Annotated in this window: 47 protein-coding genes and 3 pseudogenes (2 of these 50 cut by a window edge); 15 read left to right on the forward strand and 35 right to left on the reverse strand. The window is 38.5% G+C overall.

Annotation, left to right across the window (positions count from 1 at the left end; translation table 11 throughout):
* The 3 genes in view from BFL47_RS02920 to BFL47_RS02930 are tightly spaced (at most 1 nt apart) and all read right to left on the reverse strand, a layout consistent with a single transcriptional unit that may run on beyond the window.
* On the reverse strand, positions 1 to 530 hold the 5' end (the start) of the coding sequence (locus BFL47_RS02920) for an ATP-binding protein (RefSeq protein ID WP_069658297.1). 3,148 nt of this gene lie to the left of the window's left edge; the window shows 530 of its 3,678 coding nt (coding positions 1-530); it begins with the start codon at positions 528 to 530; its stop codon lies off the left edge, out of view.
* On the reverse strand, positions 514 to 1,083 hold the full coding sequence (locus tag BFL47_RS02925) for a condensin complex protein MksE (protein WP_139125744.1): 570 nt from the start codon (positions 1,081 to 1,083) through the stop codon (positions 514 to 516). Before BFL47_RS02925 ends, BFL47_RS02920 begins: the two co-directional genes overlap by 17 nt.
* A 1-nt stretch (position 1,084) precedes the next feature.
* Positions 1,085 to 2,287, reverse strand: a complete 1,203-nt coding sequence (locus BFL47_RS02930; protein ID WP_069658298.1) for a hypothetical protein — start codon at positions 2,285 to 2,287, stop codon at positions 1,085 to 1,087.
* 568 nt (positions 2,288 to 2,855) lie between these two features.
* On the opposite strand from BFL47_RS02930, the gene BFL47_RS02935 reads away from it, so the two are divergent.
* The gene (locus tag BFL47_RS02935) at positions 2,856 to 4,049 is read left to right on the forward strand and encodes an MFS transporter (protein ID WP_069658299.1); all 1,194 of its coding nucleotides are present in this window, start codon (positions 2,856 to 2,858) and stop codon (positions 4,047 to 4,049) included.
* A 156-nt stretch (positions 4,050 to 4,205) separates the two neighbouring features.
* Positions 4,206 to 4,766: pseudogene (locus tag BFL47_RS19190) on the forward strand (MATE family efflux transporter).
* Positions 4,767 to 4,885: 119 nt separating this feature from the next.
* On the opposite strand, the gene BFL47_RS02945 reads toward BFL47_RS19190, so the two are convergent.
* From BFL47_RS02945 to BFL47_RS03045, 21 genes are all read right to left on the reverse strand, one after another.
* Entirely contained in the window at positions 4,886 to 7,252 is a 2,367-nt protein-coding gene (locus BFL47_RS02945) for a glycoside hydrolase family 3 N-terminal domain-containing protein (RefSeq protein ID WP_069658301.1), read from the reverse strand.
* Between the two features lie 258 nt (positions 7,253 to 7,510).
* Positions 7,511 to 10,177, reverse strand: a complete 2,667-nt coding sequence (locus tag BFL47_RS02950; RefSeq protein ID WP_139125745.1) for a glycoside hydrolase family 2 protein — start codon at positions 10,175 to 10,177, stop codon at positions 7,511 to 7,513.
* Positions 10,178 to 10,187: 10 nt separating this feature from the next.
* Positions 10,188 to 12,479, reverse strand: a complete 2,292-nt coding sequence (locus BFL47_RS02955; protein ID WP_069658303.1) for a GH92 family glycosyl hydrolase — start codon at positions 12,477 to 12,479, stop codon at positions 10,188 to 10,190.
* Positions 12,472 to 13,644, reverse strand: a complete 1,173-nt coding sequence (locus BFL47_RS02960; RefSeq protein WP_083256962.1) for a family 10 glycosylhydrolase — start codon at positions 13,642 to 13,644, stop codon at positions 12,472 to 12,474. The genes BFL47_RS02955 and BFL47_RS02960 overlap by 8 nt, the downstream gene beginning before the upstream one ends.
* A gap of 12 nt (positions 13,645 to 13,656) precedes the next feature.
* On the reverse strand, positions 13,657 to 14,766 hold the full coding sequence (locus BFL47_RS02965) for a carbohydrate-binding family 9-like protein (protein ID WP_211480918.1): 1,110 nt from the start codon (positions 14,764 to 14,766) through the stop codon (positions 13,657 to 13,659).
* Between the two features lie 35 nt (positions 14,767 to 14,801).
* On the reverse strand, positions 14,802 to 16,238 hold the full coding sequence (locus BFL47_RS02970) for an alpha-L-fucosidase (protein ID WP_069658304.1): 1,437 nt from the start codon (positions 16,236 to 16,238) through the stop codon (positions 14,802 to 14,804).
* A gap of 114 nt (positions 16,239 to 16,352) precedes the next feature.
* A complete protein-coding gene (locus tag BFL47_RS02975) occupies positions 16,353 to 17,951 on the reverse strand; it encodes a SusD/RagB family nutrient-binding outer membrane lipoprotein (protein ID WP_069658305.1) in 1,599 nt (532 codons plus the stop codon).
* Between the two features lie 20 nt (positions 17,952 to 17,971).
* Entirely contained in the window at positions 17,972 to 21,535 is a 3,564-nt protein-coding gene (locus BFL47_RS02980) for a SusC/RagA family TonB-linked outer membrane protein (protein ID WP_245681287.1), read from the reverse strand.
* An 11-nt stretch (positions 21,536 to 21,546) separates the two neighbouring features.
* On the reverse strand, positions 21,547 to 22,536 hold the full coding sequence (locus BFL47_RS02985) for a FecR family protein (protein WP_170827254.1): 990 nt from the start codon (positions 22,534 to 22,536) through the stop codon (positions 21,547 to 21,549).
* 489 nt (positions 22,537 to 23,025) lie between these two features.
* Positions 23,026 to 23,571 carry an RNA polymerase sigma factor gene (locus BFL47_RS02990; RefSeq protein ID WP_069658307.1) on the reverse strand — a complete coding sequence of 182 codons (546 nt, stop codon included), beginning with the start codon at positions 23,569 to 23,571 and terminating at the stop codon, positions 23,026 to 23,028.
* Between the two features lie 37 nt (positions 23,572 to 23,608).
* Complete coding sequence (locus BFL47_RS02995; RefSeq protein ID WP_069658308.1) at positions 23,609 to 24,793, reverse strand: ROK family protein; 1,185 nt, start codon at positions 24,791 to 24,793, stop codon at positions 23,609 to 23,611.
* A gap of 105 nt (positions 24,794 to 24,898) precedes the next feature.
* Positions 24,899 to 25,618 (reverse strand): copper homeostasis protein CutC, encoded by a 720-nt coding sequence (locus tag BFL47_RS03000; RefSeq protein WP_069658309.1) that lies wholly within the window; start codon positions 25,616 to 25,618, stop codon positions 24,899 to 24,901.
* Positions 25,619 to 25,657: 39 nt separating this feature from the next.
* Positions 25,658 to 26,680, reverse strand: a complete 1,023-nt coding sequence (locus tag BFL47_RS03005) for a N(4)-(beta-N-acetylglucosaminyl)-L-asparaginase (protein ID WP_069658310.1) — start codon at positions 26,678 to 26,680, stop codon at positions 25,658 to 25,660.
* Positions 26,680 to 27,864 (reverse strand): alpha/beta hydrolase family protein, encoded by a 1,185-nt coding sequence (locus BFL47_RS03010; RefSeq protein WP_069658311.1) that lies wholly within the window; start codon positions 27,862 to 27,864, stop codon positions 26,680 to 26,682. Before BFL47_RS03010 ends, BFL47_RS03005 begins: the two co-directional genes overlap by 1 nt.
* A 110-nt stretch (positions 27,865 to 27,974) precedes the next feature.
* Positions 27,975 to 30,428, reverse strand: a complete 2,454-nt coding sequence (locus BFL47_RS03015) for a carboxylesterase family protein (RefSeq protein WP_083256973.1) — start codon at positions 30,426 to 30,428, stop codon at positions 27,975 to 27,977.
* A gap of 41 nt (positions 30,429 to 30,469) precedes the next feature.
* Positions 30,470 to 32,104, reverse strand: coding sequence for a beta-N-acetylhexosaminidase (locus BFL47_RS03020; RefSeq protein ID WP_069658312.1), 1,635 nt, complete (start codon positions 32,102 to 32,104; stop codon positions 30,470 to 30,472).
* A gap of 95 nt (positions 32,105 to 32,199) precedes the next feature.
* Entirely contained in the window at positions 32,200 to 34,344 is a 2,145-nt protein-coding gene (locus tag BFL47_RS03025) for an alpha-L-fucosidase (protein ID WP_083256963.1), read from the reverse strand.
* 10 nt (positions 34,345 to 34,354) lie between these two features.
* Entirely contained in the window at positions 34,355 to 36,214 is a 1,860-nt protein-coding gene (locus BFL47_RS03030) for a beta-galactosidase (protein WP_069658313.1), read from the reverse strand.
* Positions 36,215 to 36,446: 232 nt separating this feature from the next.
* On the reverse strand, positions 36,447 to 36,680 hold the full coding sequence (locus tag BFL47_RS03035; RefSeq protein ID WP_069658314.1) for a hypothetical protein: 234 nt from the start codon (positions 36,678 to 36,680) through the stop codon (positions 36,447 to 36,449).
* Positions 36,681 to 36,717: 37 nt separating this feature from the next.
* Positions 36,718 to 37,065 carry a hypothetical protein gene (locus BFL47_RS03040; RefSeq protein ID WP_069658358.1) on the reverse strand — a complete coding sequence of 116 codons (348 nt, stop codon included), beginning with the start codon at positions 37,063 to 37,065 and terminating at the stop codon, positions 36,718 to 36,720.
* 29 nt (positions 37,066 to 37,094) lie between these two features.
* A complete protein-coding gene (locus BFL47_RS03045) occupies positions 37,095 to 37,637 on the reverse strand; it encodes an RNA polymerase sigma factor (protein WP_069658315.1) in 543 nt (180 codons plus the stop codon).
* A gap of 236 nt (positions 37,638 to 37,873) precedes the next feature.
* Between BFL47_RS03045 and bla the strand changes: the two genes are divergently transcribed.
* The 4 genes from bla (at position 37,874) to BFL47_RS03060 (ending at position 41,718) form a co-directional block, all read left to right on the forward strand.
* A complete protein-coding gene (gene bla, locus BFL47_RS03050) occupies positions 37,874 to 38,614 on the forward strand; it encodes a subclass B1 metallo-beta-lactamase (RefSeq protein ID WP_069658316.1) in 741 nt (246 codons plus the stop codon).
* Positions 38,615 to 38,943: 329 nt separating this feature from the next.
* Positions 38,944 to 39,120 (forward strand): hypothetical protein, encoded by a 177-nt coding sequence (locus BFL47_RS19700; RefSeq protein WP_170827255.1) that lies wholly within the window; start codon positions 38,944 to 38,946, stop codon positions 39,118 to 39,120.
* A 5-nt stretch (positions 39,121 to 39,125) separates the two neighbouring features.
* Positions 39,126 to 39,815 carry a 2,3-diphosphoglycerate-dependent phosphoglycerate mutase gene (gene gpmA, locus BFL47_RS03055; protein WP_069658317.1) on the forward strand — a complete coding sequence of 230 codons (690 nt, stop codon included), beginning with the start codon at positions 39,126 to 39,128 and terminating at the stop codon, positions 39,813 to 39,815.
* Between the two features lie 232 nt (positions 39,816 to 40,047).
* The gene (locus BFL47_RS03060) at positions 40,048 to 41,718 is read left to right on the forward strand and encodes an amidase (protein ID WP_069658318.1); all 1,671 of its coding nucleotides are present in this window, start codon (positions 40,048 to 40,050) and stop codon (positions 41,716 to 41,718) included.
* 137 nt (positions 41,719 to 41,855) lie between these two features.
* Here BFL47_RS03060 and BFL47_RS03065 read toward each other — a convergent pair whose 3' ends face one another.
* From BFL47_RS03065 to BFL47_RS03080, 4 genes are read right to left on the reverse strand one after another with little or no spacing between them, the layout of a single operon-like run.
* Positions 41,856 to 42,296: a universal stress protein gene (locus BFL47_RS03065; RefSeq protein WP_069658319.1), complete on the reverse strand. Its 441-nt coding sequence runs from the start codon at positions 42,294 to 42,296 to the stop codon at positions 41,856 to 41,858.
* Between the two features lie 36 nt (positions 42,297 to 42,332).
* The gene (locus BFL47_RS03070) at positions 42,333 to 43,340 is read right to left on the reverse strand and encodes an MlaD family protein (RefSeq protein ID WP_069658320.1); all 1,008 of its coding nucleotides are present in this window, start codon (positions 43,338 to 43,340) and stop codon (positions 42,333 to 42,335) included.
* A gap of 11 nt (positions 43,341 to 43,351) precedes the next feature.
* A complete protein-coding gene (locus tag BFL47_RS03075; protein WP_069658321.1) occupies positions 43,352 to 44,095 on the reverse strand; it encodes an ABC transporter ATP-binding protein in 744 nt (247 codons plus the stop codon).
* A gap of 5 nt (positions 44,096 to 44,100) precedes the next feature.
* Complete coding sequence (locus BFL47_RS03080; RefSeq protein ID WP_069658322.1) at positions 44,101 to 44,871, reverse strand: MlaE family ABC transporter permease; 771 nt, start codon at positions 44,869 to 44,871, stop codon at positions 44,101 to 44,103.
* A 258-nt stretch (positions 44,872 to 45,129) separates the two neighbouring features.
* Between BFL47_RS03080 and BFL47_RS03085 the strand changes: the two genes are divergently transcribed.
* Positions 45,130 to 45,342 carry a hypothetical protein gene (locus BFL47_RS03085; RefSeq protein ID WP_069658323.1) on the forward strand — a complete coding sequence of 71 codons (213 nt, stop codon included), beginning with the start codon at positions 45,130 to 45,132 and terminating at the stop codon, positions 45,340 to 45,342.
* Positions 45,343 to 45,398: 56 nt separating this feature from the next.
* Here the strand turns inward: BFL47_RS03085 and BFL47_RS03090 are convergent, their stop codons facing one another.
* The 3 genes from BFL47_RS03090 to BFL47_RS03100 all read right to left on the reverse strand — a co-directional run bounded on the left by BFL47_RS03090 (position 45,399) and on the right by BFL47_RS03100 (position 46,718).
* A complete protein-coding gene (locus BFL47_RS03090; RefSeq protein ID WP_069658324.1) occupies positions 45,399 to 45,647 on the reverse strand; it encodes an alpha/beta fold hydrolase in 249 nt (82 codons plus the stop codon).
* Positions 45,613 to 46,161 (reverse strand): alpha/beta hydrolase, encoded by a 549-nt coding sequence (locus BFL47_RS03095; RefSeq protein ID WP_069658325.1) that lies wholly within the window; start codon positions 46,159 to 46,161, stop codon positions 45,613 to 45,615. The genes BFL47_RS03090 and BFL47_RS03095 overlap by 35 nt, the downstream gene beginning before the upstream one ends.
* Positions 46,162 to 46,340: 179 nt before the next feature.
* On the reverse strand, positions 46,341 to 46,718 hold the full coding sequence (locus BFL47_RS03100; RefSeq protein ID WP_245681288.1) for a winged helix-turn-helix transcriptional regulator: 378 nt from the start codon (positions 46,716 to 46,718) through the stop codon (positions 46,341 to 46,343).
* 111 nt (positions 46,719 to 46,829) lie between these two features.
* Here BFL47_RS03100 and BFL47_RS03105 point away from each other — a divergent pair, with 111 nt between their 5' ends.
* Both BFL47_RS03105 and BFL47_RS20440 read left to right on the forward strand, forming a co-directional pair.
* Positions 46,830 to 47,435 (forward strand): FMN-dependent NADH-azoreductase, encoded by a 606-nt coding sequence (locus BFL47_RS03105; protein WP_069658326.1) that lies wholly within the window; start codon positions 46,830 to 46,832, stop codon positions 47,433 to 47,435.
* 934 nt (positions 47,436 to 48,369) lie between these two features.
* Positions 48,370 to 48,651: pseudogene (locus BFL47_RS20440) on the forward strand (AAA family ATPase).
* A gap of 151 nt (positions 48,652 to 48,802) precedes the next feature.
* On the opposite strand, the gene BFL47_RS03115 reads toward BFL47_RS20440, so the two are convergent.
* The 3 genes from BFL47_RS03115 to BFL47_RS03125 form a co-directional block, all read right to left on the reverse strand.
* Complete coding sequence (locus BFL47_RS03115; RefSeq protein ID WP_069658328.1) at positions 48,803 to 49,018, reverse strand: addiction module protein; 216 nt, start codon at positions 49,016 to 49,018, stop codon at positions 48,803 to 48,805.
* A gap of 548 nt (positions 49,019 to 49,566) precedes the next feature.
* Positions 49,567 to 50,685, reverse strand: a complete 1,119-nt coding sequence (locus BFL47_RS03120; RefSeq protein ID WP_069658329.1) for a Fic family protein — start codon at positions 50,683 to 50,685, stop codon at positions 49,567 to 49,569.
* 109 nt (positions 50,686 to 50,794) lie between these two features.
* Entirely contained in the window at positions 50,795 to 51,598 is an 804-nt protein-coding gene (locus BFL47_RS03125; RefSeq protein ID WP_069658330.1) for a DUF6624 domain-containing protein, read from the reverse strand.
* Between the two features lie 398 nt (positions 51,599 to 51,996).
* On the opposite strand from BFL47_RS03125, the gene BFL47_RS03130 reads away from it, so the two are divergent.
* The 6 genes and pseudogenes from BFL47_RS03130 to BFL47_RS03155 all read left to right on the forward strand — a co-directional run bounded on the left by BFL47_RS03130 (position 51,997) and on the right by BFL47_RS03155 (position 56,872).
* Entirely contained in the window at positions 51,997 to 52,533 is a 537-nt protein-coding gene (locus tag BFL47_RS03130) for a hypothetical protein (RefSeq protein ID WP_069658331.1), read from the forward strand.
* 209 nt (positions 52,534 to 52,742) lie between these two features.
* On the forward strand, positions 52,743 to 53,018 hold the full coding sequence (locus BFL47_RS03135) for a hypothetical protein (protein WP_069658332.1): 276 nt from the start codon (positions 52,743 to 52,745) through the stop codon (positions 53,016 to 53,018).
* Positions 53,019 to 53,142: 124 nt separating this feature from the next.
* Positions 53,143 to 53,436, forward strand: coding sequence for a nucleotidyltransferase family protein (locus tag BFL47_RS03140; protein WP_069658333.1), 294 nt, complete (start codon positions 53,143 to 53,145; stop codon positions 53,434 to 53,436).
* 366 nt (positions 53,437 to 53,802) lie between these two features.
* Positions 53,803 to 53,916 (forward strand): annotated as a pseudogene (locus BFL47_RS20570) (IS982 family transposase); the annotation flags it as partial.
* A 284-nt stretch (positions 53,917 to 54,200) separates the two neighbouring features.
* Positions 54,201 to 55,673 (forward strand): hypothetical protein, encoded by a 1,473-nt coding sequence (locus BFL47_RS03150; RefSeq protein ID WP_139125746.1) that lies wholly within the window; start codon positions 54,201 to 54,203, stop codon positions 55,671 to 55,673.
* A gap of 143 nt (positions 55,674 to 55,816) precedes the next feature.
* Positions 55,817 to 56,872, forward strand: coding sequence for a glycosyltransferase (locus BFL47_RS03155; RefSeq protein WP_083256965.1), 1,056 nt, complete (start codon positions 55,817 to 55,819; stop codon positions 56,870 to 56,872).
* 115 nt (positions 56,873 to 56,987) lie between these two features.
* On the opposite strand, the gene BFL47_RS03160 is transcribed toward BFL47_RS03155, so the two are convergent.
* Positions 56,988 to 57,671, reverse strand: partial view of an RNA-binding domain-containing protein gene (locus BFL47_RS03160; protein WP_069658337.1) — the 3' portion only. 654 nt of this gene lie beyond the right edge of the window; 684 of the gene's 1,338 nt are visible here — the last part of the coding sequence; the start codon falls outside the window, past its right edge; its stop codon occupies positions 56,988 to 56,990.

Here is a 57,671-nt window from a genome sequence, read left to right on the forward strand (position 1 = left end):
ATGGTACGCGGAAGATTCTGATACTGGCGACTTTCTATCAAAGCAAACTTCCTGAATTCAGCCGGTAAACCTTTATTATTTCCATATAAAATATCACGGTATTCTTCGTAATATTCAATTTTCCTTGAATAATGACCATGACCAGGAAATGTATTCCTGACCTGTTCCCATGACATCGACTTATTCTCCGGACTAATGAAGTTAGAGCGATCATAGGCTCCGTCTATAAATCGAAATGCAGTCCTTCCTTGAGATTTAAAGGCAAGCACACAGAAAGAACCGGTTTCCCTAACCACTTCATAAATGATATACGAATTGGGAAAAGGAAAATAATATTCATCAAAAGAACGCTTTCCTTTCTCTATTCCAAGTTTCAGTTTATCAGCGTTATAAAAGAATAGAATTGCCCGAAGCATGGTACTTTTACCTACTCCCTGTGTACCGATGAAATGTACATTACCGTCGATAGTGATGTCGGCATAACTAATATTCGCACTATTTATGAAAATTATCTTATTCAGGTATCTCATTCTTAATATCTTCAGGAATATTTATAGTTAATATCAGCTGCTCCAGATAAGAAAATGATGCCAGGGTTTTGTATTCTTGCACAATCTCATTTTCTATTTCTATAAAATTATCTTTTTCAAGGTAATCTAGTATCTTTTCAAGAATCTCTGCATGCTTTTCCTTACCACCTGCATACTTTTTTAAGTCTTCGAGCTTATTCTTCAAATCGGCATCAACTGACAGCCTAACCAGAATATCTGATGGTTTAAAACGGAATCCAGAACTAAAACCGACTTCAAATGTTTTCAAAAAGTCGATGATGTCTATCCACTTCAATGCGGAATCAAGTTTACGCTCAATGTCTGCTTTGGTGTCCTTCCGCGTAAAATAATAGTACTCATCTCCTTCTTCCATAATGAGATTGATACCCGAAAAATAGGTATAGAAAGCATCGAAATCCTGATTAATAACACTATATAATTTACGAATATTATCCTTACTACTATTGGAACATATAAATTGCCCCTTATTCAGAATTTCAAATACATCAGATGACTGTTTAGGTATTTCCATATTAATACAGCGGATAAATTAACATATATTCAGTATCCTGCTTTAATGAATACTGATCTGTCAGATTAAAAAGCACATCATATTGTGAAATCAGCTGGCAGTAAACAGTGATACATTCTTCAAATGGAACCTCTCTTCCGAAATCATACGTTTGAAGGAAATCAAACAAATTATTACTTCCTGCCAGAAAGCTACTTTTCACTTCTTCCAAATTGACTTGTACAACCACAAGGGTATCCGATTTCAAATACTCTTCCAAGCTGTTCTCTGCCAGGTTTTGAACGATACGATTACCTGTTTGATTGCGACTGACAACCTTCCTGATAATATCGAGCACTTTGCTGTCATTTTGCAATTGCTCTATAGAAAGTTTTATTGTATAAGATGGATTAGGTTCATATACCAATGCATTATCGGCTTGTAAAACCTGAACAATATTGGTTTTACTTTTAATTTCAAATTGGTCCTTCAGGTATTTCAATTGCCTGATTTTCTCCATTAACCCACTTTGATATTTAAGGCGGTTAATAAACTCGATAATCTGCTTTTGGATATCAATCAGATTATGTCTACATTCATTAAGCTGAAGTTTTAACCTGATGATTATTTTATGTAACTCCTCATCAGAGGCTGTTTTAAAAAAAGTCTGTTCTTCCTCTCCTGAAATCAGGTTATCTGTTAAAGTAATCAGAACCGAAATATCATTACGTTTAACATCAAGATGTTCAAGTTTAGCTTTTTTGATTTTATAGTTAGGTTCGTTTTTAAATGTATTATCGATATTCCTTTTTAAATCAACTACATTACGTAAAGCAATCAGTCCTATTTTACGTAATGCACTTTTGATCAGCCGTAAATAACTATATTTCCTAATTTCGCTATTTTCTTTCAGGTAATAATTTATGTTTTGCTGAATACTTTGGAGATTTTCATTGATGTAGGAAACATTGATTTCCTCATTGACTTCCAGAATTTGTTCAAAGAATTGAAGATACTGATCGTCAAGCTCCAGAAAGCCACCGTTTTCTCTCAATACACCATAGTCAATAAGAGCCAGGATCTTATCTTCGTTATAATCCACCACTTCCAAAGCATACTCATATTTGTAGGAAAGCATTTTCCGCTTTTCAAAGATTTCGGTAAGCAGTTTTTGCTCGCGACTAAGTATAACTAGTAATTCTTTGATTGAAAAGAATGTTCTCATGATGCCTTTAACGCTTTAATTCGCTTATTTAATTACTGGATGTTATACTTCAAAGATAACATCATCTGATAAAGCACGGAAGAAATTGAATTATATTTTTTTATCATCGTAGCGTGCATCGGTTGTATATTGGTAGAAATTGAAAACTATTTATATAACTTGAACACAAATAGTATGCAATAATGTAACTGAATTTTAGTCTTCCTTATGAAAACAGATAATTTTAATAAAAGGTGAAGTTATAACTGATCAAAACCTTCATTTTTAAACCCTAATGTACTGTTGTCTTACGTAATGCCCACATGACTATCTTAAGTAATGAAATCACTAAGAAGCATTTTAATTATTTCATTTAATCAGCATTATTAATGCATAAAAAGCTGTTTTATGACTTATTTTTTAAAATATTTATCATTAAAAGTAGACTTTTTGTCAAAATTACCAAATTACAATTATTTAGTTTAACTCATAAAGTATATTTGCAATTCGAAATTTTGACCTTTGAACTAGTTAATAATTACGTTTAAGTACTTCTTTGAGTCATTTTTTTTGTTATGTTCACTACTCTATGAAAAAAAGTTTAATACCACTTACCTTGGGTGGCCTTGGGATAGGGACTACTGAATTTGTGATGATGGGTTTGCTGCCTGATATTGCTAAAGATTTCCAAATCAGTATACCAGTTGCGGGACATTTAATTTCTGCTTATGCGCTTGGAGTAGTTATAGGCGCGCCATTACTGGTCGCTTTGAGCAGCAATATAGCCCCCAAAAAGATTCTGCTTGCTCTAATGGCCATGTTTACTATTTTCAATGCACTATCTGCATTTGCACCAAACAACACTTTCTTATTAATCTCCCGTTTATTGTCTGGTTTACCTCATGGCGCATTTTTCGGAGTGGGCTCTGTTGTTGCCAGTAGATTAGCTGACGAGGGGAAAAAAGCACAGGCAATCTCAGTTATGTTTGCCGGGCTAACAATAGCTAATTTACTCACAGTTCCATTGGGTACTTTTATCGGTCATACCTATTCCTGGCGATTTACATTTGGCATTGTCGCTATCATTGGCTTAACTACATTAGTCTTCATTCAGCTGTGGCTACCCAAAATGCCTGTTAACCGTGCAGGAAACATAAAGACAGAACTTCAATTCTTTAAAAAGACAGAAGCCTGGCTAATTATTTTAATCACGGCCATAGGTACAGGAGGTCTATTTGCCTGGATTAGTTATATCGCACCACTAATGACTGAAGTCTCCCTTTTCAATGCAAATCAAGTACCTTATATTTTAACATTAGCAGGTGCAGGAATGGTAGTTGGAAACATTATTGGAGGTATGCTTGCTGATAAAATCAATCCTGTTAAAGCTTGCGTTGCTTTGTTAACGGCAATGACTATTTCGTTGATTATTACTTTCTTCATATCAGAAAACCAGATCCTTTCATTGGTATTAACCTTTATTATTGGGGCCCTTTCTATGGCTATAGCGGCTCCGATTCAAATATTAATGATTAGCACAGCTAAAGACGCAGAAATGCTTGGTGCTTCGGTCACACAGGCCGCATTTAATATTGGCAATGCCTTAGGTGCTTTTTTCGGTGGATTACCAATAGCTGCTGGTCTTGGTTATACCTCTCCGGCAATTGTAGGTGCGATTATGGCTTTCCTTGGTGTTTTGTTCGCCTGGTTATTAATCAAAAAACAACAAGGTGCTGTTTCTGAACAATCCATTCCAATAGAAGGAGCTTTATTACCAAACTAAATTTTTCTGCTTAAAATAAATTAAGTTGACATCTACAGATGAAGACTGATTCGGTCTACGGCGGTGCGTTTCACGGTCAGATTTTTATAGCAGGTTCTAAAAAACACAATTATGCAATAGGTAATTGCTTCCTGTGGCTGGATCTTCCTTGCTCAACTGGTAGCAACAACCGGTGGCGATCACGGCTCTGCGGGTTATCAAACTGCCCTGCGTTTAATGATGTTTTTTATGCTTCCTGCATGGGGATTAAGCAGTGCTGCCGCTACTTTGGTTGGCCAAAACTTAGGGGCTGGTAAGCTGGACAGAGCGGAACAAGCTGTGATTTAGACTGCAAAATATAATTTTATGTATATGCTTTCCATAACCCTGATTTCCTTTGCAGGAGTTGAGGTACTTGTTTCCTTCTTTACGAATGATGAATAGGTAAAGATTGTCGATAAACAAGCTATTTATATCCTGAGTTCGGGTTATGTAGTATACGGAATTGGGATGGTATTGGTGAATACTTTCAATGGTGCAGGTGACACCTGGACGCCAACCTGGATCAACTTATTCTGCTTTTGGTTATTTCAGATTCCACTGGCTTATTTTTTATCCAAACATCTAGGATTAGGACCCAAAGGGGTATTCATGGCTATTCCAATTTCTGAAATTGCAATTTCAACCACAGGATATATTTTATTTAAAAAAGGTAAATGGGAAAAGGTAAAAGTATAAGAGCATATAATTGCATAACTTGTATATTTTATTCAAAAGCGAAAGTGGGAAAAAGCACCTAATTATACTACGGATGGTTTAATGCCAGGTCAGAAGTTGAATAAAATCCTAACAAGCACCTATTCAATACTAAGCTTTCCTTTGAGACGAATATCGCTTGATGAAGCTCCAACCTCAACAGCAAATTCCCCTGGTTCCACTACCCATTGCATATTTACATTTAAAATTGCCAGGTCTTTCTTATCCAGATTCAGTTCGATCGTTTTTTGCTCACCGGCATTAAAACTAACTCGTTTAAATTTCTTAAGCTGTTTAACGGGACTCACCATTGAACTTACTTTGTCCGTCACATAAAGTTGTATCACTTCATCCCCTTTACGTTCACTCTGATTTTTTACGTCAAATCGAACAGACACCAGAAAGTTGTCGTTTGCCGAACCTTTCATGATAACCAGATTGCTGTATTCGAACTTAGAATAACTTAAACCATATCCAAATTTATACAAGGGATCAGCACCTATTTCCACATAATCATGCGATAATGGTTTTTTTACATTATAATAAACAGGTAATTGCCCTACCGATCGAGGAACAGATATAGGTAAACGTCCTGCTGGGTTATAATCGCCAAAAAGAACATCTGCAATAGCATCACCACCCTCCTGTCCAGGATACCAGGCATTTAGAATGGCAGAAACATTTCCTGAAGGCCAGTTTAAGTTCAGTGGACGTCCTTCAATTAAAACCAAGACTACCGGTGTTCCTGTTTTAACAATTGCCTGGAGCATCTCCAGCTGTTTTCCCATCAGGTCTAATGTGGAACGATCATAGCCTTCCCCACTTTCCATATCACTTAAAGCACTTGCACCCGCTGACACATTTGCAGCGCCCGTAATTAAATATTCAGTTTTGAAATCTCTGGCACTAGATCCACCTAACACCACAACTGCAACTTCAGCATGACGAGCCGCATCTACAGCTTCTGCTATTTCATTAAATCCGGTATCCCGAATAGCGCATCCTTTGACATAAGTAACTGTCGAAGCAGCACCTAGTTTCGCTTTAATCCCTTTCAATACCGTTACCACTTCCTCCTGATCTTGTGGAGCAGTATAATCCCCTAGCTGGTTATATATATTATCAGCGTTGGGACCAATAACAGCAATCCTTTTAATGCTTTTATTTAATGGCAGCAGGTTATTTTCATTTTTCAATAGAATGATAGATTGCTGAGCCAATCTTCTAGCTAATAGTTTGTTCTTTGCACTTCCTACTTCCAGTCTAGCTCTAGCAGGATCAACGTAGGGATGCTCGAACAAGTTCATTTTAAATTTAAGTCTCAAAACATATGCAACAGCAGAATCCAATGCACCTGCATTGACAATTCCTTTATTTACAGCATCTATTAATGCTTTCCCGTATCCATATCCACTCAGATCAACATCTAAACCAGCATTTATAGAAAGAGCAGCAGCCTCATCCGCAGTGGCAACTACCTGATGGTTATTCAGCAATCCAGATATACTTCCAAGATCTGATACCACGAAACCCTTAAAGCCCCATTTATCCCTTAAAACATCCTTCAAAAGAACAGGATTAGCAGAACAGGGAATCCCATCAATCGAATTATAAGCAGTCATCACAGACCAGGCACCCGCCCTTACAGCAGCTTCAAAGGGAGGAAGATACGTTTGTTCCAATTCCCGGGGACCAATACTCACGCTACCTCCGTTATGCCCCCCTTCCGGAACACCATACGCCGCAAAATGCTTCAAAGTAGAAAGCACATGAACATCACTCTTCAGGTCATTTCCCTGGAAGCCTTTTACCATTGCTATTCCCATTTCAGAGTTCAAAACCGGATCTTCTCCATAGGTTTCTTCAACACGCGACCACCGAGGCTCTCTGGCTAAATCAAGTACAGGCCCATAGCCAATATGGGCTCCCTGCAAGCGAGCCTCAGATGCAATTACTGAAGCCATTTCTTGAATCAACAAGGGATTCCATGTACTACTCTGCCCTATTGAGGTTGGAAAAACAGTTGTACCAATGGCCATATGCCCGTGAGGACATTCTTCTGCCAAAAACAGAGGTATTCCAAGTCTGGTATTTTCGATTGCATATTTTTGAAGTGCATTTGTCACCTTAGCAGCCAACTCAGGATTAAGACCAGTTAGTAATGTCTTTTTTGTCCAGGGATCAGCTCTTAACGTAGCCCAAAGCATTCCTGTATGTTGTTCTGCTAAAGCTTGTTTAAATTTTGAGCTGACGGCTACTTTATTTCCGATCTTATCATACATCTCCCAACCCAGTAAAATAGAAAGCTGACCTACTTTTTCTTGCAAAGTCATTCTACCTATTAAATCACTTAACCTGCTTTCTATAGGAGCTGATGAATTTTTGTATAAAGGCTTTTTTTGTGCTATAGCGGGTACGATATAGCTTGTCAGAAGAAGCCCTAACAAACCTATTTTTTCTAAAATCATATTATACAGAAGCCATTTTAATAAGCGTTATCAAATGCGAGTATATCGTTACTTATTGATCCTTACCCAACCTAAATATTGACTGATTAATAAGCATTTCATTCGTTATTTAGAGGTCATGCACATTCACCCAACACTAAATTTAACTGATTTATAAGCAATTTAAACCCTTATTGTAAATCAAGCACATTCAATCCTAAAGTTGACTAATTAACAAACACTTAACTCCGCACATCAATGCCCGTTTACCAGTACTTATTATTTAATCGTTATTTTTTGCTCCTTCACATTCCACCCTTTTACCGTTACATAAGGCATTTCTAACCCTGCTGAAGGGGTGTATTCAATAATCACCGTTTTCTCTGCTCCGGGAACAACGGACACATAGTTATCATCATAAAACACAGGAAGCAGTCGTTTGTCCGTTTTAGGATCAACAAGTGAAAGCCGGCTAAAAAATGCAACCGGATTTCCTGCAGGATTACTCAGTTTAACTTCTATCTTTCCCTTTGATACCTGCCTGGCAGTAACGGCTAATTCAGCCTGCTTTATTTTATTAAGCCCTGTATACACCCCCTTTTCATTCGGATACCAATACAAATTATCGGCCAATACCTTCTTGTTTTCATCCAGGATCTGCAACGATAAAAATGCACCGTCTTCCTTAGACACCTCATCCATGGCCTGTTTCACTGATAAGATCTTTTTTACCGTTGTAGGCTCAATGAAAGCCAATACTTGTGTAAGAATTTTCTCTTCCCCTGAAATGCTATGCGACTTCATCACCAGCATTAAATTGCGCAGCGATTTAAAACTATTATTAACAAGCATCACAGTGCCATCTGCAGGATTACACATGATGTTCAAGGGCTTGCTTCCTGTACGCAAACCATACAGGCAAGCGTTTGGATCAAGATAATAATCGTACATCTGTCCCCGCATAGCTGTCCATGGATTCTGTGTTTTCCAAATGATCACCCCAGTATACCATTCCCACATATGCGAACTGAAACCCTCCATTAAAGCACGGTACTGATCATAATTGACTAGTTGCGCCTTATCTGTAAAGTCATGAATATCTTTAGGTTTCCCATAAGGCTCAAGCGATTGCTCATATCCCACCCCGGTATAGGTATGGTAAGTCCACACCGAATCCGCTTCTTCAGAAGGCTGCTGACCAGGCCTTGGGACCGGTAAATTGTTCCTGTTGGCTTCAGGCATAAACCGCTCCAACGATTCATAATCACCGACCCCAACAGATCCTATTTCAGAATTAAAAGGAAAAGTCCTTTTTTCCCAAAAGGAACTCACAGGCTGAATCGTATAAGGTCCATCACCGTTACCACCAATTGAATTAAACGACATCTCATCCGAATTCGAATAATCAATAAACCAGCGCGTACCGTCAAGCTTAGGCAAAATGGAATCCCTTAATGGAAGCAGGATATCATCCGGAGGAGTAATTTCATTTCCACCACACCACATCGCCAGAGAAGCATAATTCCGAACCATCTTAATCATATCAACCGCAGACTCCAAAAACAAATGATGGTCATCCGGATACTTCCGACGTGCCCACTGATCTTCCTTCTTCATTGGATCCAGCCAGCGCCCGTTACAATCTCCCGACATCCAGAAATCCTGTAACACCAGCATGCCATAGCGGTCACAAGCTTCATAAAATTCAGGGCGCTCTATCAAGGCGCCACCCCAGATACGGATCAGGTTGAGGTTCATATCCCTATGAAACCTGATCTCCGCATCATACCGTTCCTTGGAGAACCGTAACATGGCATCCGAAATAATCCAATTTCCTCCTTTAATAAATATCTTCTGTCCGTTTACCAAAACCTGCTTGCTTCTGGTCACAGCATTCCATTCCGTTTGAATCTCTCTTATTCCAAAGCTCACCCTTTCCTGATCAGACACCCCTTTGCCGGTTTCGACAAACTGTAGGTTCACATCATATAAATCCTGCTTACCATACCCTGAAGGCCACCAAAGCTTTGGATTTTTTAACGATAAATCAGGCAGATCAACGTTAAGCGTACTTTTAGGATTGATCCTGACACTCCTGGTTATTTTATTGCCATCTAAAACATACTGAAGCAGCCCCGTAATTACTTTCTCTGATGTGTTCTCCAGTTCTGCGGATGTTTTAATGACAACAGGCTGCTGAGTTCCCTCAGGGACTCTTTTTCCAGGAACCAATGTAACGATATGTGGATTTTTCAGATTAACACTTCCGGTCTTTTCAATATACACCTTATCCCAGATCCCGGTATTGCGGTCCCTGATCGGCCTGATCCAATCCCAACCGGCCACATATTGATGGGATACACTTTTTGCAACAATACCGTCACCTCCCTGACCACCATTAGGATTTCCTACCGGATCCGGAGGATACACAATTACAGCCAGTCTGTTCGTGCCAGAAACCGAAAGCAGTTTAGTGATATTAAAAGATTTACGCAGAAACATGCCCTGATAAGGAGTGGCATTCACTTTCCTGCCATTCAGAAAAATGTCACAACTGTAATTGATCCCCCGGAATGTAAGCCAGACCTGATTTCCCGAAGAAGGGTGCTTTTCCACAAATTCCTTGGCGAACCAGTACGTATAATAATCTCTTCCGATAGTGTAAATATCCGGAATCTTCTCATTGTTCATCCCCCAGAAAGGATCAGGAATTTCTTTTGCAGCAAGCTGAGAGGTAAGAACAGTTCCCGGCACGACAGCCGCTTTCCAGGACGACAGCGAATAAGCCTGAGCAGAGATCAGCTCACCTGTCTCACTTACCTTACTTATAGGCGCATACTTCCAGCCTTCATTCAACTCATAACGGTTTTGCGCAAAAGAAAAACAAGTAAAAAACACACTTGCCAGGCAAATACCAATACGACTCTTACCATGTTTAGTTAACATCTTCATATCATTAATCTTCAGAAAAAGGTCGGTCAACAGGCTTCACACCCCAACTCAGGGAAGGTTTACTACCCATTTCCATGGTCATGACCCCTCCTGAAATAATATCACGGTGGCGAATGTAGGATTTTGTATAGTCCTTACCATTCAGCACTATTTTTTGAATATACTTGTTCACAGCAGAATTGTTCTTTACTATAATCTGAAACGTTTTTCCCACGCCTACCTGAAGTGTTGCCTCATTAACAACCGGACTTCCAATTACATACATCCCATTAGCCGGATTAACCGGATAAAAACCCATTGCAGAAAACACATACCAGGCAGACATCTGTCCAACATCTTCATTTCCCGAAAGACCATCTGATTTATCAGTATAAAGATGATCCAAAATAAATCTTACTTTATCAGCAGTTTTCCAGGGCTGACCAACATAGTTAAACAAATAAGTAATATGATGGCTAGGCTCATTTCCATGAGCGTACTGACCAATCAGACCGCTAATGTCCGGGGAAGCATGTTCTCCAAGGGAGCCCTCCACCACAAAGAGTGAATCCAGCTTTTTAGTAAACCGCGCTTCACCTCCCAGCAACTTAATTAAACCTTCAGGATCCTGAGGAACCAACCAGGTATATTGCCAGGCATTACCCTCCGTATAATCGTTTTTCTCATGCACAGATTCAAAGGGATTAAATGGAGTACGCCACTCGGTATCAGAAACCCGTCCCCTCATAAAATTGGTCTGTTTATCAAAATAGTTCAGGTAGTTATGTCCCCTTTTATTAAAATAGGCATAGTCGTCTGTAAGTCCCATTTTCTTTGCAACCTGCCCAATACTCCAGTCCGCAATCGCATATTCCATACCCCTTGCCACAGATTCAACCATCGTATCTGCAGGAATATAACCGAACTTTTTATACGTTGCCAAACCCCGTTCATCCAGCATAGCCGAATTCTTCATTGCTTCAAACGCTAACTTAGCATCAAAACCTTTAAACCCTTTCAAGTAAGCGTCCGCAACAACAATAATTCCCGGATTACCAACCATTGTATTTGTTTCATTACCCATCAGATGCCATACCGGCAACTTGCCCTGCTGTTGATAAATGGCCAGCATACTGTTGATCATATCGTTCACTTTCTCCGGTTGAAGAATCGTAAATAAAGGGTGCGCTGCCCTGTATGTATCCCATAAAGAATACGTAGTGAGATTGGCAAAAGGAGCATTTCTGTACACTTTCTTATCCGTACCCAGATAATCACCATTATGATCATTGAAAAGAGAAGGAGCAATCATCGTATGATAAAGAGCAGTATAAAAAGTACGCATCCGGGCTGTATTATCAGCAGCGATCAGAACTTTACTTAGCTCTTTATTCCATGATTCATTAGCAGCAGCTGCAACCCTATTGAAATCCCATCCCTGAAGTTCAGCCTCCATATTGCCCCTTGCATTTTCTATACTAACAGGAGAAACCGCTACTTTAACTTGAACTTCTTCTCCCTCGCGTGTAGCGAATTTAACAAAGCCATATATGTTCTTACCAGTTGCTTTAGCTCCTTGTTGCAAAGCCGTACTGTCGTATAAAGCAAAAGAAGTAAAGGGTTTAGAAAACACTATTGTAAAATAAACACGCTGATCCCTTGCCCATCCTGTAGAATAACGATAACCGGAAAGGGTTGTATTATTTACTTTTACCAATGAGGTTTCCACAGGAGCGTCCCATCCTATTCCCTGTTTTAAATCTATAATTATTCCTGCATCACCAGACTTAGGGTAGGTATACCGATGAAAGCCAACACGTTCGGTAGCGGTAAGTTCTGCTTTGATATTATAGCGATTTAGTCTGACTGAATAGTAACCCGGCCTTACCTGCTCCTCCTTATGGGAAAATAAAGAAACAAAACCACTCCCTGGGTCAGTAAGGGTACCTTTAGCCGTTTTAACATTTCCAGTGACGGGCATCAGGGCAATATCGCCCAGATCACCAATTCCCGTTCCGCTTAAATGTGTATGAGAAAACCCAACAATCGTGGAATCTGAATAATGATAACCGGAACACCAGTCCCAACCTTCTGATAAATTCACAGGTCCCAGCTGGATGGCACCAAAAGGAACACTCGCTCCAAGGAAAACATGACCGTGGTAGCCTGTACCAATATAAGGATCGACATATTGCGTTAAACGCTCCGGTTTGTTCAGCTTTACTTTCTGTTTTCTCAGCGTTTGTGCATACAAAGGCACTGAAATGATACATGCCAAAATTAAACATGCCTTCAATAGATACTTTTTATTATACATGGTCAGGTTTTATATTAAAGGATGCCTTTTGAAGAGCAGCCAATATTTCGTCTGTTACATTTCCAAATAAAGATATTCCGGCAGCTCCATTTTTCAGGGCATATTCCATACCTGACTGGACTTCCAAATGATCTTTAAAATCGGATATGTAAAGGCCAGCATATAAAGGAAACTTTCCGTGGAGCCAATTTACACCTTCTGCAACAGCATCCCCAATCCAAGGTACACTTTCTTTATAAAATCCATGATAAATCATTGGACAAATCCCAGTTAGGTTCCAGTTCGTCCAATCCTGCCTTACATTTCGCCTCGCTACTTCAGGTGTAGGAAACACGGCTGCAGTAATTTGTTTCTTATTTTGCGAGGCTACTTTAGCAATTTCGTTTACAATGTCTGTTATGGCATGATACCTGAAAAGACGCCATGATAAACTAGCATCAGGAAATTTAATTTGATCCAAACTTTGTCCTCTCCAGGCTTCAAACTTTGCTTTGCACACCTCGCAATAACAATAATCATATTCCGGGAGTTCCTTAATCTGTTCAATATGATAGTTTTCCCACAAATTTACGGGCAGTATTACATCGCAAAACCGCACATAATCTAAATGTATACCATCCACATAATCCTTACTTAATATAGCCTTGACATCGTCAACCAGGTATTGTTTAACTTCCTCTCTGGAGGGACATAACCAGCGGTAATAATCCACGTAAGGTGGTTTATCGGCACAAGACTCACCTTTTCTGTTAATCGCATACCATTCAGGATGCGCTTTTAAAAGAGATATTTCCCCCCGGTTCATCGTCCACATCCAACGATGCGCTTCCAGTTTATGCGCTTTCGCCATCCGGTAATGCTTCTCGCTATCTGCTTCAAAAAAAATGCCCCTTATGCCATGCTCATAATAGCTTTTATATCTTTTCTGCAAAGTGGCTTCTGTATCTGATAAATCAGGATTGGTCCACACCCAATGTTTCCGCTCTTGCTTTTTAATTACAGATCCCGTATTTCCATCTAGACTATTTTTTGCATCGCTATCATTTGAATCCGTATTTCCAAAACCAGTAACACTAGTTGTAATAGCTTGGGCCGCAAATGGAGCTAATGCAGTACCGACTCCTGCAACTACTCCTGTTTTAATAAAACTTCTTCTCGTTGTCATGTGGTTTATTATTTAGATCACCAACCCCTCATCGTTAATTTTTATTTCTTTCTTTTCCTGATCATTGATCGTAGCAGTAAACTGAGCCGATGTCACCTCCATTTTAAGCTTATTCAACTTTCCATCAATATGAACTATCGAATCTTTAAAACCAAGGACAGATAAATTAGTAGCATACTTTTTATTCTTTCCAAAAAACTCCTTTTGTTTATAATAGATCAGCCACAAATATTGACGCTGTAGCTCAGAATAAGGGATACTAAATTCAGGCAAAGAAGAAGCATCCTTAGCAAACTGTAAATAACCCCATCGTTCAGGATAATGCATATTTATAACTCCCGGAGGAGACCAAACCCAGTTATGTTCAGGAAGAGGTTTACCATTTACATCAAGCCTTTTTACATATTTTCCATTCCGCACATCCATGTCCCATTCCACCCTCGAAAAATTAATCCGCCAAAAATCTCCGTTAACTGGAACTTTAACATCATTCCCCGTTGATAGTGCTTTTAAAGGTATAGCCATCTCGACAGTCCATCCCTGATCCTTATCATTTGGATTGTTTAATGTTCCCTTCATTTTTACCGCAGAACGTAATCCAGCTACATCCCATCCAATCAAAGCCGCTCCATTATTCCGATAAGGTTTTGACAAAAAGAGATCAAAGATGGTGTTAAACGCATTGACCTCTATTTCAAAATACTGATGTGTATTATTATCCGGATCGATAAACAGTTCAAAATCATTGTCGTGATATACCACCTGATCATGTTTTTTAAAAATCGCAGATAGGTCTGTTTCTTCCAATTCGGCAGCTATGAAAAGATGCGTATCATTCCACATCATTTTCATGCGGGTATTCATCTTAGGAATAGCTTTTCCCGACCCTTCAATATCTAAAAATGAAGGAGACCATACCGCTTTTGCCCACATTTCATCTTGGAGATTTCCATCAATAACTGGGGCTTGAGGACTGAATACAGTTGTATAATGAAGAGGCGTCGTAAAAAGATTTTCATATCCCTTGAAAACACTTTGTGCTTTCGACTGAAAAACGCAACCAATTGTCAACATGAGTAACGCACCAAGCCTCAAAAAGCCTATGTGTTTATGTAAAACCATTGTATAAATTTATTAAGTTATGAAAAAAAATGCGTCTACCTTTCTGCTATATAAGAAAATGCAAGAGCCGGACATTTTGCTCCAGATTTTTCTAATCCTTTTGGTAATACCACTTCAGTTAAATCTCCTTTCTGACTCCATCTAACCGTTTTACCCGTTTGTAATAGCGTCATTTTAGATCCTTTAGCAGGGCTATTTCCTTTCCAGTTTACCAGATCAGAGAAAGAACCACTTTCAGAAATTGTGACTAGTGAATACTTCGTTTTCCCATCCTTACTTTGTGTAAACCACGTATTTCCATTCTGGAACTCTGGAGTGATTCGTGTATTATAAATGGCTTTACCATTCAAAGAAGTCCACTTACCAATATCTTCCAGACGACTTACCGCTTCAGCGGGCATCGTGCCATCAGGTTTAGGTCCTAAACCTAAAAGAAGACTTCCTCCCTTTGCTACGATCTCTATAAGGGAATGAACAACTTTAGACGTCGATTTATAGGTATCTCCGGGAACAAATCCCCACGCATTTCCAAGGGTCATACAACTTTCCCAGGGATGATCCAGCTGATGATCAGGAATCTTCTGTTCAGGCGTCTGATAATTTTCATAAGGACCATGAACGGTACGATCTACCATTAACAGACCGGGTTGAGCTGTACGGGCCATTGCTGCTATCTTTGGCATATCAATATCCTGACTCCATGCAGGAATAGCAGCACCCCAGGAACGAACTTCCTCATTTACCGTTTCCAGTGGTCTAACCCATCCCCCGTCAAGCCATAAAATGTCTACTGATCCATAGTTGTGCATCAACTCAGAAATCTGATTATAGGTATATTGTTTATACTGATTCCATCGCCATGGATGTTTTTTGATGTCATAGTTATTATTACGGTCGGGTGTAGCATATTTCGACCACCAGTAATACTGGGAATGCCAGTCTGGTTTAGAGAAATAAGCACCAATCATAAAACCCTGTTTACGGAATGCATCAAATACATATTTGGCTACATCTGCACGTGGATTATCTTTAAAAGGACCTTGAGCAATATTAAAATCAGTTTCTTTGGTATTGAACATACAAAAGCCATCATGATGTTTAGTGGTAAAAACCAGGTACTTCATGCCTGCATCTTTTCCTGCCTGAGCCCATTGCTCCGGATTAAACTTTACCGGATTAAACTTTTTACTCAATCCCCAATATGATTTTTTAAAATCTTCATATGCAATCGTGCTATCCCGTTCAATCCAATCCTCTGAGCAGAGTTCCCACGATTCAATTGATCCGGCTACAGCATATAAACCCCAATGAATGATCATACCGAATTTCTGATCCTGCCACTTATCCAGCTTCTGCTTTACCTGAGGATCCGAAGGCCATTCATAAGTTGTAGATTGCTGGTGAACACCTTGCTGAGCAAATAAAGATTGTCCAACAAATAATGCACATAATAACAAGAATAATTTCAGCATAACGATTATCTAAAGTATTGCTAAACGTAAAAACGCAATATCTCAATGCATTTTTACATACTAACATAATTCTATATAAAAATAAAGCCGCTAGTAAAGCGGCTTTATTTTTGATTAATTCACATCCCAAAATATCTTTGCAGTTCGGGTATCTTTGGCCGCAACATTTTGGTAATTATCAATATTATTTGTTCTTTCAGAACTAGGATAAAGTAATCTTGTAGGAGAAGTTGTAAATCCTGCAAGTTTACCAGTTGCAGGAAATGTTAGCGATGGGTATCCTGTACGCCTATATTCCGACCAAGCCTGTGTAGATTGTAAAAAGCCAAAATGTAACCACTTTTGCGTCATGATTTTCGCCAACTTATCGCTTGAATTTCCTGAATAAGCAATATTTGAGGTCGTTACAAAATCTAAAATTACACTTGTTACTGGCTTGGTCTCCGTTTTTACGCCTGTTGTGTTTAAATTATTCAGATAGTAATAAAACGAGATGGATTGCTTCACTGCATTTTCATAAGCAACTTTTGCTTCTGCATCTGATCCCCATCTTAGATAGGCTTCTGATTTTAAGAAATTTACCTCAGAAGCTGTAATTACTATGCCTGGTAACGACGGATTGCCTAAAAATGTAGCAGAATCAAGTATAGAATAAGAGGAGAAATTTGCTTCCTGTTCTTCAGATGTAAAAGTTATTGGCATGGCACGATAGGTCGGATTTGGAATAAAAGCACTACCAACTGTTATACCAAACTTATCAAACATAACAGGCATTCTTGGATCGTTCGACCCTAACATAACAGTATTTAACATGTAGTCTGGAGCATAGTGACTTGGAAGTTCAGTTAAAGCTGAATTGAGCGAAGCCGTGTTGTTTGTTAATGGCATCAATAAAACATCAGAATTTACCGGATTGTAGTCCCCTGTATTATCACCATCTATTAGTGGATATTGTGACGCATTTGACAGCATTTTTAATACTTCTGTTCTAGCCGTTGTTTCATTCACATTTGAAATTCGCATTAGCAATCTCAATCTGATTGAGTTTGCATACCTCTGCCACTTGCTGACATTACCTTTCGAAAGAATATCATACTTAGCGAATGTTGCAGTTGATGTTGCAGTAGCAAAGTAGGTTGCAGCTTCATCTAAACCACTAAGCAGGGTATTATATACCTCCACCTGATCATCAAATCTAGCATTTATAATTGTACTTGATGTTTCCAGACTTCCTGTTTCACTAAACGGGATATCTCCCCATAAGTCTACCATTTGTGAGGTCTGATCATACAGCACTACTTTTGCAGCCTGCATAAATATTTCACGATCCGTTTTTTGCGCATCAGGTAGTGAGGCATAAGCGGTCTCCATTGCTCTGTACATTGCCATAGATCCGCTACCATTCCCCCCAGAGGTATAGAAGTCCTCCCAATATTGTTGAACATAGGAATCATTTTGTTTATAGGCTCCATTTGAATTACCAAAATAAGCTGTTTGGCTGTACAACGCGGGTTGCATCAGTAAAAATGTACGTACATTCCAGTAGGAAGGTCTTACACGGTCATTGTTCAACATTGCTGTGAAAAAACCAGGAATATCAGCTCCTGCTGTCTTGTCTGGATTATTATATTTTTCTTCCAATGACTTCTCACAAGAACTAAAGAGTGTAGTGAGTAAAAGAAATAAACTAACTGTATATATTAACTTTTTCATTGTTCTATCCGTTAGATTGATTAAAAACTTGCATTAATTGAGAATCCAAAACTACGAGAAGCAGCGGTAGAACCTACGTCTATACCCTGTGAATACCATTTATTTCCAAGTGGAGCTTCAGGATCCACGTTTTCTAAGGTCTTCCATATGTAAAACAAATTCCTTCCTATCAATGATACCCTCAGGTTACTTAAACCAATTTTTGATGAAGCTCTTGAAGGTACTCTATAGCCAAATGTAGCTTCTCTTAATTTGATATAACTGTTATCATATACTGAACCTTTCTCATTCCAGGCAGCTCCACCCCAGTCAAACGTATTCATATAATAAGTTGCAGCATCAATTATCTTCGTATTAGCCGCTCCTGTACTTTGAACTATTCCATTCAATAACACCCCATCGTTATAAGTAACTCCGCCAGAAGTATAAGTAAGTCCTCCATGTTCAGTATCGCGGTATTCTAGGGTATTTTCAAACATACCTGCTCCCGTAGCATATTTCGTTGGGGCGGAAACCATTTGTCCTCCTAAACGATAGTCCACCATCACATCCAAAGAGAAGTTTTTAAAACTAAATGTGTTAGAAAATCCTCCGACAGCCTTAGGCATAATGTTACCTACCTTGACATATCTTGTATTATCGATTACATACAAACCATCATCACTAATTAGCAAATTTCCGTTTGGATCTGTAGCTCTCGGATATACATATATATTACCCAAGTTCTCTCCCGGCACTGCAGATACCTGAACGGCATCCTGCTCTGCGGTATAAAATGTTAGTTTTTCTATTCCAGTTGCCAGAGAATAAACTTTAGTGGTATTTAAAGCTATATTAAAACGGGTATCCCATCTAAATGCTCCTGAAATAGGTGTTCCATTTAGAGCAAGTTCATATCCCTTACTTCCAATTTCGCCTACATTTACAATTTGACTTTTTGCACCCACACTTGGTGCTGTTGCTAATTGCAGAATTTGATTTTTAACCCTATTCGTGTAGTAGCTAAAATCTACCCCAATCCTATTGTTTGAAAATTTAAGTTCCATTCCCAGTTCTGATTCATACTTCTTTTCTGGCATTAGTTTTGCATTTCCATAATTGCCACCGATTGTCAATTGAGGCACGGATCCGTTTACAGTTTGCAATGAGGTCTGTGTGTATAAAATATTTGATTCGTACATAGGAGGAGCATTACCCACTACTCCATAAGATGCTCTTAATTTACCAAAACTAAGGGCTGTTGGTAATTGAAAGGCATCTGTAAATACAAATCCTGCATTTACAGATGGGTAAAAATAGGAGTTTGTTTCTGATGGAAGAGTAGAACTATATTCCTGACGTGCTGTACCTTCTACGAATAAATAATCTTTGAAACTCAAATTCATAATTCCGAGATAAGCATATTTCAAGAGTTGCTTACGACCAGCACTTGTATTAGCCACACCATAGGAATTGTTTAAGCTAAACCAGTTTTCATTTACCAGTCCATCTCTTGTTGATGAGCTTTGATCATAGTACTTTTCATTTCTTGCTTGGAAACCTCCACTTGCTGAAAAATCAAGATCAGGAAATAGTTTATTGGAATATGTCAACAATGCATCTCCGTAAAGTATAGCATATTGCCCTTGAGTAACACCATACGACCCAGTACTACTGGTAGTAGAATTAAAAGCCGTAGGATACTCATTATATTGCTTATTCTCGCTTCTTATGCCAGTAAAGTCATTTCCCACTCTTCCACGAAAACGCAAATGCTTGGTAGTCTCCCAGTTTAATGTGGCACTCGTTAATAAACGATTTTCTGTTTCATCATACTCATTCTTCATCTGTTGCCAGAAAAAATCCATTAAGTTTGTTGGCCTGATATTAAATTTAAAAGCTTCATCCTGATTACGTACTGCATTTGCAAGTGTAACATATTTATATCCCTCAGATGTCTGATACTTATCTTTCAATATAGACATATCTTCTGCTCTACTATAAAAACCATCGAAGGATCCTAATACTTGTCCTAACTGGTAAGGACGATTATGAGTAAGCGTATTAATGTAGTTCACAACAATATCAGTTGTTACTTTACTATTCAGCTTGACTGTACTATTTAAGTTAAAAGTATTTTTCTGTTGTTTACTTCCAGGCTGAATGCTCTTATAATCAAGCCGAGTTGCAGAAAACCTATAGTTCACTTTTTCGGTTTGATTCGACAAAGCCATATTTAGATTTGAACTATAACCTGTTTCGTAAATTCCTTTGTTATTATCCGGTTGTGGCGAATAAGAACGGATAGTTCCATCCCACCATCTCACTTGTTGGCCTTCCATTTTGGGACCAAAATTAGCATAGGAACGAAATGAGGGTCTAAAACCTGTTGGAGATGAAGGATCCGTATCAGGAATCCATCCTTCAGCAGTAGCTCCTACTGCAACATTTGTTGCTTTGTCATACCCCGGTCCATAAATGTTTTGGTATTTTGGCAGAAACGCAACTTGTTCAACTGTTCCTACATAATTAAGATCTACGCCTAGTCCCCGCTCTTTCGATCCCTTTTTAGTCGTAATCACGATTACACCACTGGCTGCTTCCGATCCATATAATGCAGTTGCACTTGCGCCTTTCAAAACAGTCAATGATTCTATATCTGCAGGATTAACATCCAGAATACCATTTCCTCTGATCCTTTGATCACCCCAATAATCGTTATTGTTAGCTCCGGCTGCGCCATTCTGATTGTCATTCCTAATCATAATCCCATCCACAACATATAGTGGCTGCATATTATAATTCAAGGAATTGACACCACGAATTTGCACGTTTACAGCTCCACTCGCTCCACCTGGCGCAGTGGTAATTTTAACACCAGCTGCCTTTCCATACATCGCTGACGCAAAATTGGTGTTTCCTGCCTGTGTCAGTTCTTTAGAGGATACGGTACTTACTGCGTATCCCAAGGATTTTGCCTGCCTTTTAATACCTAAAGAAGTCACAACAACTTCTGTTAAAGCAGTAGCATCTTCTTGTAACACCACATTGATGGTCGTTTGACTTCCCACGACGACTTCTTTACGCTGGTACCCAATAAATGAAAACACAAGCACATCTCCTGAAGTGGCTGTTATAGTAAAACCACCATTTCCATTTGTTTGTAACCCCTTTTGAGTACCCTTTACCAGTAAACTAACTCCTGGAATCGGTACCCCTTTTGAATCCCTTACCACACCTGATATTGATGTTTGGGCAGAGCGGCTTTCTACTACAAGCTTGTTTTTTATGACAGCGAACTTCAACCCAGTCTGTCCAGAAATTTCGTTAAGTAAAGAATTTACAGGTGCATTCTCCATATTAACCGAGATCCTGCTATTCGTATTAATACTTGAGCGGTCATAATGGACAGTCAAACCTGTCTTAGTTCCTAATGACGCCAGTACATTTTCTATTGGAGAATTAACCACATTCATACTCACTTTTGCTGAATCAATCCGCTGAAGTGATTTATCACTGCTGAATGCAGCAAAGGTGAATAACCAGAGCGAAAGCATCAGCAAGAGCCTGGAACCACATCGTTTTTTAAGTAAATAGATTTTCATACGTTGAATTGTTAATTAATTTGTATTGAGTTTTTAGATAGCATTTTAAATTTTACTCCTTCGGTGAGGCATATCGTTTCCATAATTTCCTGAAGATTTTCATCCTTAAATGTTCCTGTATATTTCCATTGATCGTTTTTTAAATTGCTATTAATGGTTACATCAAATCTATTTTCAATAGTGGTTACCACCTCTTCTACGCTTGCATTATCAAAAGCCATAAGACCTTTACTCCAGCCTGTTATTGCTGAGGTATTTTGGAAAACTTTACGTTCCACCTGGTTAGATTTTGTATGGAGAATGATCTGTTGATTGGGTTTAAGAAACCTTGATTTAGGTTGATTTCCCAGTACTTTCAAATCATCTACCCGAACTTTTCCATGCACCAATGCTACGGATACCACATTTTCATTTTTATAACTTCGCACATTAAAGGCTGTACCAAGAGCAGTGGTGGAACAGTTTGATGTATACACAGTGAAAGGTTTCTTTTTATCTTTAAACACAGAAAAGTAGGCTTCCCCCTCATCCAGATAGACAGGTCGCTTTAATCTTAAAAAACGGGCTGGATAACGAATTTTACTTGATGCATTTAAAACAACATGACTACCATCGGGTAAATCGAATTCATGAGTCAAACCTTTAGGTGTACTAATTTTAATCCATCCTCCAACGGATTCAATATGGATCTGCTTAACTTTTGCTCTGAATTCAGCATTTTTATTACCCGTAAAGATGAAAAACCCAATTATAGAAGCACAAATAAGAAATACGGCCGCAATACGCAGAAAGCGATATCCAATAAAACGTTTTACCTTTATTTGGCGGTCAATATTTCTTTTTATGTCACTTAAATTAGTTTCCATACTTTGCTCATCATTTTGAGTCTGCTCCTCGTTAACGTTTTTATCCAGCCATCTATCAACTAGTAAGTATTCATCCTCGGAACAGCTATTTTCCTGATACTTTTTTAGCAGATGTTGAATTTTATTAATGTCCAATGTAATTTCTTTGTTAGGATGTCGCTCAACCATTAAAATAGTACTACTTATTTGAAAAATATTCTTATTAATTCGTTTGGTTAACTCAAAAGGGGTTTAAAACCCACTTTATCCACATTTTCACTTAGATTCCAATACCAAATGCAATTTATTAAGCAGTAAATCATAGAATGCATAAAAAAATAATACTTGTCCTGATATTCAAACCGCACAAAGAGTAGTGTAGCTATAAAACAAAAAGGATTTATTTCAGACCTTACCTCCAACTAATTCACTTCCCTTGCGGAGCAGGTGCGATTTAGGTGGATGTGAAGTGCGTAATAATTAATAGCCAGATAAGGGAAAATTAAGACGCTGAGATAGATATATAATAAGCTAACCAGGATATTTGAGAGGTATATTTTTTGATGTAATTCTTTCCAAATCTTCTAATATACAGTAGGATTTTTCCTAAACCATACAGAATAAAAAGCTCTAATTGCCTATTAATTAATGAACCTCGGCATGCTGTTCTCTTAATACATGCAGCGCCTTAGTTAACTGATTTTTCACAGTTTGTGGAGAAAGAGAAAGTTTTTCAGCAATCGATTTAACAGGAAGATGTTCAAAACGACTCAGTTTAAATATTTCTTTCATCCGGTTAGGTAACACATCTATTGCACCCATAACTGCAGTAAGACGGTTTTTGTGGTCTATATTATCAGCGGCATTTGTACAATTAACATCCATATAAGTGCCTAAATCGGTCATATATCTTTGGTAGATAGAATTTTTCCTGTATTGATCTATTATTTTAAATTTAACAGACTGATACAGGTAGGCTTTTAGAGAGGTTTCTATAAAAAGATATTCTCTTTTTTCCCATAACGAGATAAAGACGTCCTGAATGATATCGCTGCAGAGGCCAGGATCTTTCAGCCTGTTTTCAAGATAGATGTATAGCATTTTGCTATAAGAGGAATAAATCTGATCAAAAGCGGCGCAGTTTCCACTTTTCAATTCCCATAATAAGAGTTCGTCATTAGCAAATTTCATATCCCAATATTTAATATATCTAACCTAAACACCTATATTATTCAAACATACTATTATCTATAACCAAACTTGCAGCCCCTATGAGCTCCGCTTCATTGCCTAAATCAGATACGACTAAAGTCGTTTGTTCAGCTATTTTAGGAATCGAAAACTCATAAATAGCTTGCTGAATTGCTGGCAAAAACATCTTTCCAACCACTGCACCCCTTCCACTTAATACAATGCGCTCCGGGTTCATGATATGGATCAATGTGGATAGGCCTTTCCCTAATTGAAATGCAGATTCTGCCAGTATAGATAAGGCAAGCGGATCGCCTTTGCCTGCTGCTTTCAAAAATCCATCGCCCGGGAGGTCGTCTGGATCTTGAAATAATTCCGACATAATAGACTCTGCTCCATCATGGATTGCAGCTTTGGCTTTTGAAACCATAGTTAGGACTGAAGTTTCAACCTCCAGGCACCCGCGTTTACCACAAGAACATAAATTATTACTTTGAGAAAGTGGGATATGGCTAAATTCTCCGGCATAACCACTGTGCCCTTTAAATATCTGGCCGTTCACAATCATACCTAAGCCAGTACCCCAGCCTATATTTACTACCATAAGTTCCTTAATCCCTATTCCAGCACCAAAGCGGAGCTCTGCTTGAGCGATTAAACAAGAATCATTATCTATGTATACAGGTAACTTGATTTGAGAACTCAAATAATCACGTAAACTGATCCTTTCTGTGAAAAAGAAAGATTCGTTGATTCCTTTATCTGAATTTACAAAACCGGGCATTCCAACGCCTATTCCTAATATGTGATCTCGGTTTAATCCGGATTTAGATATATGACTATCAATGAAAGAAATCAACTTGGTAAGCCCTTCCTTATCCTCAAATGGATTGAGTTTTATGTTTTGAATCGGATAGATACATTGTTTGGATAGGTCATAAATGGCAATGCGACTAACGAGTTGATCCATTGCTACAGATACAACATAGCGTGGTTTCTCTTTATTGAAAAGAAACATAGCTGGTCGGCGTCCTCCAGTTGATGGAGCTAGTCCATGCTCGATTAAATAACCTTCAGTAATTATTTCGTTTACTGCACTGGTTATTACAGGCAGACTTTTAGAGGTGAGTTTGCTTAATTCAGTTAAAGAGACACAATCTTTGTAGTATACCTTTCGCAGTATATCAAGCCTTAATTGTTGGTTCTTCGAAGTAGTGATCATATTTAAGTTAAACTTAACTTAAATTTTACATAAAATCAAGAACTTATTAAATATTTATAAAAGTTGTTCATTCTTTTGCAAAATACTTTCTCATTTGTCTAGTTTTTACTCCAATAATATTTTTTTCATCTTCGAAACCCTTAAAAAATTAGTTTGATAATAGTTAAGTTCGATAATCTTGGTGTGATCAGGATGAGATAGAAACAGGTGCAATGATTTTGCAGTACTATGAAACTCAGTAGCACCGCTCTCTTTCAGTACCAATATTAAATTTTCTTCAGTAATTCCCGAACCCGGCATTACAATGATGCGTGAATCTGCTTGTCTTACCAGTCTGGCAATCATAGGCAGCGATTGATCAGCAACTTCAGCCCCCCCGGATGTAAGCACGCGCTCACAACCCAAGGCTATGATATCTTCCAAACTCTGTTCAAGATGTAGAGCACAATCAAAAGCACGATGGAAGGTTACTTCCATTGGTCTGGCTAAAGAAATAAGTTCTGCACATTTCTCTTTATCAATACCTCCGTCTGTGTTTAAAATACCTAATACCACTCCTTCGCAACCCAGATCTTTACATATCTGGATATCTGCTTTCATCACCTCAAACTCTTCATGTGTATATACGAATCCACCTCCCCGGGGCCGGATAATAGGAAAGACTGGAATATGTAATACCTTTTTGCAAGTCTTGATCATTCCGGCAGATGGAGTTGTTCCCCCTTCTGCCATATTATCGCAAAGTTCAATACGATCGGCACCTCCCCGTTGAGCAACCAGGGCCGATTCAATAGAATTGGCGCATATTTCAAGCTTATACTGCATGTATTTAATCCTTAAGTATAAAATGTGGTCTATATGGTTTTAGTAAAAACTCTTACCCTTAATCAACAATTTCTGATCTGCAGCATCACATACCGCATAACTGAAGCCTTTTTGAATCGCATAAGCGCCATATTCGCCCTTTTTATTCAATGCCAGGAACCCTACTTGAATCTCTTTTGCTGTTTCGGGTTTCCGTTTAATAATGCGCATTACAGCTTCCTTGCAGGCATCCTCCGGGGAATAACCTTGCCGCATCAGTTCAACCACCAAAAAGCTTCCTACATTTCGAATAACTTCCTCACCTACACCAGTAGATGTAGCTCCGCCCACTTCATTATCAATGTATAACCCGGCACCGATAATAGGAGAATCACCTACCCGGCCATGCATCTTAAAAGCCATACCACTGGTGGTACACGCCCCGGAAAGATTACCCTTCGAATCCAGGGCCAACATTCCTATGGTATCGTGATTATACTGGTTACCGGGAAGTTTTTTAGGTGCGAACGACTTATTTTCGATATTGATGACAGGTTTATATTTGGCCGTTTTCAGCCACTCTTTCCAGGCCTTCTCAGACTCTGGGTTCAACTTGTTTACCTTTTCAAAGCCTTGCTCCAGAGCAAATTGCAAGGCCCCTTCTCCTACCAGCATCACATGAGGAGTCTTTTCCATCACTCTTCTGGCAACAGAAATCGGGTGAGCGATAAATTCAAGTGCAGCAACACTGCCGCAATTTCCCTGTTCATCCATAATACAGGCATCGAGGGTAACTTTGCCATCCCGGTCCGGATAACCATTTAAGCCTATACTGTGATTTTGGGGGTCAGATTCAGGAACCCAAACACCCTGCTCCACAGCATCCAATGCTCTTCCACCGTTTTTAAGAACGTTCCAAGCTGCTGCATTCGCTTCTATCCCAAAATTCCAGGTTGAAATTACAATGGGCGATCCAACTTGATTACCTGTATTCGCATTTAATGCACCTGCTATTGACTTTGTGGAATACAATAAAGGAATCCCTAAAGCGGAAAGTCTGATAAATTTTCGTCTGTTGTACATTACCTTCTTATTAGCTTTCCATCCACAATGATCAGCTCAGCAGAGAAGATCAATCCTGGATCTTTACGCTCTTGAATAGTCTCTTTTATCACAGCTGCTTTTCTTGGAACCTTGCCTTTAAATAATTGCTTACCTAGATAGTTTAAGGTTACATCCTTATCCAAATCCATCATCCTGTCATTTAAATGAATAACCAGCGTATCGCTGTAATTTTCTTCGACATTTATCTCATTCCCATTATAAGAAACCTTTATTAATCCATTCGTCTTTACACTTCCAGAAGGAACTGCCAACCAATAAAAGTTCAGGTGATTCATATCATCCTGTTTCCAAACCACCTTTGCGGGAATCGGATTTCGTTTGAAAGAAGCCATCCATGGTACGGCTACTGAATCTTCCCGATTCATCCAATGCGCCCTTCCCTGATGTACCTGAACCAGATGTTTGTATCCACCCTGATCGGCCTTACTCAAACTATCGAGTTTAACTGCCCATTGGGCTGCAATATCATTCCGCTGATAAGCACTATCTAAGGCTCCAACATGTAAGGTAAAACCTATATTACGCAATCCCAGTGGAGAAGTCTCATTGGGATGACCGGCCATCATTGCTGCAGCTGCCCATCGGTCAGCCATTCTGGGTGCTAGTTGATAAACACCGTCCCCTCCGGCAGAATAACCCATAATATAAACCTTATCCGGATTCACGTTTTCAAATATTACAGCCGCTTCAATCAGCTTATCAAACAAGGTATCTATATGCGATTCGTGCCATAAATTCCATGTATTTGAGGGTGCCCTTGGAGCTAAATAAACACCTTCAGCTGGTTTATATAGCTTAATCTGATTATTCCATTGCTGGTCATTCAGCTCCACAGATGCATTTCCACCTCCATGCATAGAGATAAAAAGGCTGCGCCCATCTGCAGGCTGATTACCATAAATTTTATACTGAAATTTCATTTCATGAATGCCCTGATGAATCACCTGGCTCTCCCAATCAGGTTGCAAAGAGGTTTTAAGTTCTTGCATTTTCTGCTTCATCAAGGATGAACTCAGTTCCTCTGCTTGTTTTTTGGTTAAAGCAACGTCCTGAGTTAACCTCGGATTTACTTTTTTAGAAGTTTGCGCTGATACTTCCAGGGACAACATCAATACAACATAAAATATAAAAAGACGAGCCATTATGTATAAATAATAAATTTGCTTATTTAAGAACCAGAGCTAAAAAAACACCATTCCTCACCCACACTTGCAATCATGTTCATATATCCCAATAGCAAGTTAAAACTGGATTATTTCGTACCGATCTCCCAATTATTGGTATAAAAACCGGCCGTTTTTACTGCCTCAACACCGGTGTTCAACATATCCAAACTAAACACCATAAAGTCAGGAAAACCGCTGCCACCAGCAAAATACTGATTCGCATTCGCTGCGTTCATTCCCCTAAGGCCTGTTCCTGAAATGACGGCTACTGAATTTACTGCTGAACCTTTTAAAGGCCATATAAAATAAGCCCCTAAGTCATCCCCTTTCCATTCATTAGCACCTACGCGGACTGAATTTCTGTTTACCTGAACCGGACAATCCTGTAACAATTGTTTCCAGACGCCATTGCTGGAAGCATTTCCATAAACAATCACATTCCTTCCTGCATACTTACTTTTGGAATATTGCTTATCCGCAATAATATCGACAGCTCCATTTCCTCTGTAATACCAAGCCTCAGCATCGTACCTAGCCTTATTTATACTCCATTCGTTTTCTTCTTTTGTCCCTTTAGTGCTATAAACAAAGATCATATTCTTACTGAAAGGCTCTTTGAAGGTGCCATAACGATGGGGACCTTTCTGACTTAAAGGTGGCTTACCCGTTATGGTCCATTTATTTTCTGCTTTGAGCAAGTATAAACTGTCACTTTCGGAACGCGTTGTATAGCTAACTGTTTGAAGAGAATCCAACTGAATGGAAACGGTCATTGATGCCCCGAAATCTTGCATACTTAGCTTAAGTAACCGTACATTTTCAGTTGATCCGCTAATCACTCCGGCTAACTTATCCCTTAGCAGCTTGATCCGGCTATACTCTAAAGCAGTATCCTGTTGTATTACAGAGGCCCATCTATAGCTGGCAGAAATACCGGGACTGGATGTCTTGAAATCTATCACATTTATAGCACTGTCTACAGACCGTTTATGCCACCTAAAAAAATCAAAGAGAGGATTCCAATCCACACTCTGATCTCCGTACCAGTGACTTCCACCGGGATACTCATAGTAACTATAATCCGGATGAAAACCGGCCAGTATGTTTTTCATTTGTCTTGCATACTTTACCGATACCACCGGGTCAGCGTCACCATGCAAAACATAAACCCCTAACGGTTTATAATTAGTGGCCAATTTAATCACATCACTTTGATTGCTAGCTCTAAGCAAAACTTCGCCTATCGAAGAGGTGCTACTATCAGGAATCAATCCATCAGCCGAACCATACCCTTTAAGGGTTGGATAACCTGAACAAGGAGCTATAGCAGCCCATTTTTCCGGATAAGTTGCCCCCAGAAACCAGGTTCCATGACCACCCATAGAATGACCAGTCAGGTAAATACGCTGCGGGTCAGGTTTAAACTTATCAGTTGCAATTTTGAGTACTTCCAGGGCATCCAGTCTTCCCCAATCTTCCCAGTTAAAACCACGAGGACGGCGGTTTGTTGGAGCAACCAGATTGCCCCAATCTTTAGATTTATACGCTTTGGCTTGTCCGATTGCCTCTACACCAGCACCGTGTACGGAAAAGAATAACGCAGACCCAGGGGTAAAAGAACCTAGCTGAGGTGCTACTGCATAATATTGAAGACTACCGTCAATTCCGCTTATGAATGTATTTTTATACTTATCGGAAGTGGCAACAACATTCAATTTTACTTGCTGCTCTGCTAGAGTGGTCGCTCTTTCTTGTAGTTCTATTTTACAATTTACCTGACCAATCGAAGTGCTGTTTTGTGCATCAATCCTGAAAATCACCTTACGGGTTGACATGGAAGGGATGGCAGGAAATTGAGATATAATCACTTTGCCATTGAGGCTACTTTTAATACGCAAGCCTTTTAGTTCTTTTAAACTACTGTTAATCACCACAACAGCGGCTTTTAAATTAGCATTTGGACGTCCAGTCACAATATCTGGAAATGTAGGATCGTCTGTATTCAGTGTAACATCATTAGCAGGAAAAAGCAGACTTGCCTTTACATATTGACCCCGCACATAAAATTCGTTCTTCCCCTTATTTAATTGAACCGGGATATACATCCAGCCAGAATCATAAGGATCTCCAAAATGAAGTACACCATTAACAAATACCGCGCTGTTTCCTCTTATATTTAATAAAGCGGTTCTGGCCTGGGCAGCATTATAACTGAAATAAATATAACCTGACGCTCTGTACTCGTCATCACCACCAAACCGATTTGCTGTATCAGCGTGTACTTCCTTCCAGATCAATTCATTATGATCTTTTACGGAGCTGAAGGCAGAACCAGAAATAGGAGTTTTTAGCGTCTTTTGGTACAAAGCAAAGGCTAAGGGATCTATATATAATGCCTGTCTTCCGTACTGATGAACGGGATTCAGCACTAGACCCTTTGTAAAATTATAAACATGCTGAGCGGATAACAGATAGGGAATAAAACAGATCACGAATGCTATCCATCTGATAGCAGAACTCTTTTTGTATCTTTCAATCATTATAATACCTAACATTTCAAGCTATTTCCTCAATATCAATATTACATACTAACATCAATTGCTCCATAATGAACTTTCCATAAGTCATATCGTTTCATTTGATTCCTTAATCGTGGTTCAAACTCTTCCCATTGTCTGGATTGTTTTGAACTCCATAACACCTCACTTAAAGCACTGATGCGCGGAAATATCTGGTATTCAATGGTAGTAGAATAAGGCAGATACTCGGTCCATAAATTTGCCTGGGCACCTAATACACATTTACCTTCTTCGGTACTAAGTTCCTTGGGTACAGGCTCATAAGAATATACTTTCCGTACAGTGGTATATCCGCCAATAGTTAAAGAATCATCCGGTTTAACTTGCGAATGATCAAAATAAACATGACTTCCAGGCGTCATAATCACCTGATGTTTCAGTTTTGCAGCAGCAATACCGCCTTCTTCTCCTCTCCAGCTCATCACAATCGCATTAGGTGCTAATCCACCTTCCAGAATTTCATCCCAACCGATAATTGTTCTGCCTTTACTGTTCACATATTTTTCCATGCGCTGAACAAAATAGCTCTGCAGACCATGTTCATCTTTTAAACCTTTTTCTTTAATTAGCTGCTGACAAAAAGCAGAACGCTTCCAATTGTCTTTAGGCGATTCGTCACCTCCAATATGAATGTATTGAGATGGGAAAAGGGGAATAACTTCATCGAGTACATCCTGCAGGAAGGTAAACGTCTTTTCAGTAGGTGCGAATACATCCTCAAATACACCCCATGTTTGTTGTACTTGTTTCCCTGTAGCTGGTCCCGACCAAACCGTTTTTTCAGGTGCCTTGGTAGATTCCTCAGGAAAACAACTGAGCTCAGGATAAGCAGCAATGGCCGCTGAAGCATGTCCAGGCATCTCAATTTCAGGAATAACGGTTATATATCTTTTAGTCGCATACGCCACCACTTCCTTGATTTGCTCCTGAGTATAAAAGCCACCATAACGCTTGTTATCATTTCCGGTACCCGGAAAATGACCGATGATAGTTCCATTTCGATACCCTCCAATCTGAGTTAGTCGGGGATATTTTTTAATCTCTATCCGCCATCCCTGATCGTCAGTTAAATGCCAGTGAAAATAGTTCATCTTATGAAGAGCCAGAAAATCAATATATTTCTTAACGAAAGCAACCGGAAAAAAATGTCTTGCCACATCCAGGTGCATTCCTCTATAAACAAACTGAGGAGCATCAGTAATGGTTACATAAGGGATTGGGAGAACAGCACCTTTAACAACGGGGAGTAATTGAATAAGCGACTGCACTCCATAAAAAACACCTATAGCATCTGTTCCCTGTATATTGATTCTATTTTTATTTACGACCAAAGAATAAGAACTACTGGTTTTACCGGCATCGTTTTTAATACTTAAATAAACGGCAGACTGATTACCTACCGGCTTACTGCTCTTTAGCATAAAGCCGTAAAACTGTACTAAGTAATCGTTAAGAAAATCAGCTGAATTTTGAAGAGCGGGAATTTGAACGCTGATTTGAGTTGATGCATCTATTCTAACCGTTCCACCATTTTCTGGTGAAATCATACTTAAGGGTTTAGGAATTATAGAGATCTGAGCATAACCACTGCAAGTAAAAGCATACAGGAGAATAAGGATGGATGTTCTTTTAAACATATTTATTTATTAATAATATCAGCACAAATAATCTTTTAGACTCAAAAGACAGTCGAACAACTCCAGCGATAGTACTACTTGTATTGCAAAATGATTTATTTAACAATTCCGATTTCCGCAATTCTCGCCTTAGTACCCGAAAGAACATGTAGTGCTAAAAATTTAATATAACGTCCACTGACAGCAGAAGGCAAAGCCACCCGTTGTTCCACACGGTTTGCGGCAATATTGGCAAAGGTTCCTTTTGATACCAGCTTCCAGTTTTTGTTATCATCACTCACATAAAATACGTATTGGTCTACAATGCCATCGAGCATATTATCCTGTGGCGGCAAAAAGGTAAAGGATCTGAACGTAACTATACTGGCTAAGTCAATGACCCATTCCGGAGAAGCACCATTTACAGAACCTGCTTCGGCTACCGTTTGACTTTGATCATCAATGATCAACAGATTATTAACCCCAACAGGAGACAGTACCTTCCATTTATTTTTAGCTAGTCCAAATTCTTTAATTTGCTGTTCACCTGATTTGTTCCCATTCATTGCGTTTGCTTTTATAATACCACCATCAGGTAACAGAAAAGGACTCTGGTAAATCAACGTTTCTCCACCATTAACAACATAATGGATTCCTGTAACAGGAGAAATGGAGGTTATTTCAATCTCGCCAGACTTATTTCGTTTAATTTCAGGAGCTCCTAACCGAACAGGTTCGGCATACAATCCAAGTTCACTGATTGCCGGACTTGCTGAAGCATCGTTAATTACTAATCGTAATCTTTTTGCGGTCAGGTATTTGGAAAGTCGGATCAATCGTAGAGAGCCAATACTGGTAGCCCCTGCAATCTTCTCCCATTTGTTCAGATTCCAGGCATATAAGGTTAATGAATCGATGCGCTGACCGAGTTTAATATTTTCTCTTATTTTAATAATATTAAATGTCGTTTCTTCTTTTAAATTAATAGTGAGAACAGGCACTTTATATTCATCATCCGTGATCCAGGAAGAATATGGGTCAGCATCGATTAGATTTGCCGTACCATATAATGGTTCGTTGTTTTGTCTGATGTTTGAAGCATCGAAACGCGCACCCAAAAGCAGATTTTTATCAAATGTTTGTTTTAGAAGTTCACCAAATGACTTTAGTGCTTTCACATCGTTTTCGTGCAACACTCCTCTTCTATCAGGCGATAAGCCTAAATCAAGACCAGCACCTCTGCCCATGCTTTGAAAGTATAAATCAAAAAGTTCATAAGGAGATTTTACTTTATTATCGTCCTTTGCGTGGTAAAACCATCCCGGCCGTAAAGAGACATCACATTCAGCAGGCATCCAGGACTGGCCATCCCGATGGCCCGTTGTAGCCTCCCAGTATTTACTAAAACCATTTGCAGCTATTTTCCCTTCTTCCAGAGCAGCAGGAGTATAGGTTTGCCATGAGGTGATCCCTGCATGTCCCTCTTCATTTCCTACCCATCGAACATCAGGTCCTATATCTCCGAAAATTGCGGCATTAGGCTGAAGCTTACGAACCAAGGCAAATGTGGTATCCCATCCATAATAGGTAGTTCTATCTATGGTTCTTTTTTCGCGCGCAGCACCATAATACCCATCACCGCCGTTTGCCCCGTCATGCCAGGACATAAACAGGGGACCATATTTGGTATAAAGTTCCTTGATCTGCGCTCTGTACATCTCTACGTAAGCTGGTTTACCATATAAAGCACTGTTTCTATCCCATGGAGAGCAATATAGTCCAAACTTCATCCCCAATTTATCACATGCCTTTTTAAACTCTTCTACCAGATCACCCTTTCCGTTTTTCCAGGGACTTTTACTGATATTATGTTCGGTGGTTTTCGTTGGCCATAAACAAAATCCGTCATGATGTTTGGCAACCAATACAATCCCTTTAAATCCTCCGCTTTTTGCTGCCCCAACAATCTGCATGGCATCAAAATTCTTTGGATTGAAGAGTGCAGGATCTTCATCCCCATACCCCCACTCCTTATCGGTAAATGTGTCAGGACCAAAGTGAACGATACAATACATGCCTGTTTCATGCCATTGTAATTGAGCAGCTGATGGCACCGGTCCAAAGGGAACAGGTGCCTGCGCAAAACTATCAGCACTAAATAAACATATCAAATACAGGGATACAATCAGGAGTCGTCGCTGGGATTCAAGATATTTCTTAATACCAGATAGTAAGTTTCGGTCAGGGTTTATCAATAGCATAGCACAACGTTTAATTTTTTAAAGCATCCAACACCGGAAGTTTTGTTGTTTTTAAGGTAGTATGCAATTTATCATTAAGCTGGTCATAGATCACCACTTCGTTTTTCCCTTTAATCAACCAGCATCCGGGAAGATACAAAGTCTGTTGAGGACCGATGTTCCAATAACGCCCCAAATGATGACCGTTAACGAATACAATTCCTTTACCCCAATCACTCATATTCAAAAAAGTATCTCCTGTTACCGTCAGATCGAAGGATCCGGCGTATAAAGCGGGCCTTCCTATTACATTTTTTAATGGATATTTTTCCAGAGCAGGCTGCACATCAAAAGGCATTTTAAACATTTGCCAGCCACCTGTTACCACTTGATCATTGATTAACACATCAGAAATAATCCCTTTTATATTATTGATAATTTGCTCCCCATAATTGATGCGGCCCATATTTTCAACCAGGATATCCAAAGTTCCATTGAATGGAATAGCTACTTCCAACTCATAAATCTGGTTTACCCGATTGAGCACACCTACTTTTTTACCATTCACATATACGACACCGTAATCACGAAGACCTTTAACCTGGAGTTTTCCATTTACAGGTTGAGTGAACCGCCTGCTATATAACACGTAACCGGAACCTTGATTAAGATCTTCAAAGGAAAGAGGTTTATCATTGGTAATGGGCTTGATTGATTTCTTCCAATCCAGCACGTCAGCTGTACGGGTTAACTTAATATCCGGAATTAAAATTACGGGCATTTGTTCAGGAACCGCTGGAATGTCATACTTCACATATCTTTTCATCAAATCCCTGATGGCGCTAAATTTTGGTGTTGCCCAACCTGCTTCAGATACAGGAGCATCATAGTCATAACTGGTAATATCAGGCTGAATATCCTGTTCTTCATTATAATTAGCCCCTGAAGTAAAACCAAAATTTGTTCCCCCATGCGCCATATAAAAGTTGAAACTGACTCCATTCTTTAGAAAGACTTCCGTTTGTGTGGCGATATCTGCTGCCGGAATTTTATTAAATGGCTCTCCCCAATGATCTAACCAACCGGGATAGAATTCGGCCACCATATAAGGGCCTATATTACCATGATACTGATTAACTGCCTTCTTTAAATTATCGATGTTGCTTTCTCCATTTGCAGTAGGTAAAACGCCAGCTAAAGACCCGCCCTCAAATAAGCCCGATCCATCTGAAGTGAAAAAAGGAACATTAAAACCTGCATTTTTTAGCAAAGCTAAAATGGCTTGATTATACTTTTTATGTTCTACGAGAGGTATATCCTTTCGTTGTGAAACATAAGAACCGAATTCATTTTCTGCCTGAACCATAATGATGGGGCCACCATTACTGATCTGCAATCCTTTAACCTGTTCGGCCAATTTGGACAAATACACATTACAGGAATCCAAAAACGGCTGATTATTGGAACGGATCACCAGATCCTTGTTCTTTTGCAACCACCAGGGGTAACCACCGAATTCCCACTCGGCACAGGCATAGGGACCCGGACGCAGGATAACAAAGAGCCCTTCCTCTCCGGCAGTCTTTATGAATTCTGCCAGATTATGTTTTCCGGTTTTAAAATCCCAAACCCCAGGAGAAGTATTATGATAATTCCAGAAAACATAGGTAGCAACGGTATTAAGACCCATTGCCTTGAGCATTTGCAACCTGTTTCGCCAATATTCTTTAGGAATTCGGGCATAGTGCATCTCTCCGGAATGAATCTGAATAGGTCTAGCATCGTACAAAAAAGCACCATCCTTAATTTCGAATGAATGTTTTTTCTGTGCACTGATCTCCAAAGAGAAAAGAAGCACAATTAGCAAGAGGATTATAGGATTTGATTTCATCGTGACGCAATAACACGATAAAACTAATAATAGTTGGCTGTTAAACAAACAATATCAAAAGTTTTAACAGTGGTATTATTGAATCGAGCCAACTCAACTCATCAATTAAACTTTCCTTTTTTGTAAAATATGCTTACTTAATGAGGTAAGATTCATTATATCCGCCTCGCTATTGATGTGAACCATTTACTTACGTAGATTCTTTTTTAAAAGACAAGTCGGGTAATCCTAATCAGAAAGAAGGTTCTGAATAAAAAGTCTCCAAATTAATACATTCAAAGCCAAGACTCCGCGCCACCCTTATGATCTCTTCATTTTTGTTCACTCTGGAATCTACCCGTAATATCCGGTCACAGTCAAACAAATCAATGGTCCATTTTAGATCGGCCATTAAGGCATTTAAATAAGGTTTGATTTTGTTCAAATCACGAGTTGAAGCAATATTAGTTTTGAATATTGATATCATGATATAGGTATTTTAAATGTTAAGATTTTTTATATTTCTAGTCCACTTTCGCTTCATCCTGATGAAATTCTTCGCCACAGCCAAACATACGGCCCCTGAATCTCTTTTCAAATTGAGCCCTTTTCTCAGGACTCATATCTTTAACCCGATCTGTTAGGCGTTTATTAAAAAGGGATCTGTCACCACCAAATCGTCCCATCCTACCGAAGCCAAACAAGATTTTACATAAAACAAAAACTCCCATAGCCTGCCAAAAGGTGATCGTTCCAACATGGATAATATCGGGCAGCAGATTGTTCCACAAGAACATCACTACAAAACTGATTAGAGTTAAAAAGGCCGCAGCCATAATAGGAAATAAAACAACCCGGACCTTGCCGGGCATATTAAAAAATAGCTTTCTCATCATTTAAATTATTTGTCTGTCAATTCATCGTACAATTGTTTTAACCGCTTACGCAGATGTACCACTGCATATCTTTTTCGGGATACCAGCGTCTGCACATTCACCTTTGTGAGCTCAGCAATGCTCTGGAAAGAAAGATCTTCCAATTCATGCCATACAAAAACTTGTTTTTGCTCTTCAGGCAATTCGTCCAGCGCTGCATATAATTGCTCCCAAAAAAGGCCACGCAAGTATTCCGTTTCAGGAGTAGCCGAATCAGGATAAAGTATCGTGCTGTAATCCGGTTCATCGACACCGAAAACATCGTCAAGTAAACTTTCAGAATGCTTACGATACTTATCCGTAATTTTATTACGCGCTACCTTATATAACCAAGCTCCCGTTTGCTCCACAGGTGCGGTGTTAATCATTAAGCTGAGCTGATACCAGATATCCTGCAGTATATCTTGGGCATCCGCATCATTATTTACTCGCCTTGTAATAAATGACAGTAACCCTTCCCCATGATCTTTTATGGTCGTTAAAAGGTAACTGTTCTTGTCTTCGCGCATCAGGCCGTTCAATAATGTACTTTGTTTAATAGTTAAGACGATTGAGGTTCAATAACATTTTAAAAAAAATGATTTAATTTAGCAAGGATAAATTAAATCATTTTCACATTGCTGCTGTATAGAGATTTTTCTTTCTTGAATTTGCGTGTTAACTTAAAATCGTTAATTTCCTATTCATAAGTGCTGGAAAAGCAATAAATCTCAATCACCGATTGTTCATATGTAAAGATAAGATCATGACAAAGTCCTTAAAAATTACACTTATTGGTTTCTTTTTATTCGGTTGTAATACAATAAAACCACTAGAAAAACTTGAAAACTATAAATCTAATACCTTGGCAATTGAAAAAATAGCAGACCATGTATATCAACACATCTCCTATATGAATACTGAAAGCTTTGGCAAAGTTTCTTGTAATGGGATGATTGTTTTTGATCATAGAGAAGCCATAATATTTGACACACCACCAGACGATCAAACCTCTTTAGAGTTGATCAATTGGGTACAAAACACGCTCCGCTGCAAAATTAAAGCTATTGTACCTACACATTTTCATGAAGATTGTCTGGGTGGTTTAGAGGAGTTCCACAAACACAACATTCCCTCTTACGCCAACAATTTAACGATAACATTAGCCAAAACTAATCATTTCAGCATTCCTCAAAATGGATTCGACAAACAAATGGAACTCAAAGTAGGCAATGAAAAAGTAATGATTGACTATTTTGGAGAAGGTCATACCAGGGACAATATAATTGGATATTTCCCTAAAGAAAATGTCATGTTTGGAGGCTGCCTCATCAAAGAACTAGGCGCAGGTAAAGGTAATTTGAATGATGCCAATACGAATACATGGTCTTCTACCGTATCAAAGTTGAAAGAAAAATATCCCTATACCAAAATTATAATTCCTGGTCATGGGCAACGAGGGGGAACTGCATTATTGGATTATACCCAAAATTTGTTTAAGCTGTAAGGTTTTAAGCATTACCACTATAGTAGTATAAAAAAATAAACAATCATAGTTCGCTTGTGGCATCCATTCCTTTATCCCAATCTCAGATTTTGTAGCCTTTCCATTAAGCCGAAGAAAATTAGCGTAATTATAAAGCGCCTGTCGGACATGTTATGGGTAACCCCAGAAAGGCTGCATGGAAAAAGTCAGATCCTTACCTTGGGTTAACCTACCTGATTTCAGACCTGTCTGGAAATACGAGCACAAGAAGCGACTTTGTTTTCCTATCTGATGGTGCTCACTTTTGACAATATGGGGCTTTATGAACTCATTAGTATATTAAAGCTTCAATGACGACAAAAGAAAACATCGACTTGCAGGAATACGCTAAAAAAAATACGGCCTTTCCGCATCAAAGTACCGCAAACCAATTCTTCAATGAAGAGCAGTTTGAAAGCTACAGAAAGCTCGGAATGAATATCGTAGACAAGATTATCCCTAAGCATCAAATTTCTTTTCTAATTTAGTGCTAATGAAAAAGATTGTATTGATCCGTCATGGAGAAAGTTTATGGAATCAGGAAAATAGGTTTACTGGATGGACCGATGTAGATCTTTCTGAAAATGGATATATTCAGGCTAAGAAGGCAGGAGAAATATTAAAAAGAAATGGGTATAATTTTGACATAGCTTTTACTTCTCTTTTAAAACGAGCAATTAAAACGCTACACATCGTACTGGAAGAACTTGATCACCTTTGGATTCCCGAACAAAAGTCATGGCATCTTAACGAGCGTTTTTACGGTGCATTGCAAGGCTTAAATAAACTAGAGACCGCAGAGAAATATGGAGCAGATCAAGTATACAAATGGAGACGTGATCCGGATGAAGAACCACCTGCCGTGACTAAAGAAGATCCCAGGTATCCAGCTAACGACTTGCGCTATCAGGACCTGAAAGAAGCAGATTTACCATTATCAGAAAACCTTAATGATACCATTGCCAGGGTTTTACCTTATTGGCAATCAGAGATCGTACCAGCCCTTGTTGAAAATAAACATGTAATCATATCCGCTCATGGAAACAGTTTAAGAGCATTAATCAAATACATCGATCACCTAACAAATGACGAAGTCATCGCATTGGAAATACCCACAGGAATACCACTTGTATATGAGCTGGATGACGATCTGAATAAAATCAGGCACTACTATCTGGAATAATTTACCAGACTCACCTACATTATGAACCGCTTATAATGAAAGACAAAATCTTCTGGTAACCTTTATTCCTATACCAAAAAGGGACATTTTGTATCTATAAATTAGAGCAGAGATAAAACATACCTACTAAAGGGAGCTGTCATTCTTCTATATTACTTTGGTTTAAGGTTCAGAAGTTAAAACAAATACTTATTTCCCTATATTAGGGAAACGTATTATCACCGACACCAATATGAAGAACAAATCTAGGACCTTACTAATAGTTTGTGCAATCAGTAGTTTAAGTTTTCTCTTTGGCGCCTTTGTTCATGCTAAACTGGAAGCTATACCCATTACTTCCGGCATTATTAAACAAGCTCAAGTGCTGATAGGGATGGAATTCACAACAAACGAAGCCGACTCCATGATTCATGAACTTATGGAGAACAGAACCTCATATGCAGAACTTCGTAAACTCAACCTCCCCAATGATGTCGTTCCGGCCCTAAACTTCAACCCCCTGCCAGTAGGTTTTGTAAATCCAGATAGTGAAAGCGGCTTTCAGGTATCAAAAGAAACTAACTTGAAGATGCCAGTTGACCAGAATGACCTGGCCTTTTATACCGTTACCCAACTTGCGGAATTAATCCGTACTAAACAAATCACCTCCACAGCGCTAACCCATTTCTTTATCGCAAGACTCAAAAAGTACAATGGTACACTTTTCAATGTAATCACTTTTACCGAAGAGCACGCCTTAAAAATGGCAGCGATTGCAGATGCAGAAATAAAAGCAGGACACTATCGGGGAATCTTACATGGAATTCCTTTCGGAGCTAAAGACCTTTTGGCACAAAAAGATTACGCAACAACTTTTGGAGCGCCACCCTATAAAAATCAGCAGTTGAAGTTTGATGCAACCGTTATAACACGACTTGAGGAAGCAGGTGCCATACTTGTAGCCAAGACTTCTTTAGGGGAACTTGCTATGGATGATGTATGGTTTGGCGGAAAAACAAAAAACCCTTGGGATATTACCCGTGGTTCAAGTGGCTCATCAGCAGGATCAGCCTCCGCTGTAAGTGCCGGCTGTTTACCTTTTGCAATTGGGTCAGAAACCCTGGGATCTATTGTCTCGCCATCAACAGAGTGTGGTACAACAGGTCTTCGCCCCTCTTTTGGCAGAGTCAGCAAATATGGCGCCATGGCATTAAGCTGGAGTATGGATAAGTTAGGTCCCATTACCCGAAGTGTAGAAGATGCCGCAATTGTATTTAATACCATTCAGGGCACTGATCCCAAAGACCTGAGTACAATTGCTGCTCCGTTCAATTATGATGGGCGGCTGAAGTCTTTAAAAGGATATAAGATTGGATTCTTAAAAGCTGATTTTGATGAGAAATATGAGAATCATAACAATGACTCTGTTACCTTAAAAAAGCTAAAGGAATTAGGCGCCGAACTAGTACCTATAGCCTATCCAAAGATGCCCGTAAATGCTATGACTTTCATTCTGACTGCAGAAGCAGGCGCTGCTTTTCAAGAACTTGTGTTATCAGGTAAAGACGACCAGCTGGTACAACAGAGAAAGAATTCATGGCCCAATATTTTCCGCACTTCCCAGTTTATCCCGGCAGTTGAATATATCCAGGCAAACCGTGCCCGCACTTTATTGATCAAAGACTGGTATGAAAAACTAAAGGGGCTCGATCTATATTTATCCCCGTCTTTCTCCACTAATTTAACGATGACTAATCTAACCGGTAATCCATGTGTGGTATTGCCAAACGGATTTAATGAAAAAGGAAATCCCGCTAGCATCACATTTATGGGGCAGCTCTTTGGTGAAGGTAAGCTGCTTCAGGCCGCAAAAGCCTACCAGGAAAATTCAACTTTCAATAAGCATCCATCACTGAACTTTTGATCATTGCTGTATTGAACAGCTTAAACTTTGAAAGATTGAAGGGTGGTACGATTTTTATTTCAACTTTGAACCAAGATAAGAAAGCAATCTGCTGTCGGAAAGGCTATGGCTTATGCAATGGGCCCAAAATATATAAATTACTTAAGTGAATCGATCACCGGAATGACAACTAAAGTTCTTTTGGAGTGCCGGATTACATCTTCTGCAACGCTTCCTAACAATAAATGTGGCAAACCTTTTCTGCCGTGGGTTCCCATAACAATGATGTCAGCCCCCCATTCCTCTGCCGTCTCTATAATAACTTTATATGGTACACCTTTTGCAACAAAACTTTTGACAGGATAGTCTTTAAATACTTTCTCGATCACACGAAGCTGATTGGCGTTCAAATTATGCTCCATCATGTCATCTTCCTCTTTTTGAGTCGGCGGGTCATAGTCTATACTACTGTCAGCTTCAGGGATGCTAATCAGTGCTATTTCTGAATGGTATTGCTGGGCAAGCTGAAGACCACTCAATGCGACTAATTCTGAACTTGGATTGTTGTCAATTGCAATTAGGATTTTATGAAATTCCATCAGTTTGATTTTTATAAATGAATAAATTTACCGGCTTTATTTTAATTTGAGCTTTTCAGTCCCTTTAGCTTCTTTTATCTTTTTCCGCTCAAGAGATCTAAAGTATCCTCTAAAAAGAAAATTATGCTTTAATGCCTCCATATTTTGGTTAAAGCCATCTGTACCATGTTGCAGGTTTTCTATAGTCAGGCTAATGTTTTTAGCCATTAGTGAATCCTTAAGCACGGTATTGACAGCATTATTTCCTTTAGTGACGTCATGGTTTATTGTCCTAATCATGGTATTCATTTCCCTGGTCATGGCACTGGCATTAACTCCGGCCGCCTTAATTTGTACAACGGCATCCTGAAGCGTACCTGCCAATGCAGTGTCTCTGAGTAACAACCCGGCAGTTCCTTTGCCCTGTTTAATGTCGCTAATAATTTGATTTAGTGCCATGGTCATCTCGTTGGCATTGTTACTTGTCTTATAAACGTTTAGCAAGGAGGCCTTCAAACTTATTCCAATGGTTTCGTCGTTGAATAATTTTAATATTGCACTGCTATCAATTCTCAACACTGTACCTTTGAGTACTTCAGAAATATCAGCAACATTATTATTGGTCTGCGATAGTTTCTCTACAATTTCGTCCATATTAGCCATATTTTTAGCTTGTAGAATATCACCTTCTACTACTTTTTGGCTAAAGCCTTTGACCGGACTAATATTTACGACCTTGTTGCCCATCAGACCTTCAGTGCCTATAGCGGCCAGGGCATTTTTGTTTATAAATGATTTAACCTTACTATTGATCTGCATGGTAACTTCAATAGTGCTGTCGTTAATAAGTTCAATTCCTTTTACTGTCCCCGCCTGCAACCCTGAAAACAGCACATTATTTCCTTCGGTTAAACCATTCAAATTAGAGAACCTTACCTTGAGTTTAAATTCATTGCCAAAAAGATTTTGATTTTTTCCTATAAAAAATAAGGCAAGGATCATCAGGACTAAGCCAGATAAAACAAATGCCCCAAGCTTGATATTATTTTCTTTTTGATGTGCCATTTTCTATTATTTTATTCAAAAAACTGTTTAATATTTTGATCGGCTGATTGCTCCAGTTCTGCATATGTTCCCTCTGCATAGCATTTCCCTTCCAGCAGGAGCACCACTAAATCTGCGGTATTCTTTACGCAGTTCATATCGTGCGAGATGATGATAGAAGAAGTATGGTTCTTTTTTTGCAGTTTAAGGATCAGGTTTTCGATTTCTCTTGAAGTGACCGGATCCAGGCCTGTCGTCGGCTCGTCATAAAGAATAACCTCAGGCCGCAGAATCATGGTTCTTGCAAGAGCAACGCGCTTCAGCATTCCTCCTGATAATTCTGAGGGCATCATATCCAGGGTATGGAGCAGATCCACATCTTCCAGAGCCCCGTTGACCAGCCTGTCCACTTCATCTTTCTCAATGTCCACCCAATGCCTTAACAGCGGGAACTCTAAATTTTCCCTGATCGTCATCGAATCATAAAGGGCATTGCTTTGAAACAAAAAACCAATTTTAGAACGTGCCTGATCCAGTTCATCTTCATTCATCTCTGGTATATTACCGTTAAATACATGGATGCTTCCGCTATCTGGCTGTAACAGGCCAATGATACATTTGATCAGTACAGATTTACCTGAACCCGATTTACCAAGGATCACTACATTGCTGCCCTTTTCTACGGTCAAATTAAATCCATCCAGTATGATTTTGTCCCCGAAGGCTTTGACCAGATCCTTGATCACAATTACCGCTTCACTTTTGACTGTTTCCATGTTTGTTAGTTAAGTCCCAGTAATTCAGTAATCTGCACTGCCAGTAAGTCTATAATAAAAATCAATACAGAAGATAGAACTACAGCTGAATTGGCTGAGATTCCGACTCCCTGCGTACCTTTGCTCGAGTTAAATCCTTTATAGCATCCTACGATGCCAACAGCGAAACCAAAAAATAATGTTTTGATGATTGCCGGTAGTACATCACTAAAATCCAGACTTTTAAAAACCTGAAGAAAGAATAGATCAATACTGGTTACCGAGCGTATGTTTACTCCCAGATACGCGCCAAACAAGGAAATCCCATCCCCAAGAATAGTAAGCAGGGGCAACATTAAAGTAGTTGCCATAACCCGGGTAGCAACAAGATATTTAAAGGGCTTAATGCCGCTTACCGTCATCGCATCAATCTGCTCAGTCACCTTCATTGATCCCAGCTCAGCACCGATGCTGCTACCAATTTTTCCGGCAAATATCAATGCAGTGATCACAGGCCCGATTTCCCGAACAATTGCCAGCCCAACCATCACTGGTAGCTGCGATTCCACACCATAATCCACAAGCGAAGGCCTCAACTGCATAGTAAGTACCAGTCCCATGATAAATGAAGTAAGTCCAACCAATGGAAAAGAAAGATAGCCAATGTTATAACATTGATTCAGTAGTTCCTTACTCTCATATCGAGGTTTTATTCCTGCCGAAAAGAAACGACCAGTAAAACGGGCTACATTCCCTGTTTCGTCTAGAAATTGTTTAAGCCGAACTATTAATGTCATAGTTTCAAATTTCGGGGATATAAATATAAATGCCATGACTCGTAGCCCTCAATTAGATGATACTAGTCACTGCAGATTGTGATTAATATCATTGCCGGTATTACCGGATAGTCAATTTTGAATTCTACACCTATTCCGAGAAATTGCCAGCCTTCACACTTACACATGAAACCAATTCATGGCGTTCCTCGCTTTTGTAACCCTATTTATAGCATAAATTGTATTTTACTATCGAACAGCTAGGTTCATTTGTATCCTATGAGTAATTATGATACTTATCCCCATGCACTTTATCTTAATTTGGAAGATCCCAGGCTTTACGAATTTGAGCCAACTGACTTCGCCATTCTTGATGAGTTGATAAAGGCCAGTGGGGACTTTATATTAGTTTTCTTCTCATTGATCGTTAACCTTTCCATATTCGAATCTACAAATATTCATGACAATAACTATGCAATTAATTTTCCCTAAGCTTAATTCTAAAAGCGTAGTTCTTTACCATGAAAAGCAGTTTCAATTTAAAGTAATCACAATTCATCCTTCAATATCTTGTTTACTTGCTCACTATTGGAGTAAACACAGAAATGTCCGCCAGCTTTCACAACTCTTAAAGACGAACCAGCAGCACATGGAAATATCCGATCGCGCCTGCCATGGATCTGTATAAGCTGCTCCGGAAGTTGAGTGCTCTTCCAGCGTGCAATAACGCCAAGCGCCCATTTTAAAAATATAGGATCTGTTTCAAAAAGGATTAAATATCCGATCGCGCCTGCCATGGATCTGTATAAGCTGCTCCGGAAGTTGAGTGCTCTTCCAGCGTGCAATAACGCCAAGCGCCCATTTTAAAAATATAGGATCTGTTTCAAAAAGGATTCCTTTAAATAATAACTTTGTCTCCTGAGTGAGTGGGCCAAATACCCAATACAAAGCAATATTCGGATACCTGAGCCATTTTGCCGGTACAATCTTATCTAAATGTAGCAAACCACAAACTTTATACAATGCAGGCAAGCTACTACGAGTTGCTATTGAAGAAATCAAAAATAGTTTATGGGGCTTCTTAAACTTGCTAATTTCTACTGCAATCATTCCTCCAAAAGAAAGCCCAACAAGTACGAAAGGTTCTGTTATACCTATTGGTTCTGCCAATCTTGCTGAATAATGCTCTATGCTTTCGTTATCCTCAGGCATTAACCAGTCGAGATGAACAATTTCGTATTCACTTGGCAGTACTATGCGCTGAAATGCCCGTCTGTCGCAGCCTAAGCCGCTAATAAAATATGCTTTCATCGTTTAATAGAAAATGAAGCGGATAAAAATGGTGATATAGCTATCTCTGTTAACTGGATCATACTAAACCTATTGGAATAAAGTTTTTAATCATCTCCCTTTTGCACTGATTGAAAATAGCTAACTTAAAAATTAGCTACACTTTTTTAATACGTTTTTTTCTCTTTATGTTTAGAAGATCATGATTGTTTCCTCATACTTTGTTTAACTTTCTCCCTGTGCTGTTCACCCCAGGCACTGAGTTCACCTATCACGCTTTTTAATGTTTGGCTATACCCCGTAGCTTCATAGATAATGCTAACGGGGGTAGTTGGATATACGTTACGCGTGATAAAGTCGTTCAATTCCAGATCTTTTAGTTCTTTCGCTAAGACCTTGGCGGAGATCCCAGTGACTTCCTTCTGAATCTCATTGAAACGCTTTGATGATTGCACCAAAGAGAGAATCAAAGCCCGCTTCCATTTTCCATTTAAAACATAAAGTGCGTCAATGACGTTCTTGAGCGAGCCTGCACACTCATGATTGCTAGGAAGCACCTCATTTCTAATCATTTTCATACCTCAAAGATAATCACTTACCTCAATGTTACCGCTTACCTTTCGGTAAGTACTATCATTTCACCACCTGGTAACCCTACTTTTGCTTAAGATAATTATTAACAAAATTTTATGAAACACATCCTTCATTTAAAGTCAAGCCTGCAAGGTGCAGCATCTTACAGCATTAAGTTGGGTCACACTATCGTTGAAAAAATTCAAGACAAGTATCCAGACAGCTCGGTTGAGGAGTTAAACCTCGTTGATATGGACATCCCCCACCTTAACCCGAATAGCCTTCGTACATTCTTTACTCCAGTGGAGCAGCTAACTGAGGAAGATAAAAAAGCGAATCGTCTCTCTGATGAACTGGTGAAGCAACTGCTGGCCGCTGATATTATCGTCATAGGTGCACCGCTAATCAACTTTACTGTTCATACCTCGCTTAAGGCCTGGATTGACCATGTTACCAGGCCAAAAGTAACATTTGGTTACGGTGAAGATGGTCGTCCTATCGGAATGGTAACCGGTAAAAAAATCTATATTGCCATGTCTTCAGGTGGTGTTTATTCAGAAGGACCAGGGAAAGCAAACGACTTTGTTGCTCCTTACCTAACGGCTTTCCTCGGCTTTTTGGGTATGACTGACGTAACGGTATTCCGTGCCGAAGGACTAAAAGTACCAGGAGTTAAAGAGTATGCTATGGAGAAAGCAATTGACAGTATCCAAATCGATTAAAATTCTCGTTTAAAAGCAGCAAGCTTTAATTAAAGCTTGCTCTCAACGCCGTTTTATCATTAAAGTACGTATCCAGAATCTTATCCAGTTTTTTAAGCAAGGCGTTGTTAATTGGCTTTCTGGTAATGAATGTGCTTACAGCGCCTTTATTTGCCCACCGTCTATGACGATGGCTGCACCTGTAATATACGGCCTAACCTCTGTTTCCCATGTCAACCGCTCTACCGGATTATTTCTAATTGGTCCATCCCATCGTCAGATCTAAATCTCCATAAGGCTAAACAATGAGACGCTGAAAGGATAAAATTTGTATCAGGCCGAACATTCCTGTCCATCTCTAAAATCCCGATACAATAATTTCGTTATGTGCCAAACCAAAAATGGGTTACTCTTTTTTCCTGTTGGACCCGGCACCTGCGATATAGACGTTTCTACCCGCTCCTGATCCAACTCTTATTTCTAAGCTGCTTCCAATTCAATACTAATACTCAGCTCAATGAATATTTCGATAAATCTTTCTGTTGAACAAATGTAAACAGGCTATTAAAAAGAAGTGAATATCGAGACGAATCTTCCAAACTCTTCTCAAATAAGTCGTATTTTGCTTTAATTTACTAATCTGAAACATCTATATGAAGATGATTCCATAAGGTAAAAAGGAGAATTTATAGATGGAAACCTCATCAAATTCACTTCTAAACAATCAAAACCTCTGTTTCCCATGTCAACAGCTAAAATTGTATTTTACTATCAAACAATAGTGTATTTTACTAACAAACACTTTCCTATAATTACATGAAATAAGTAACCATGATACTTCAATCTGCTCTTAACCAAGTTATCGAAGCACAGAAAGCTAACCTTTCTCAAAAAGATTCTGGCCTAAAAAGAGACGCGTTGGCAACTCTACCAGACCTATCATCGTTTGCTTTAATTGTTTCTTGGAATAAGGAGATGTGGAAAAAGTACCCCGCTATTTCAATTACTTAAAGAGCGACATCCTGATGCACTATATCTTAATTTGGAAGATCCCAGGCTGTACGAATTCTAGTCTACCGATTTCGCCAGACTAGATGAATTGATAAAGGTAAGCGGAAACAAGGTCCTATTTTTTGACGAGATACAAATTATACCAGAATGGGAAAGATATGCAAGGCAAAAGCTGGATGAAGATTATAAAGTAGTGATAACCGGTTCCAACGCTTCATTACTATAAAATTCAGCAGTTTCTTTTAATAGATTAATTTGTTTTATCACTTTTTTTGAAAACGTATACCTAATCCTTTAGATTGTTCATTATACCAATCCGTTGATTTTTGAATATCATTTAAAGCTTCGGGATAAATTTTTATCTTGTAAGGAGGCATCTAGGACTTAAGCTTTTTAGATGCTATATCCCAATCTAATAAGATCTCCGGATTATTCTTGTATTCCGCAACTCTTTCATTAACGATACTCTGATGTTCTATTGGAATAGTGATATCTTCAGACCAAATCACTTCATTAAGATCCAGTTTTTCAGAGGGTGACAACTGTTTCACTGCATCTTTTAATTGTCTAAATGATAATTCAATAGCGATCATAATATCTATCTTTAATCCATAACAAAAATAGCTATTTTATTTATAATTGCTATCACGTCTTATCTCTGATCAGTTAAGTTGATTGCACAGTAGAAAACTAGTAATCACCAATGTTATAGCTACAATGGAAAAATTCCGTATCATAAACCCAGCGATTAAATCATAAATATCGTTCATGAAGGATAACGATATGATGTATGAGGCGCCCTGCTATCATTAAGCGCAGCCGGCGCGCACTAATTTCCTTCCCTGAAGCAATTCCCGTTATGGTTAGTTCCTCTTCATTAATGGAACGGAACAGATATAGGTTCGCTTTCCACTACACTCAATATCGCCGAAAAAACAGTCCGCAACAATATCGCTATAGAAATCTCTCAACTACGCAAAGCCTTGTCAAAAGAGTATCCAGAGGTTGTTTCGATCCTGTTTCTTGCGTTATTAATTTATTAACCTAAGCATTACGATTTCTTAACCCCTTTCCTCGGGACAATTTGCCTGCCTGTGCTATATTTCATAAATAGGATGTTTAGTGTTATGACGCTAAATAACTAAAATGGTTGCACTAAATTCAATTGATACCTTGTGCTCCTACCACCAGCCTCGCTTAAGGGTATCAAAGCATCAAGTGATAACAAGTTCTGAAGATCCCTTGTCGCCGTAGCTTTGGATACCTTGGTTAAGGTTCCATATTTACTGGCATTGATTCCTCCGACAAAACCTGCAGGACCTTCCTCGAGCATTCTCTTCACGACTTTTAGCTGCCGTTCCGATAGCTTATCTTTGAATCTGTCGAAAAATATCGTCTTTCTCAAAACAAAATCTATCTGATCTTCCGTGTCCTGTTGTGCATTTAAAATAACATCTACAAAATAGTTAATCCATGGTGTGATTTCAATTGATCGTTGAGCAACTTCTAAAGCAGCATAGTACTTGCTTTTTTTTGATTCAATTGTTTTAGACAAACTAAGAAGTACAGGGCGACCTATTCCTTGTGATAAAGCTTTTTCTGCAATCGCACGGCCAATTCTGCCATTCCCATCTTCGAAAGGGTGAATTGACTCAAAGTACAAATGAGCAATAGCTGACCGTATAGGAGCCTTCTTAATTTCATACTTACCTCCCGGACCGCTTTCATTGAACCAGTTGATAAATCGCTCCATCTCCCCTGGCACTCTTTCCGATGGTGGCGCTTCGTAATGCACTTTTTCCTTTCCCAAAGCACCCGAAACAACCTGCATCGGCTCTGGATGATCTCGCCATACCCCAACCCGCACTTTAATCTCAGTACCCAACAGCATCCGATGCCATGAAAACAACTGCTCATCAGTCAATTGCTGTTTATAGGTATTACGTAAATCAATCAAGAGGTCGCCTATCCCTTTAGCTTTCATATCTAAGAACTGATGTTCTACAACCAAACCAAGGCCATTCTTAATCGAAGACATCACATCTTTTCGGCTGAAGTATTCTCCTTCAATCTCAGATGTTTTTATTGCCTCTGCAACCATTACATTAATAATTGCCTCCATCTGCGTATCGGTCGGTAATGCTTTCAGAATGCCGCTTACCAAACCAGTTTTTTCAGAAAATTGATATAGCTCCTCTTCAACTTCAACTAAGTTGTAAGTGAAATCAGGCCATTCCTTAACTTGCCAGCTATACTTCATGAGCCGAATGATTAGTTTATTCGGCTCAAATATAAGAATATTATGAGCCGAATAGTTATTTTATTCGGCTCATGAGAAAATCTTTGTCTCTATTTATCATCTACCTAACTTAGTTCGTAGAAGTTCTATTGTTGAATGGAATTGTTCTCTCCCGTTTCTTGTACATTAGGATTGAAGGGGCGACAATCTGCGTCTTTTCCGGCCGGTGCTCTACGAATAAATCTACATTCCAATCTACACCAAATTGGTTAAGATAGTCTTTAAGTAGCGGCAACCCCACTTCCGCACGTCTCTTATCTACATTTATCGGATCTTCCAGAGGGAGCACATAGTACATACCTGTTTCCTTCGAACGCGCAATCTGACTTCCATAAACTTGTCTTTTCCCTTGTGCTAATGCCACTCTGTCTTCTAAATAAGCATAGTTTTGAGTGGAAGCATTTCCAACCTTGACCGCCGCTTTCATTACGGGCAAATATTTAAGCTGCACAGGTAGTGGTGCATGTTGAATTACTAAAAAAAGAGTTAAAGGGCCACGTTCTCCAATTTCTTCTTTACCAAGCCAGCCATATCTGTCCAAAATAGATTGAACCTTGCTCAAATTTATTTCGTCTTTATAAACAATTGTATCTATTAGTGCGCTATACTCTACAGAAGCCGCACCAAATTTCTCCTCAATAGAATGAAGCTTTCCCCTGCAAGTTTGATCGTCAGAAAGTATAGTATCCAACATAGCAACCAAAGTCCTGTTCAAACTTACTTGTGTCCTGCTCTTATCTGTGTTCAAAGAATCAGTTATGTCCTGCAGCATTTTTTCAAGTTTAATAGGATTTACATTCACAGATGATCCCTGAACTACCGATTGTAGAACACTAAGAATTAATATCGTCAGAAAACCTTTTAATGACTTCATATTGAGGTGATAATACACTTTACATTCAAATAGTTTGATCAATAATTTAACCTAGCTGAAGTAAAGTCAGATTGTGTTTTATTTGTTACTTTTACGCAAATCATAATCTCCGGTGGTTTCTTAAATGTAGTAATATCCTAAACAATATGTATTACCTGCCCATCAGTATTTACCAAAATAATGATGGAGACTTATCGATTCCTCTATAACTCTGCTATATTTGCGAGCACCTAAAACCATCACATGGATTTTTTAACAGTCAATTACGAATCGCTATTTCATCAATTCTTGCAAGCTTTGATGAAATAGCGAAAAAGATTTCCGAAAACATTCAGTTAAAAGTCAATAATGAATATTACCGGATAGTCGATTTTGAATTCTACACCTACTCCGAGAAATTGCCTGATCCCCACACCTACAAGAATGATCTTCAACTGCAATCAAGCAAGCTATATTCGCATGGATCAGGAATTGATATCACATTTGGAGATGGGAAAAACTATGGAGGCATCTTAATACGCAGCGTAGTGAAACTCTATGATGGCTCAGACCCTAAAAGCGGCTTCATTACAAAACAATACGATGGACCACAAAAGGTGGCTACTGAACTGTTTTCAAGCCTCAACACATTAAACGAAGCGGGCGTCAATACCATACAACTATTAGACAATAAGGGCTTTAATCAGAATCACCAATTCTATCCAGGAAGGAGCATCTTAAAGACTCATCGTGTAGGCTTAACGACAAAGGTAAATGATCCATTAGATTTTTATCTCAACCTTGATCTACGGTATATCCTCCTTCTACAGATATTTCCTAATTTCAGGCAAACCGTTAAGGGTATAGAAGTTATTGTAAAGATTAAGCTGGACAGCAAAACATTAACACTTGAAAAAGCAAAGAATATTCTGGGTTACACCATGAAGTTGGTATGATCCAAGATAAAGAAAGCAATCTGCTGTACCTGGCAGATTGCTCACCTGAAAAATATCCAGTTTTCTTTAAAGCATTTGAACAGTAACTGCAGGATAACCATGTTGCTTTTAAGCTGATTCCGGATACTAAAGACATATGGGCAGTTAGATGGCGGTAACTATTATTCCTCCCTACCCACAAAGACGACTTCACAGGCCACGCCGATGGCTTGGTTAGGTTTATTAACGATGATACCGTTCCCATTAATAAATATACCAGTGAAAATACTGATTTTCAATTAGGATTACGCCCCGCTTTGTATAGTGCGGGACTTAAAACTATTGAACCACCGTACAACCCTTATGCAAATCGTACAAATGATGATGCGAGCGGTATTTACATCAATTACCTGGAAATGAACGAGCTTATGATAGTTCCAACATTTAATATCATTGAAGATGATGAAGTAATCAATCTGAAATCGTTAAACAAGGAAGTGTTCTGAATTGCATTTCCTGGAACATTAAATCAAATGGTTGATTTGCAAATAAATAAGTCTACACTTTACCGTACATAGAAGAAAACATTTGAACTTGAAATATGAGACGCCATTCGTTACATTTGTTTAAATGATTCTTTCGGAACAACATATCAGTTTTATAAAAAGCTTCTTCTCTGCTCGTCCAGTCAAGAAGGCTTATATTTTTGGTTCATACTCCAGAAATGAAGCTAACGAAAATAGCGATATAGATATTCTTGTTGAACTGGATCATACTAAACCTATTGGATTGAAGTTTTTCACTTATCAAGATGAACTTGAGCAGATCCTACAAAAGAAAGTCGACCTGGTTAGTTATGATGGCTTATCCAAATATGTAAAACCTTTCATAGATCAAGACAAAATCTTGATCTATGAAAGGTAGAGTACGTTAAACCACACCCTTTTTAATCAATCTTTACACTCTTGCCTGTATCGGCACCTCTACATTTATCTGCTGCATAATTTCATAAATTTCAATCTCAGAATTTAAAATTTCAAAACTAACCACAAATGCATAAGGTATCTCTTTCCTTAGGTCATTTTCCCATCACTTGTGGCCAATTACAGCAAAGGACAATTCAGAAGGTAATTCAAATGACTTAAGTACTACCCAGTCCTTCTGATTAGCGCTTGCTTGTCGCCTGACACCTTTAATTTTCCCCTAACTACCATTGTTCCAGATTGTCCATTTAATAGAATGTGGGTCTTCAGGTTCATCATCTTCCAGATTCCAATCTTTGATTGCCCTAAAGTAAACCGTAAGTCCAATGCAAAAGACAGCGTACGCGCTGCCTTTATCAAAGAATATATGCGTAAAAGATTTGAAACAACTAGAAGTGAATTCAAAGATCTGTTCCTTAGGCCGTTCATTAACCATGATCCATTTATTAACTGATCCTATTTGCTGTCAGTAAATTCAAATATTAGCCTACTTAATACATTCACTACGGTTTTAAGTTATATTTTAAGATTTATTATTTTTTTCTATTATGTTGTCAATTACTCCTATTATTAACCAAATAAGCTAAACCTAAACTAATTATGGACAATTCATCTTCATATGTCTATATCGTAAACATCAATGGAAGTACGATTACCGCTACTGCAAAATTAGGATCATCTTATACTACTTACACGGGATCTGATATGTATACGATTTTAAATAATATTATAACTGCTTTTGGACCAAATGGAGGCAGTGTATTTTTTTTAGCTGGATCTTATTCTTTTTCCAACTTTTTAAATATTACAGGGATTTCTAATTTTAAAATAGTCTCCAGTACCGGAGCTAAACTTACAACAGGTCTTAACAAAATATTTCTATTTAGCGGCACCTTTTCTAACTTGGAAATTGCAGGGCTCAGATTTGAATCTATCAGGTCTAATACAACAGATGATCCTGATGGTATGATTACGTTTGCAAATTTCGGCACTAGTGATATCGAAAACAATATTTATATTCATGATTGCTATTTTACCAATCCCAATACAAAAGCTAATGCAATTAAGATGGTAAGTGAAGGAGCGGCTTCAATGATTAGTAACATTCGCATCCTTTACAATCAGTTTATCAGTATTGGAAGAATGGGCATAGAGATTCAGAATCACAATTATTCTCCCGTCAAGGTTCGTATTCAAAATTTTAAGATTGACAATAACTACCTCTATGATGTAGGTACAATTCAAACGGGTGTTTCAGTAAGCTGTATATCAGTTTCAGGTACAATTACTGATGGCCAAATCAATTACAATTCTATCCGGGATATGCGAATGAATACAACTACTAATACATATTATGGGATAGAAAATGCCGGGGCAATAAGACTTAACACCATTGGCAATTTAATTAGTTCCTCAACATATGGATTTACAGGTATTCTAGCATCTGGGACCGACTCATCTCAAGTTTCTGCTGGTATACCAATTAAAAGAAGCTGGATTGTAGCAAATAATATCATTGAGCTTGCTGGAAGTATTACTGATAAAACAAAAATTCGGGAAATAGATATAAATAATATTGTTGGCTATAGCATACATGATAATATTATCGTTACAGATGGAGTTGCAATGCGTTTGACAAATGCAAGCTATGGTATTATTCATCAAAATCGCTGTAAGGTTCTTGCTGGAAATGTGCTTTATCTGCAGGGTGGTAGTACGTATAATAAAATTAATTTTAACTTGTTGGATAATTCTGGTGCGGGATCTCAAGATGGAATGATCTCTTTTAATGATTCAAATACTGTTGGAAATCGTGCTATTGGAAATAGCTGGGTGCCTCAAGCAAGCGGTAATTTCTATTTCACAAATAATAGTGGAGCAGTCAACAACACTAACAGTATATCGGGTTATTTTAAAGCAATCACTATAAATGATTACAATATTTCAGAAGGAGATGATATTTTATTTGTAAATATAAGTAGCGGAGGGCAGATTCACTTCCCAAATCCAATCGCCTATATTGGCAATGCTGGTCGTGAAATAAGTATTTATAATGAAAATACATTAAACGCCTTAACCTTACTTGATAACTTAAAACCTTCTACACCTTCTAGTATCCCAGCTAATGGATCTGCAAAAGCTAGATCTAACGGATCAGCTTGGATTATACGATTATAATTACCCTTATACCTACATTAAAGTAAAATAAGATAAGATGACCCTGACCTTAATTTAGGGGGTAACAAAAAGTGTACAACCTCAACATAATTACTGCTTTTGTAAAATGAGAATAGTATCTTCATTTTACAAAAGCAATAATTATGAAATTAATAACGATAACGTCTCGATTTTTGCCAGGAAATTTGATGGAATACTGCAATGAGCGTAAAATTGAAATTATCATACTTAATCAAGATCACTTTTCCATTGCCTCGAAATGGATTTTAATATTTAAGCTTCTTGGAGACTCATTCAAGGTATTAAGTCATCTGAAAGAATTAAGAAGAAAAAACACTATTATTTCTGTTGGTTACATAACCGTTCCGTTACTAATATATAGAAGTTTAGGCTTAATTAAAAAGAGAACTTCTATCATTTGGGAGGGTTTTTTTTTACATAACCATAGATACTTTCCAGCATTTAAAAAATTGTTTCGCTTATTTTTCTGTGAAGATGACAGCTTACTTGTTTATTCTGAATTTGAAAAAAATCTTTATTCTAATGCCTTTAATCTAAAATCTTCAAACATTCATTTTATTCCGCTGGTCTTTGAACCAAAGCCTAATGAAACCCTTCACAATCAATATACAAAGGAAGTTGACTGGAATAATATCACCTCTGATTTTTATTTTTCAGGTGGTTATAGCCATCGGGATTATGCTAGCCTTATTGAAATTTTTAGAAAGGAATCCACAAATCTCGTAATTTGTTCTTCAGAATTAAATCACGAATTGAGGAATATTAAAATGCCAGATAATGTCATTCTACTTAATGATGTGGCAAGGGAAGAATTTGCAGAATTAGTTAGACGTTCAAAAGCATGCATAGTTTTAATTAAAAGCAATTCTGGTGCGGCTGGCCAACTTTTTGCTATAGAGGTAATGTACTACAGTAAAATTATTATTGCATCTTCCACTGATATTCTTAAAGAGATGATATCGAATAGAGAAAATGGCTTCCTTGTAACCGATCCAATTTTAGAAATCCCTTTTATCATTAAGGAGATTGAAGACGAGTTAACTGATTTTGTCTTACTAAAGAAAAAGGCTAAAGACAAGGTAACCACTCTAAACAGTAAAATAAATTATAATCACCATATGAATATTGCACTGGAAAGAGCGGGGGAATATAGAAGGCCACTTGAGCTTTCGCAGTAAAAAAACCAGTGACCACCAATATTAAAGCCATAATTAAAAAACTCTTTTTCATATTTTCTCAGCGATTAAAATACGGCTCATCAACATCTCTGTACTTTGCAATTCAATATTTATTTTAAACTTTCCAATACCCCCTTGTACCTCCAACCCGAACGATGTATCCCCTTTCTTTCAAAATTTCAATATGTTTCAATACAGCAGATTCATTGATTTTCAACAACCCGGCAATAGCTCTATAACTAACACCTCGATTTGATTTAATGATTGCCAATACCTCTTGTTGCCGATCAGTTAAGTCAATTGCACCACCTATTGCACCACCCATTGCACCACCTATTGCACCACCTCCTAATTCACCAATTACATGGCCATCTACTTCATTGCTAAAAATAGGAAACGACATCCTTAAAAAATGATCTGAAAACTTAAAACATTGTTTATCATATGATTCCAAGATACGAGGAACACCAGAACCGAGTTGTTCAACCAGATCCAGATCTTTATATATCCGCATGATCTCTTTATTACGGGGCACAGAAAATCCATCAAAGAATTCTTCCTGACTTAAACCTTCTGGTAAGCTACCAGTAGATGTTATTTCAATTCTATCGTCAAAAAGCTCAAACTTTGGTGGCACCTCACTTGTGTAATCGTTATGTACAAATGCATTGATTATAGCTTCCCTTAAAGCAATAGGATCCCACAATCTAATCTCTTTTCTTTCTTTTGAAGTAATTTGAGTCAAAGTTTTATTTTCCAAATCAATTTTATCAAGAACCTGTTTTGTGGCCTTAATCAA

The sequence above is a fragment of the Arcticibacter eurypsychrophilus genome, assembly GCF_001730525.1.
Lineage (GTDB): Bacteria > Bacteroidota > Bacteroidia > Sphingobacteriales > Sphingobacteriaceae > Arcticibacter > Arcticibacter eurypsychrophilus.

Bases quoted from the DNA above. Each gene is read 5' to 3' on its own strand.
- BFL47_RS03150 (WP_139125746.1), top strand. From the start codon at position 54,201: ATGTATACGATTTTAAATAATATTATAACTGCTTTTGGACCAAATGGA.
- BFL47_RS03045 (WP_069658315.1), bottom strand. From the start codon at position 37,637: ATGCGCGAAGACAAGAACAGTTACCTTTTAACGACCATAAAAGATCAT.
- BFL47_RS02945 (WP_069658301.1), bottom strand. From the start codon at position 7,252: ATGATTTTAGAAAAAATAGGTTTGTTAGGGCTTCTTCTGACAAGCTAT.
- BFL47_RS03090 (WP_069658324.1), bottom strand. From the start codon at position 45,647: ATGGCAGGCGCGATCGGATATTTAATCCTTTTTGAAACAGATCCTATA.
- BFL47_RS03120 (WP_069658329.1), bottom strand. From the start codon at position 50,685: ATGAAGTATAGCTGGCAAGTTAAGGAATGGCCTGATTTCACTTACAAC.
- BFL47_RS03035 (WP_069658314.1), bottom strand. From the start codon at position 36,680: ATGATATCAATATTCAAAACTAATATTGCTTCAACTCGTGATTTGAAC.
- BFL47_RS03070 (WP_069658320.1), bottom strand. From the start codon at position 43,340: ATGGCACATCAAAAAGAAAATAATATCAAGCTTGGGGCATTTGTTTTA.
- BFL47_RS02930 (WP_069658298.1), bottom strand. From the start codon at position 2,287: ATGAGAACATTCTTTTCAATCAAAGAATTACTAGTTATACTTAGTCGC.
- BFL47_RS02950 (WP_139125745.1), bottom strand. From the start codon at position 10,177: ATGTTAACTAAACATGGTAAGAGTCGTATTGGTATTTGCCTGGCAAGT.
- BFL47_RS03085 (WP_069658323.1), top strand. From the start codon at position 45,130: ATGAGTAATTATGATACTTATCCCCATGCACTTTATCTTAATTTGGAA.
- BFL47_RS02925 (WP_139125744.1), bottom strand. From the start codon at position 1,083: ATGGAAATACCTAAACAGTCATCTGATGTATTTGAAATTCTGAATAAG.
- BFL47_RS03155 (WP_083256965.1), top strand. From the start codon at position 55,817: ATGAAATTAATAACGATAACGTCTCGATTTTTGCCAGGAAATTTGATG.
- BFL47_RS03020 (WP_069658312.1), bottom strand. From the start codon at position 32,104: ATGTTTAAAAGAACATCCATCCTTATTCTCCTGTATGCTTTTACTTGC.
- BFL47_RS03060 (WP_069658318.1), top strand. From the start codon at position 40,048: ATGAAGAACAAATCTAGGACCTTACTAATAGTTTGTGCAATCAGTAGT.
- BFL47_RS03095 (WP_069658325.1), bottom strand. From the start codon at position 46,161: ATGAAAGCATATTTTATTAGCGGCTTAGGCTGCGACAGACGGGCATTT.
- BFL47_RS03005 (WP_069658310.1), bottom strand. From the start codon at position 26,680: ATGTACAACAGACGAAAATTTATCAGACTTTCCGCTTTAGGGATTCCT.
- BFL47_RS03125 (WP_069658330.1), bottom strand. From the start codon at position 51,598: ATGAAGTCATTAAAAGGTTTTCTGACGATATTAATTCTTAGTGTTCTA.
- BFL47_RS02995 (WP_069658308.1), bottom strand. From the start codon at position 24,793: ATGATCACTACTTCGAAGAACCAACAATTAAGGCTTGATATACTGCGA.
- BFL47_RS03140 (WP_069658333.1), top strand. From the start codon at position 53,143: ATGATTCTTTCGGAACAACATATCAGTTTTATAAAAAGCTTCTTCTCT.
- BFL47_RS02960 (WP_083256962.1), bottom strand. From the start codon at position 13,644: ATGACAACGAGAAGAAGTTTTATTAAAACAGGAGTAGTTGCAGGAGTC.
- BFL47_RS19700 (WP_170827255.1), top strand. From the start codon at position 38,944: ATGACGACAAAAGAAAACATCGACTTGCAGGAATACGCTAAAAAAAAT.
- BFL47_RS03100 (WP_245681288.1), bottom strand. From the start codon at position 46,718: ATGAAAATGATTAGAAATGAGGTGCTTCCTAGCAATCATGAGTGTGCA.
- BFL47_RS03030 (WP_069658313.1), bottom strand. From the start codon at position 36,214: ATGAAATCAAATCCTATAATCCTCTTGCTAATTGTGCTTCTTTTCTCT.
- BFL47_RS02965 (WP_211480918.1), bottom strand. From the start codon at position 14,766: ATGGTTTTACATAAACACATAGGCTTTTTGAGGCTTGGTGCGTTACTC.
- BFL47_RS03010 (WP_069658311.1), bottom strand. From the start codon at position 27,864: ATGGCTCGTCTTTTTATATTTTATGTTGTATTGATGTTGTCCCTGGAA.
- BFL47_RS03075 (WP_069658321.1), bottom strand. From the start codon at position 44,095: ATGGAAACAGTCAAAAGTGAAGCGGTAATTGTGATCAAGGATCTGGTC.
- BFL47_RS02970 (WP_069658304.1), bottom strand. From the start codon at position 16,238: ATGCTGAAATTATTCTTGTTATTATGTGCATTATTTGTTGGACAATCT.
- BFL47_RS03015 (WP_083256973.1), bottom strand. From the start codon at position 30,428: ATGATTGAAAGATACAAAAAGAGTTCTGCTATCAGATGGATAGCATTC.
- BFL47_RS02955 (WP_069658303.1), bottom strand. From the start codon at position 12,479: ATGTATAATAAAAAGTATCTATTGAAGGCATGTTTAATTTTGGCATGT.
- BFL47_RS03000 (WP_069658309.1), bottom strand. From the start codon at position 25,618: ATGCAGTATAAGCTTGAAATATGCGCCAATTCTATTGAATCGGCCCTG.
- BFL47_RS03065 (WP_069658319.1), bottom strand. From the start codon at position 42,296: ATGGAATTTCATAAAATCCTAATTGCAATTGACAACAATCCAAGTTCA.
- BFL47_RS02980 (WP_245681287.1), bottom strand. From the start codon at position 21,535: ATGAAAATCTATTTACTTAAAAAACGATGTGGTTCCAGGCTCTTGCTG.
- BFL47_RS03115 (WP_069658328.1), bottom strand. From the start codon at position 49,018: ATGATCGCTATTGAATTATCATTTAGACAATTAAAAGATGCAGTGAAA.
- BFL47_RS02935 (WP_069658299.1), top strand. From the start codon at position 2,856: ATGAAAAAAAGTTTAATACCACTTACCTTGGGTGGCCTTGGGATAGGG.
- BFL47_RS02975 (WP_069658305.1), bottom strand. From the start codon at position 17,951: ATGAAAAAGTTAATATATACAGTTAGTTTATTTCTTTTACTCACTACA.
- BFL47_RS03025 (WP_083256963.1), bottom strand. From the start codon at position 34,344: ATGCTATTGATAAACCCTGACCGAAACTTACTATCTGGTATTAAGAAA.
- bla (WP_069658316.1), top strand. From the start codon at position 37,874: ATGACAAAGTCCTTAAAAATTACACTTATTGGTTTCTTTTTATTCGGT.
- BFL47_RS03040 (WP_069658358.1), bottom strand. From the start codon at position 37,065: ATGCCCGGCAAGGTCCGGGTTGTTTTATTTCCTATTATGGCTGCGGCC.
- BFL47_RS03080 (WP_069658322.1), bottom strand. From the start codon at position 44,871: ATGACATTAATAGTTCGGCTTAAACAATTTCTAGACGAAACAGGGAAT.
- gpmA (WP_069658317.1), top strand. From the start codon at position 39,126: ATGAAAAAGATTGTATTGATCCGTCATGGAGAAAGTTTATGGAATCAG.
- BFL47_RS02990 (WP_069658307.1), bottom strand. From the start codon at position 23,571: ATGAAATTTGCTAATGACGAACTCTTATTATGGGAATTGAAAAGTGGA.
- BFL47_RS03105 (WP_069658326.1), top strand. From the start codon at position 46,830: ATGAAACACATCCTTCATTTAAAGTCAAGCCTGCAAGGTGCAGCATCT.